This is a genomic window from Streptomyces sp. NPDC057682 (genome assembly GCF_042799575.1).
GTDB lineage: Bacteria > Actinomycetota > Actinomycetes > Streptomycetales > Streptomycetaceae > Streptomyces.
In genome coordinates this window covers 54254-111149 of sequence record NZ_JBHVIN010000023.1, presented here as the reverse complement: position 1 = coordinate 111149, position 56896 = coordinate 54254, and the positions used below count along the sequence as shown (strand labels likewise).

Here is a 56896-nt window from a genome sequence, read left to right as displayed (position 1 = left end):
GCCGGAGTCCGGCCCGGTTGAGGAAGCTGCGGAAGCGGCGGGTGAGGTTGGCAGGGTCGAGAGGCCGGCCAGTCGGCGTGGTGAATACGAGCCCGCTGTCGCTCCAGTCCGATCCTGCTGTCTCTCGCTCCTTGTCCTGGCGTTCCTGGTGCTTCTTGAGGGAGTGGATGCATTCGGTCGGGAGCGCGATACGGCGCTCGGAGGCCCGGGTCTTGGTGGGCAGGTGGGTGAGGCCGCTGGTGCGGGTGCGCTGGAGCGAGCGCCGGATGCTGGCCGTTCCGGTGGTGAGGTCGAGGTCTTCCCAGTGGAGGCCGAGCAGTTCGCCCTTGCGGAGCCCGGTGCGGAGGGCGAGTTCATACAGGGCGTGCAGCCGGTCGGCGCGGGCCGCGTCGAGGAACTGGCGGGCCTCGGTGGCGGTGAGCGGACGGAAGCGTCTGGGCTGGTGCGTGGTGGTCTTGACGTTCCGGGCGACATTTCGGGGCAGTTCGTCTTCGCGGACGGCGTGTTCCAGGGCGGACTTGAGGACCGAGTGCACGTAGGTCACTGTCAAGGGGGACAGCCGCTTCTGGCAGCACTCGCCGACCGCGCAGCACCTCTTCCGCTCGGCGTCGAGACCCTGGGCGCAGCACTGGCAGATGGTGCGGAGGCGGTCGAGGAAGGTGCGGACGTCCTTGGCGGTGAGGCGGGCGACCTTCTTGGTGCCGAGGCCGGGGATGAGGTGGAGGCGGACGCAGGCGGCGTATCGGGTGTGGGTGTTCTCCCGGAGCCGGTGGACGGCGACGCTGCCGAGCCAGTAGATGAGGTAGTCGCCAACGGTGCTGCCGGCGGTGGCGACAGGCAGTCCGCGGTTGCTGTCGGCGATCTTCTCGGCGAGCTTGTCGGCCGCGTTCTTGCGGGTGGTGCCGTAGACGCGGACGCGTTTGCGGGTGCCGTTGGCGGCGAGGACGTAGCCGGCGGCTTCCCAGCGGCCGTCCTTGCGCTGGTAGATGGTGCCTTCGCCGTTGGCGCGGGCCTTCTTGCGCTTGGGCGCGGTCATCAGGCGGCCTCCTCCAGGTGGCGCTGAACGTAGTCAGCGAGGGCGTGGGCGGGGATGCGGCGGGCGCGGCCGATGGTCAGCGAGGCCAGGCGGCGGGTGCGCATCAGGTCGTAGAGGGCGGAGCGGCCGATCTTGAGGCGAGCCATCGCCTCGGGGACGGTGAGGAGTTCGTCGTCACGCACCGGCTGTCACCGCCCTTGCTCGTGTCGAGCCCCCACCGATGAGTGCGGCGAGACGTTCGAGGTCGGGGGTGAGGCCGGTGCCGTCGTAGGCCCAGTGGGCGAGGACGAGGGTGGTCGGGGAGGCCGGAGGGGTGTGGCGGCGATGCCAGGCGGCTCGGGTGGCCCGGAGAGCGCCGAGGGTGGTGGAGTAGGCGCGGGTCTTGGTGGAGAAGTGGCCGCGGAAGCCGAGCATGTGGGCCCACTTGCGCAGGTTCAGGTGCTTGAGGTCGTCGCGGACGCCGAGGACCCAAGCAGTGCGAATCATGCGGGCGGCGTGCTCGGGCACGGACTCAAACCAGAGGTCGGTGATCCTCTTCAGCCGGTGGTCGAGGGTGCCGGTGGCGGCTTCGGTGCCCTTGGTGGCGTACTTGGCGACGTATCCGGCGACCTTGCCCTCGGTGATCGTGGTCCCGCCCTGGAAGGCCGCGGATCGGATGATCCTTGTGTCGACCTGCTCGCCGAAGGCGAAGGAGTGGGTGCGATTTTTGAGCGTGGGCCCGTCGATGTGGGCGCGGGTGGCCGAGATCCGGATCGCGTCGGCCAGGAGTTCGGGGGTGGCCCAGGCGGGTGGCGGGGTGTAGGGGCCTGCGGGGCCGTCGAGGCGGATTACGGCGTGGAAGTGGATCAGTCCGCGCTGCTGGTACTCGGCGACCTTGGCGTACGAGACCCGCACGACCTTATGCAGCAGACGCTGCGGGATACCGGCTGTGGCGGCGATGGTGCGGCGCAGGTGGAGCATGAAGCGAGCCCACAGGGCCGGGGCGTGGGCGTTCCACAGCACTGCGCCGGTGTAGTCGTACCGCTCGGTGTCGAGCGGTGTGCCGAGGAGCGGGTCGCCTTTGGTGTGGGTGCGTCCGCAGCGGCAGCGGGCGGAGCTGCCGGTACGGCGGCCGTGGACCGGGCCGTACGACGGGGCGGTGAGCGTGGCGAACACCCTGGGGTGGGCGCCAACTTGGTCGGGGATGTTCTTGCCGCCGCGCAGGCCAGCGGCGATGAGGTGGTAGGTGTCCTGGCGATAGAGCTCGGCGCAGGACGGGCAACGGGTGGCGCGGCGGTTGCCGCAGCGGACCAGCAGGTGCCCGGCGGGCAGCTCCTTGGACTTCAGTTCGCGCAGGATCTCGCCGGTGAAGCCGTCGATCTCGGTGCGCTGGCCTTCGAGCCCGATTGGCTGGGCGCAGCCGCCGAGCGTGGACAGCTGTCGTATGAGGCCGAGCAGGTCGCGGTACCCGGTGAACGTGGGCAGCGCGGCTGTGGTCGGTTCGGGGCGGGGGATTGTGGCGGTGGGGTCGTGCGGTGGCATGCTGGCGGGACCTCTCTGCACTGCGACACACGCGTGTATCGCGGATGGATGGGGAGGGAGGCCCCGGCAAGGGCGAGGGTTTGGCGACTACACGCCCTTGCCGGGGATCACTGCGTTACGGACTCGGCCGGGAGTGGGGCTGGCCCGCTCGGGCGGCCGGCAGACGTTGGTCACGCGGCCTTGTCCAGGTCGACGCGGTCGGGCAGGTCGCGGACCTTCAGCCCCTCGGCGCACATGAGGTCGTTGATCTGCCAGCAGGCTTCGGTGGGCAGGTAGACCGAGCGCAGCCGGACCGGGGTGCGCATGTCACCGACGGAGGCGATGGAGACGCCTTGCGGCATGGTGCGGTCGGCGGCGGTGATGTCCAGGTCCCGGCCGTCGGGGAAGAGGTGCAGGAAGTCCTCGATCGTGTCGACGCGGTGGCAGATTCGGGCGGACAGGTTGGTGCGGACGGCGGTGGTGAGTACGTCGGCGGAGGGCTTTTGGGTGAGCAGCCACAGCCGTACGCCGAACTTGGCGCCCTGGCTGGCGATGGCCAGTAGCTCGGCCTCGAAGCGTTCACGCGCCTTGCGGTCCGGGTGCCGGGTGTAGTTCGCCACCTCGTCTATCACCACGAGCAGCAGCGGCAGCTCGGGGCTGAACTCGGTGATGCGGTCGGTGCGGCCGGACCAGAACAGCCGCTCGCGACGTTGCATCTCCTCCCGCACCCAGGCCAGGATCTCGGTCGGCTCGTCGGGGTGGATGGCGTCGGAGACCTTGTAGGCGGTACGCCACCAGGGCGCGACCGCACCGAGGTTGGGGTCGATCACGATCAGACGCACATCCCGCATCAGCGAGGCGTAGGCGAGCAGGGTGTTGACGGTGATCGACTTGCCGGAGCGGGTGAGGCCGGCGATGAGGGCGTGCGCGGAGTACGCGAGGTTGAGCACGATCGGTGTGCCGTCCTCGTCCCAGCCGAGCAGCACGTCATCGGTGGAGACGAACTGACCCGGTCGGCAGACGGGGGAGCCGTCCGGGCCGAGGAGCGGTGAGCGGATCACCGCCTCCAGGGGCTCGCGCCGGAAGCCGCGCGCGACGATCACTCCGGGCTTGGGCTGGCTCATCCGGATGCGACGCATTCCCCAGGCGTCGCACAGGCCCTCGCCCGCGTCCTGCCAGGCGCTCAGCCCCACCTGCGGCAGCGCGGCAGCAGTGACGGCGACCCCGAAGGCGTCGGCGCGGGTGTGCATGCGCGGCACCAGCATGCGCGGCTTGGCAGGTGGCTCCTGCGGGCCGTACTGCTGGACCACGGTCGCGGTGGCGTCTTTGACCGCGAGGTCGAGCATCGGCGCGAGCCGTTTCCAGCCCCACCGCATCCGCCGCGCCTGCCGCAGGCTGACCCGGGTCTCTGCATCGGCCCGGTACCAGCGGGCGAAGCAGTACCAGGCCCAGCCCAGAAGCCCCAGCGCGACCAGCACGGCGAGGACGAGGAGCGCGAGCCCAAGGCGGTTGTCGGGCATCAGGCGCCTGCCTTGACGGTGATGGCGTCGGCGCGCACGGAGACACCGTGACGGTCCTTGCCGTTGATCTCGTTCTCCCAGGCCGACGCGACAAGCCCGGTGAAAACGACCGGCAGGCCGACCTTCAGACCCTTGCCGAGACCCGGCTCGGGGACCTTCACGGCGATCACTTCGGCGCGGCCGTTGAACGCGAACATCACGTCCACCAGGTGCACGTGGGCGCCGGTGCCCCGGTCGATCGCGGGCTGCTGGCCCTCGCGGTCCTTGAACTGAGGCCGGGGCTCGGAGGCCAGGATCAGCAGGGCCTGGGACTGGTCGATGGGCATGGTCTTCACGGCAAACCTCCAGGGAGAGGGATGTGATTCACCCGTGTGGGTGATCACTTGCCGCACAACATAACATCAATCCTTAGTCCATCCATAGTCATTTCCTAATGAGTCCATCCGTTGCTGCGGTGGTCCATCCATCGGGCCGCTACGCTGACCCCGTGGGCTGAGCTGGCGAAATACGGCGGCAGCGAGCAGCCCTGCGAGATGAAGCGAACCGGGACCAGGGATGGACATGCCTGCTGACGAAGCGCGTTTGACGTTCGAGCGCATCGCGGACGACCTGCGGCAGGAGATCCGGGACGGCAAGCTGCGACCGGGGCAGTTGCTCCCGACGCAGACCCAGCTCATGCAGACGTACAAGGCGTCGAGCCTGACCGTGCAGAAGGCCATCCGGCTCCTGCGCAACGAGGGCTGGGTCATCGCCCGCCAAGGGCGCGGCACGTTCGTCACGCGCTCGGCCGACTTCGAGGACGCCTTCGAGAAGGTCGCCAGTGACCTCCAGCAGCAGATCTACTCCGGCACCCTGGCACCCGGCGCCAGGCTTCCCGCCCGCGAGGTCTTGGCCGAGCACTACGCGGTGCCGCTCAACGTGGTCACCAACGCCATCGCCCTGCTGGCCGGCAACTTCCTGCTGCGATTCCCCGGCGAGCTGCCCGGTGACGAGGTCTACGTACGCGACTGGGAGGACCACGGCTTCGCCACCCAGCTCATCCACGGCCGCCTGGTCCGCAAGATCAGGGACGGCTCACTGTCCAGGGGTGCCACGCTGACCGTGGACGAAGTGGTCGACGCAATCGGAGGCGACGCCGAAGCCGCCGACCAGGCCCTGACCTTCCTCGCCTTGGAGGGCCGGGTCAGGAAGATCCACGAGACCAGGGGATCGAGTCGGGAAGTCGCGTACGTCGTCCTGGGCGGCGAGTTCGGCACCGAAGTGCCGGTCACCGTGCAACCGGTGGACGAGCCGGCCGAAGCATCCGACATCCCGGTGAAGGAGTTCCCGACTGCCGGGGTTGCAGATCTGGCCTACAAGCTGGAACGAGCCCTGGAGCGGATCGAGGAGTTGGAGGAGCGTGTCGAACGTCTCGAAGGTCGCGGCGGCGACTGAGGCGGGCATGTGAACGACAGTGTCCCCGAAGGCCGCAGGTTGGCTTTCGGGGACGCTTCGCGTTGACCGGTCAGGGCTGGTATTCGTAGCCGATGGTGAACCGGGGCGGTAGACACCATTCCCCGTACTCGATGATTCCTTCCGCGTCCGACCAGCGGTGAGCGCCGGCCAGGATCGGGGAGCCGACCGGCAGGCCGAGGGCGCTGGCCTCGCGGGCGTCGGCGGGGCGGGCGTGCATGTCGTCACGGGCGTGGGTGATCGTGCGCCCGGTGGCCTCCAAGACCCGGGCGGACAGTCCGTGGTTACGGCCCGGGGCAGTGTTCAGTAGGTCGGGCACCAGGGCGGCGAACGGGGCCGGGTACCAGGTCACCGCGAAGACGGTCCGGGTCTTGCCGCGGCCGGCCAGCCACTCGCGCCGCACCACCTGGTCCCCGGGCTCCAGGTCGAAGATCTCCGCCACGTACAGCGGTGGGGTGATCAGTTCGGCGGCTGTCACCCGACTCGTCTCGCCCTCCGCGAGGAACGACTTCACCCGCTGGACCCGGGCCAGCCGGTCCCGCGCCGACAGCGTCCAGCGCGGATCGTCGGCGACGTAGGTACCCCTGGGGGTGGTGCGGATGAAGTTCTCCACCTGAAGGGCCTGCAAGGCCCGGGAGACGGTGGCGGCCGCGGCCTGCCACTGTCCGGCGATCTCCCGGTTCGTCGGCAGCTTGGCGCCGGGCTCAAGCTCTCCCGACAGAATGCGCTCCCGGAAGTGATCCGCGATCTTCGTGAACGTCTTGGGACTGGGCATAAGGCTTGCCCCTCCGTTGAGTTGACGTGATGTCAGTGAGAGCACACTAGTGCACTACGAACCGTAGCGGGAGTGCTTCGGCCACTCGAATACTGAACTAGAGCACCGACCTGTCAAGAGGTCGGCCATGTGACGTTCGAGAGGTGGCGATGTGCATGACGGAGCCGACCAGGTACTCCACCCAGCCGGTCGAACTCCCCTTGCGCCTGGAACCGGAGCCGACTCCCGTTGAAGGCTGCGCGGGCTGCGCCGAACTGGCCAACGTACGCGACCGGGCCCGCGCAGTCGGCGACATGACCACCGTGACCGACTGCAACGTCTACCTGCGCCGCCACCCCGAGGGTCACCAGTGAGCCCCCGCGCCGTCTACCGGCACATCACCCACACCATCCGCCACGCGCCCGAAGGCGGCATCACCTACGAGACGTTCTGCGTCACCGTCGGCTGCGACGCCGAATCCGGTCCTCGCGACGAACAGGAAGCCGTGCAGGACTGGGCGCTTCGCCATACCGGACGCACGGGCCACGACCTGTTCAGACGCGTCTTCACCGACCACGCCAAGGTCACGCGCGCAGAGTAGAGCCCCACCGGCAACCAGCACAGGCCTCACACCCCGCAGGCCATTGCACCAGGCCAGCAGCCCAGCCGAACGCTCAACCGACAGCCAGGGCGTACTGCCGATGCGGGATGCGTCCAAACTTTCTCTACGTCTTCAAGGCGACCCGCTGACGCGGGTCGCGCGCGGCGCGGTCGCCCACCCGGCCCGCTCTCGGCTCCGCCACCGCGGGCCGGCCAGCGACCAGGCCGCGCAGAGACAGCACAGCGGACAACCGGAAGCGCAGGGGGAGCCGGACGCGCCCGCACAGCGAACGCCAGGCCGACGGCGAGGCGACGGCGGGGAGTTGGTCGGGGCGTAGGCCCGGGGGTGGGGCCGGTCGGTTCCGTGGGCTTTACCCACCTCCCCGGGCCGGGGCCCGCGTCGGGCAAGGCCAGGGGGCCACTCGTTCAAATTCCGGGCAGGATCACAACCTGCCCGAGTTGCCGGGCCAGCGTACGGCCCCCTGACCATGCCCGACCCCAACCCGGGCAGGACACCGGCCAAAGCCCACTCCACCGCCCTCACGCGCGTAGCCGTCTGACGGCAACGCCGACGGCAACAGGGGCGCACAGCACGGCACTTCCATGCACACCCACGGACAGGCCGGAATTCGCTGACCAGCGAAAATGCAGGTGACGCCCGTCCGGCGCGCACACGTACTATGTGGTGGCGGGCGAGACTTCGGTACTCGTTCATAACAGTGGTCCCTGTAATCTGCCGCGCCCGTACATAAACCCGAAGGGGAATTGGACCAACGACAGCTACACGGTCCGAAAGAAGGCTATGGAACCGCACATGAATGGGAAGACCGGGGCGGGTAAGAGTCAATTTCTGTTCAATGTTGAAGCGGAGAAAGTTACACTTGACGCTGCCGCGTATGCAGACGCTCATGGTCTTTGGCGGGGAAATAAGGCTCGCATCTATATCGAGAACGGCCCCATTGGTGTCGTGGGCAGGAGTGGTGAGCTGACCAACTGGATCAGGGTCACACGGGAGGGAAGAATGGTTCATGCCTGGCCGGTCGGCCCGCCGCGGGTGTAGGCAGGTGCAACAAATCGAAGGGTGGCTGAAGCGGGGCAACCTGAAAGGCTTCCTGCTTATGATCTCGGAATTGATCGAGTATGGTTTCGATGACTCGGATTGGGGTGCTTTTCAAGTCGGCCTGGAATCGGCAGTTCAAGTTGAGGATTGGTTTTATTATCCTCTAGATGGGCGAGTCTCAATTTGCGTTGAGATTTCGTGCTTGGATGAAGAGGGGGACATTGACGTCAAAGTCTTCTTTCCTGCGGAAGAGCCTTGTCTTCGGCAGCAGATTCGAGCGGTGTGGATGGTTTTCAATCGCTTGGATGTATCTCCTGATGTTCAATTGATCGACTGAGGGGGATTCTCGGCATGGTTGTGTTCGACTTTCTGTGTGGCGTTGCGGAGGAGGGAGTGTGCTGCCGCTTTCTCTATGTCTCTCGAATATTCATAGTGTTCGCCTGGGTTAAGATGTTTAGCGCTTGGAGCCCGGCTAATAGTTGATATGGTGTCCCTTGCCGTTTTGGTGTAGATGGTTGAAGTGGCAGTTGCGTGAGAGTGTGGCTGAGGAATTCATTGACGGCCACGAAGGGGGTGCCCTTTTCGGAGAGTAGGGTACTCGTTCCGAAGCGGTGGCCTCCAGTTGAGTGCTCAGTAATTAGTTTCCGTTGATATAAAGTGGCACCCCTGGCGTGTTCAATCCATATTGATCGCCAGTCTATTGGGGACTAGGAACCCCGATGAATTATTAGGAAAGACTAGCTGGGGAGCTGGTATTCGGGTCGGGAATGTGCGGGGAGAGTTGTGTGAAGCGCAGGGCAGCAGTGAGTGCCGCCGCAGGTGTTGTTCTGGCCGGTGGTGGGGTGTTGGCCGGGCGGCAGGTGCTTGCGGCTGGTGCGGAGGAGGAGGCTGGGCTTCCGGCGCATCTGGGGGGAGCGGCGGTCGGGGCGTACGCGGTTCTCCTGGGGCTTGATGCCGATCGGTGGGGTGCGCGGGATTCGGGCAAGGCCATGCGGCGGGTTGTGCAACTCGTCGAGGCCGTGCGGTCCGATCGGGTGGGGGCTTGGGTCGGGCTGGGGGAGTCGCTTGTTCGGCGGAGTGGGAAAGCGGTGCGGCAGCTGACCGTCATGCCTGCGTTTGCCGGTGATGTTCTTGACCCGGCCTACGTGCACGGGGATCTGCTTCTGCAGTGTGTGGGGACGGATGCCGGGCAGGTTCGGGCGGCTGTTGAGCGGGTTCTGGGTGGGCTCGACGGGTGGCGGGTGCGGTGGCGGATCGAGGGGGTTCGGGAGGAGAACCGGGTCGAGGAGGGGCGGGCGTTGGCGCGGAATCCGTTTCACTTCACCGAGGGGTTCGGGAATCCCGGGGACGCGAGGGGCGTGGTCGGCCGGGCTCTGGTCCGGGAGGGGCAAGGGGAGCCCGGGTGGGCTGTGGGTGGTAGTTACCAGGTGGTGCGGATCGTGCGGCTTGCTACCGAGTTGTGGGACAAGGACAGCGTCGGGGAGCAGGAGCGCATCATCGGGCGGCGCAGGGACGGGCGTTGGCTCGACGGTGCGCCGAAGGGGGAGGAGCCCGGCTTTGCCGCCGATCCCAAGGGCAAGGTCACGCCGCTGGACTCGCATGTGCGGCTTGCGGCGCCGGATCGGCGTAACCCGCCGGAGATGGTGCGCCGTGGGTACAACTACGACCGTGGCGACGGGGACAAGGGGCTGATCTTCACCTGCTTCCAGCGGGACCTGGTGCGGGGGTTCGAGGCGGTGCAGAAGCGCCTGGAGGGGGAGGCGATGGCGACGTACGTGCTGACCTTCGGCGGTGGGTACTTCTTCGTGCCGCCGGCCGGGGATGCGTGGGTGGGGGAGCTGTTCGCCGGGTGAGGTGGGCTGGTATGGGCCCCGGGCGGGCCGGGTCGGCAACCGCCCGGTCGTGTCGCGCGTCTTCAGCCGCATGATCAGAAACGCGACGCTCGACGATCTCGACGCCATCGTCCGGCTGCACACGAAGGCGCGGGCCACCTACTACGAGGGGCATCTGCCGGAGGACGAGTACGCCGGGGTGGCGGAGGTCGGGCGGAGCCGGGAGGGGTGGGCCGGGGCCATCGAGCGGGCGGGGGCCACGGTGTTGGTCGTGGAGGAGGAGGGCGGGGAGCTCACGGGGGTGGGGGCGTACTCCGTGCGGGACGGGGTGATGCATCTGACGCAGCTTCATGTGGCGCCGGAGCGGTGGCGGGAGGGGATCGGGTCGGCGCTGCACGAGGTGTGCGTGGCGGCCTGGCGGCGGGAGGGGGTGGCGGAGGTGCGGCTTGAGGTGTTCGTGCACAATCTGCGGGCCCAGGCGTTCTACGCGGCGCGCGGCTGGGTGGAGGATCCGGGGCTCCCGCGCGCGGGGGATCATCTGACACTCTGTCTCGCGGTACCCGGGGCTTCCGGTTCGGTGGACTGACCCTCCGCCGGACGGGCGGTTGGGCCTCGGAAAGGGCCCGTTGTGGGGTGAGTTGGGTCCTGGGACCCATGACTCCGGAACCCCGGGCTGCGTAAGCTGGGACGTCGTGATTTCTGCCTGCGGGCAGTGCTGGTGGGGGAGCTGGTCATGTCTGCGACTGGTGGAATAGCCGCGTACGGAGGGTTCGGACCGACCCCCGGCGCGGGACGCCGGGAGTTGCCGCGCTCGATGGGCGCGGTCCGGATGCTGGTGCACGTCCTGTTCGGGGCGACGCTGCTCGGTGCCGCCGGGCTGTTCGGCTCGGCGCTCGCGGCCGACGCGCTCGACGGTGTCGTCGTCGGGCTGCTGGTGTACGGCGCCCTGCCCGGAGTCGCCGGCTGGCTGCTTTCGCGGCGGGTGTGGACCGGCGGCCGGGGCGTGTGGGCCGGGCTCCTCGCCGTACAGGTCTGGCTGATCATCGGCGGCATATCCAACGCCGCCGACGGGTCCATGCGCGGGCTCACGCAGATCTTCCTGCCGGTACTGATCCTGATCTTCCTCACCCGGCCCCAGAGCCGCGAGTGGTTCCGGCTGTCGGCCGACCAGCGTGAGGACAAGCCGGAGTTCTCCCTCCCGCACATGATCACCTGGCGTCGCGACCGGGGGCAGTCCGCCCTGGAGTACGTCGGGCTCGTCATGCTCGTCGCCGCCATCGTCGTCGCGCTGCTGCTCAGCGGCGTGGGCGGCCCGATGGCCGACCGCTTCCAGGAAGCCGTCTGCTCCGTCACCGGTACGTCCTGCCCGGCCAAGGGCGACGGCAGCGAGACCGTCAACGCGGGAGACAGCGCGGGCGGCGCCGACTCGGCCGGACCCGGTGACGGCGCCACCGTCGTCGGTGGCGCGGACGGCGGCGGTGCCGATGGAGGCGACGGCAACGGCGCCAACGGCTCCAACGGCGCCAATGGCAACGGTGGCGCGGCTTCCGGCACCGCGGGCACCGGCGCCGCCAACGGCGGCACGGGCGCGAACGGCGGTTCCGGCGGCGCGGGCGGCTCCACGAGCGGCGCGGGCGGTGCGAGCGGCGGTGCCGGAGGAACCGACACGGGCGGCGGCGCCGGCGGCACCAGCGGCGGCCCTGCCGGTACGGACTCCACGGGCGGAGCCGACGGGGGCGCGAACGGCGCCAACGGCGGAGCCAGTGCCGGTGCCAACGGTGGCGCCGACACCGCCGGCGGCGCGAACGGCGGTACGGACACAGCCGGTACGGACACGGCCGGTACGGACTCCGTCGGTACCGGTGGTCCGGACGGGCCCGGCACCGACACCTATCCCGAGGACTCGGAGGAGCCCGAGGCCGCCTACGACGACATCAACGTCTCCGGCGAGGACGACTCCGGCGACGACGGCGGCTCCGACGACGGCGACAAGGAGGACTGCAGCGGCTGGGGCTTCTTCGGCTGCGCCTGGGACCGTACCGCGCAGGTCGGCAAGGGCCTCTTCGTCGACGGCGTCTGGGGCGACGTCACCGGGGTCATCGACCTGTTCAAGCCGTCCACCTGGTCGGGCATCGCCGACTACGGCAAGCAGCTCGGCAGCGACTGGATGGACGACTCCAAGGGCGCCGTCGACAAGTGGAAGGACGGCAACTACCTCGGGGCGCTCGGTGACTGGGGCAAGGCGTCGTTCAACACCGTCGTGAAGGTCGGCGACGACATGTTCGTCGGCGACGACGTGCGCGAGCGGTGGAACAACGGCGAGAAGACCCGCGCCGTGACGGACGTCGTCTGGAACGTCGGCTCGCTCTTCATCCCCGGCTACGACGTCGCCAAGGTCATCGGCAAGACCAGCAGGCTCGGCAAGATCGGGAAGATCGCCTCCGAGGTCGCGGAGGCCGCCGACGACGCGGGCAAGGCGTCGAAGCGGGCCCGCAAGGCCGCCGAGGCCGGTGACGTCGACGGGGCGCGGAAGGCCGCCAAGGAGGCCGACGACGCCGCCGACGAGGCCGAGGACGCGGCCCGCAAGACCGGCTGCTCCATCGCCTCCGGACCCCTCGGGCCACGGACCCGTTACGGCGGGACGGGGGTCGCCGGATCCGGTACGGGGGTGCTCGCCGCCGGTCCGCCGGACCATGTGATCCTCGCCGACGACGGCTGCGACGAGGCCGCCAAGGCCAAGGCCGAGGAGGCCCGCAAGGCGGAGCGCGACGCCTGGACGGCGAAGAAGCGCGCCGAGGAGAAGGACCGCGCGGAGAAGGCCCTCAACAACAAGAAGCCGTGGCCCGAGGCCAAGCGCAACGACAGCTCCGACCCGCGCAACTACAACGACCCGAAGTGGGCCGAGAACCTCAACGACCCGGAGCTCGGCTCGGCCGACGCCGGTGACGGCTACTGGGGCAGCCGCGACCGCAACCCCAAGCCCAACTGGAAGAACGAGTCCTGGCTGCGCTACCAGGAGCAGATCACCAACACCAAGCGCGGCAAGGAGTACATCGTCGCCAACCCCAAGGAGGGGAAGCCCCCGGTCGAGTACGACGGGTGGGACTCCAGCAGGCAGACCTTCCTGGAGGCCAAGAACGGGTACAAGAGCTACCTGACCAAGGGCGACAAGTCGACGCTCACCAAGTCCGGCAAGGAGAAGTTCGTCAAGGAGGCCACGGAGCAGGTCGCCGCGTCCGGCGGACGCGCGGTCGAATGGCACTTCTCCGACCCCGACGTGGCCAAGGCGGCCCGCAAGGCCTTCCGTGAGGAAGGGCTGCCGATCAAGGTCGTCTACACCAAGCAGAACCCGGAGAAGAGCACCCGCAAGGCCGGCGCCTTCGACTGACGGCACCAGGTCACCCGGCGCGCGTCCACTAGCCTGGACGCGCGCCGGTCCGTACGCGCTGCGGCGGCGGAACGCACAACGCTCACGAACGGTGGAGGCAGGACATGCGACGTGTGGTGCGGGGCTTCTGGGGACCTCGGAAGGAGTCGCCCGCGGCGCTCGCGGGCCGCTGGGCGGCCACGCTCGACGCGCTCACCGGACTGCTCCCGGCGGCCGGTTCCGCCCCGGCCGGTCAGCCGTGGACCTGGACCCTCCAGCGCGCGTCCGGTGCCCCCGCACCGCTCCCCGCCGAGGAGGCCGCCCTGACCGCCGCGCTCCAGGCCGACCACGACTCCCCGGACACCTCCGACGGGGCCGGGCTGAACCTGTCGAGCAGCGGGGAGCCCGGCTGGGAGGTCACCGTCCGGGGACGCGGCGGCGGCGAGTCGGAGTACGTCACCCAGTCCCTCCTGATCACCGTCGTCTCCCCGGACACCGCCGAGGTCCCCGAGGCCGCGCTCCTCGCCCTGCTCGCCGACGTCTGGCAGCCGGACATCGGCGACGTCACCGACGACGACGTCCTCGACGCCCTGGAGGACGAGGCCGGCTACGACTACACGCTCTCCCAGCTCTGCGTCGGCCGGCTCGGCTACCTCTCCCCGGGCCGCGCCGCCCTCGCCCCCGAGGGCGTCGGCACCGTCCGCAAGGAACTGAACGGTCCCGGCGTGCTCCTCGACATCGCCCCGCCCGGTGACACGGACACCGTCGTCGCCGCGTACGAGCGGCTGCGCGACGCCGGGGCGCTGGAGCCGCTGCCCCGGCCGATGAACCGTACGTACCTGTAGGGCCGGCCCGATCCAACCCGTCCGACCCGGCCCGGGCCGGGAATGACCGGTCGCCGCCGCGCGTTCCCCGGGGAGCGGAGGGATCCTCCGCGCTGCCCGAGCAGCCGCACGAGAGCCTGGAGAGAAGAAGAGTCATGCGCGTCGAGATCTGGAGCGACATCGCCTGCCCCTGGTGCTACATCGGGAAGGCCCGGTTCGAGAAGGGCCTGGCGGGCTTCGCCCACCGCGACGAGGTCGAGGTGGTCCACCGCTCCTTCGAGCTCGACCCCGGGCGTGCCAAGGGCGACACCGGGCAGGTCATCGAGATGCTGGCGACGAAGTACGGGCGCACCGTCGAGGAGGCCCGCTCGATGGAGGCGAACGTCGCGGCCAACGCGCAGGCCGAGGGGCTCGGCTACCTCACCGAGGGGCGCGACCACGGCAGCACCTTCGACATCCACCGGCTGCTCCACCTGGCCAAGGCCCGGGGCCGCCAGGACGAGCTGCTGAACCTCGCCTACCGGGCCAACTTCGCCGAGGAGCGGTCCGTCTACGACGACGAGGTCCTCGTCGACCTCGCCGTCGAGGCCGGTCTCGACGGGGCCGAGGCGCGCGCGGTGCTCGCCGATCCGCAGGCGTACGCCGCCGAGGTGCGGGCCGATGAGCAGGAGGCCGCCGAGCTGGGCGCCAACGCGGTGCCGTTCTTCGTCCTCGACCGCCGCTACGGCATCTCCGGCGGCCAGCCCGCCGAGGTCTTCGCCCAGGCGCTGGAGCAGGCGTGGAAGGACCGCCCGCTGACCGCCATCGGCGGGGACGCGGCGGCCTGCGACGCGGACGGCGCCTGCGAGGTGCCCTCGTCCGGCAGCGCCACCGCCTGACGCGCGCGGAGGGGTCCCGGGCACCGGGGACCCCGTGCGCGAGGAACAGCGCCCGGCGCCGCACCCTCACACCCGCGCGGAACGAGGACCCGGCGCCGGGCCTTCGTGTGCGGCTGAACGCCCCGGCGCCGGCCCCGGTCGGCCCCCGGCGCCGACCGCCTCGTTGACTGCGGGTCGGGCGGCCCTCACGCTGGGCCCATGATGATCTCTTCGCTCAGCCGTGCGGTCGCCGCCGAGTTCGCGCCGGAGACCGCCTACCTCAACACCTCCTCCTGCGGGCTGCTGCCCCGCCGTACCGTCGACGCCGTGAAGGCGCTCGCCGAGGAGAACGCCTCCGGCCGCAGGGCCGGGGCGGGCGACTTCGAGGCGGTGGACCGGGCCAGGGAGGGGTTCGCGCGGATCGCCGGGGTCGACGCGGGCCGGGTGGCGGTCGGCAGTTCGGTCGCCGTCCATGTCGGGCTGATCGCCTGCTCGCTGCCGGCCGGAGCCGAAGTCCTCGTACCGGAAGGGGAGTTCTCCTCGGTCACCAGCCCGTTCGCGGTCCGCGGCGACCTCGCCCTGCGGACCGTTCCGCTGGAGGAGCTGGCCGGGGCGGTGCGGCCGGAGACCGCGCTGGTCGCCTTCTCCTCGGTGCAGTCCGCCGACGGACGGCTCGCCGATCTCGACGCCGTCCGGGCGGCCGCGGCCGCCCACGGGGCCCGTACGCTGCTGGACGCCACCCAGTCCGCCGGCTGGCTCCCGCTCGACGCGGGGGCGTACGACTACACCGTCACCGCCGGGTTCAAGTTCCTGCTCTGCCCGCGCGGCACGTCCTTCCTGACCGTCACCCGCGAGGCCCAGGAGTCCCTGCCGCCGGTCTTCGCGGGCTGGGTCGCCGGCGCCGACGCGTGGAACAGCCTGTACGCACCGGTCGCCACGCTCGCCCCGGACGCGCGCCGCTACGACGAGCCGCCCGCCTTCCTGCCGTACCACGGCGCGGCGCAGTCGCTGGACCTGGTGAACGAGATCGGTCCCGAGGCGCTTCACGCGCACGCCACCACGCTGGCGGCCCGGTTCCGCAACGGGCTGGAGGGGCTGGGGCACAAGCCGGTGCCGGGGGAGACCGCCGTCGTCGCGGTGCCCGGACTCGGCGACCGGGCGGCGGAGCTCGAACGCGCCGGGGTGATGGTCTCCGACCGGGCGGGCCATCTGCGCGCGGCCTTCCACCTCTACAACACCGTGGCCGACGTGGACCTGGCGCTGGGGGTGCTGGCCGGCCGCTGACCCGCTCCGCGACCGGCGGTCAGGGCGTCTCGGTGCAGTCCGCCGTCTCGCGGCAGAGGTTCTCCTCGACCTTGGCGAGCAGCCGCGCCAGCTCCGTGCGCTCGTCGGCGTCCAGGCCCGCCAGGGTGTGCTCCTCCAGATTCGTCCAGGCCCGCTCGACGTCGGAGAGGAGTGCGCAACTGCTGTCCGTGGCCTCGACCAGGACGGCCCTGCGGTCGGCCGGGTCGGGGCTGCGGCGGACGTGCCCGGCCTGTTCGAGGCGCTGGAGCATCTTGGTGACCGTGGAGGGGTCCAGGTCGACCGCCTTGATCACCTCGGACTGCCGGACCGCGCCGGTGTCCCAGAGGCACATCATCAGGTACTCCTGGCCGGGGTAGAGGCCCGTGGCCTTGAGCAGCTTGCCCGCCGCGATCCGGTGCAGCCGCGCGACCCGTGACACCGCATGGCTGACCGGGCCGCCCCGGGCGGCGCCGGGCAGGTGGCTACAGGCGGGATCGGAGGTCATCGCGGGCTCCTCGGGCGGCGGTGCGGGCGGGCTGCGGGCCGGGCCCCGGACGGCCGGCGCTCCCGGGCCCCGGGCGGTCCGCCAACTTTACCTTGGCCGGCCAATTAATAGGCTACAGTGGCACGCGTCGCAGATCGTTGGCCGACCACATACTTTTTGTTGGCCGACCACATATCGGTTGCTCCACCATGTCCGTCCTGTCGTGTCTGTTTCTCGTCGTGTCCGTTTCCTCCTGGGGGCTTCTCATGACCACCGCGTTCGACGCGCTCGACCTGTCCGGCACCCCGCTGGCCAACCGCATCGCCCTCGCGCCGATGACCCGCAACCGGGCGGGGGAGGGCGGGATACCCACGGCCCTGATGGCGGAGTACTACGCCCAGCGCGCCTCGGCCGGGCTCCTCATCACCGAGGGCGTCCAGCCCTCCGCGGTCGGCCAGGGCTATCCGTCCACCCCGGGACTGCACAGCGCCGGGCAGATCGCCGGCTGGCGCACCGTCACCGACGCCGTGCACGCGAAGGGCGGCCGGATCTTCGCCCAGATCATGCACGCCGGCCGCATCGGCCACCCGGACCTGCTGCCCGACGGCCTCGTCCCGGTCGGCCCCTCCGCCGTCGCCGCCACCGGACAGGTCTTCACCCCGGAGGGCCCCAAGGACTTCGTGACGCCGCACGCCCTGACCGACGCGGAGGTCCGCGCCACCGTCGCCGACTTCGCCTCCGCCGCCCGGGGCGCGATCGACGCCGGGTTCGACGGGGTGGAACTGCACGGCGCCAACGGCTATCTCATCCACCAGTTCCTGGCGCCGGGCTCCAACCGGCGCACCGACGACTGGGGCGGATCGACGGAGGCCCGGATCCGCTTCGCCCTGGAGGCCGTGCGGGCCGTCGCCGACGAGATCGGCGCCCACCGCACCGCGATCCGCCTCTCGCCCGGCAACCCGTACAACGACATCGACGAGCCCGCCCCCGAGGCCGCGTACGAGGCCCTGGTGCGGGCGCTCGAACCGCTCGGGCTCGCCTATCTGCACCTCGTCGAGACGAAGCCCGGCGACCGGGTGCTCACCGAGACGCTGCGCAAGGAGTTCGGCGGGACGCTCGTCCTCAACCCGGCGAGCGACGGCCCGACCGGCCCCGGGGAACTCGCCCTGGTCGAGGAGGGGGTGGCCGATCTCGTCTCCTACGGCGCGCTGTTCCTGGCCAACCCCGATCTGCCGGAGCGGCTGCGGGCCGGCGGCCCCTTCAACACCCCGGACCGCGCCACCATGTACGGGGGCGACCACCGCGGATACACCGACTACCCGGTGCTGGGGAGTGTCCGGCAGACCCCGGCGGCGTCCTGACCGGACGGCTGGCGCTTCCGGCGGCTCGGTGCGCGGCGGGCCCGGCCCGGGGGTGGGCCCGCCGCGGTCCCTATGCCTTCTTCAGAGTGAAGTCAGTGGTCACGGTTCCCTTCTTGACGACCTTGACGGTGGCCACTGTCGGGGCGTAACCGTCCTTGGCGGCGATCACGGTGAGAGGGTTGTTGCGGGCGTCCAGCCAGAGCGCGTAGTGGCCGTCCTTGTCCGTGATCAGGGTGTACGAGGACGCCCATGAGTCGATCTGTACGGTCGCCCCCTTGAGGGGTGCCGTGGCGCCGGTGGCCGACCTGCCGAGCACCGTTCCGGTGATCTTGCCCCACGTGTTCGGCGGGGCCACCGTCATGGTGACGGGGACCGGTGCCACGGCGTAGGGGGTACTGGTCGCGATGCCGATCCGGGCCGTGAACTCACCGGGCTGGGTGATCTCCTCGACCGAGGCGTTCAACGCCACCGTGACCGAGACGCTGTCCCCCGGGTGGAGTTTGAACTCCGGGAGGTCCAGCGACAGCCAGCTGACGTCCGAGCCGCCGGCCTGGTCGTAGCCGGCCAGTAGTTCCACTGCCGTGGACGGGGAACTGGGAGCGTCGGCCCCACCGACCTTGTAGAAGCCGGGAGCACCGCCGCCGCGGTAGGTCGCCACGTCGGCGTTGGGCAGGGGGGACCAGGCCCCGGCGGCCGGGTCGTAGGCGTACCCCGCATTGGTGAGGGCGCCACCGCTGACACCGGAGGAGACCAGCAGCAGACCGTTGGCCGACGTGTAGGACGAGGCCCACACGGTCTTCGGCATGTCCGGCAGAGCCGACCAGGAGTCGGTGGCGGGGTCGTAGGCGTACGCGGACTTCAGCTCACCGGCGCTGTTGGTGCCGCCGGCGCAGTACAGCAGCCCGCTGATGGTGCCGCAGGACTCCCAGGCGACGTTCTCCGGGTAGTTCGCCGCGGTGGACCACGAGTCGTCCGACGGGTTGTACACCGTCACCGCGGTGGAGCCGCACGTGGTGGTGCAGCCGCCGACGGAGTACAGCCTGCCGTTCAGGACCGCGGAGCCCGCGCCCGCCAGCGGAGCCGGCGAGGAGGCACCGGTCGTCCAGGTGTTGGAGGCGGGGTCGTAGATCTCCAGCTTGGCGTCAGGATCCCCGTCGGCGCCCCAGCCGCCGGCGATGTACAACTTCCCGTCGATGAAGCCGCGGGCCGGCGCCTCCCGGGTGTCGGCCGCGTCGGCCAGCTTCGTCCAGCCGTCCGCCGCGTCGTAGGAGTACAGCGACCTGGTGTCGTCCGTACCGTCGTAGCCGAACGCCGAGTAGATCGTGCCGTCGTTCACGGCGACCGCGTTGTCCATGATGGCCTCGGGCAGATCGGCCACCGTCTGCCAGGCGTCACCGCCTTCGGCCGCGGAGGCCGTGGCACCGGCGGTTCCGCCGGCCTTCCGGCTCTTCGACGACAGGGGCGAGTAGGACCCCTTCTCACTGATCAGCGGGGCGCCCGAAGCGGCCGGTGTGGAGGCGCCGCTCTTCTCGTCCAGCTTGACGGTGGCGTCGGCGCCACCGGTGTTCTTGATCGTGACGGTTCTGGTGGCCGCACCGCCCCAGGCGAGCGGGGCGGTGACCGCGGCGGGGGTGACCTTCAGACGCCCCGCCTTGAGGGAGAAGTTCTTTGTCACGGTCGAGTCGGCGGCGAAGGTCACGGCCTTGGAGGCGCTGGTGTACTTGGCCTTCGCGGCCGTCACCGTCTGCTTGCCGACCGGCGCGAAGGCCCAGAAGAAGCCGTCGCCGAGCGCCGCGTCGTCCGGGGTGGCGGCCGAGGTCGTGCTCACGGCGCCGTCGCCGGTGCCGGTGAGCGTCCCACCCGCGATGCCGGCACCGGTGTTGGCATCGGTGACCTGCCCGACGACAAGGCCGCCGGGGACGGCCGACAGACCGCGGGAACCGATGAACACGTCATCGAGCTGCCACCACCAGCTGAACTTGCCGGTGAAGTGGAACCGCACCCGGACATCGGACTCGCCTGCCTGGCCGGTGAGCGCGACGGTGACCTTGGAGCCGGTGACGGCGGTGGTGTGCGAGGAGACCTTGGTCCAGGTGGCGCCACCGTCCGAGCTCACCTCGACGTCGGCCTTCTGGCCGGAGTACGGCTTGTAGCTGGTCCGGTAGCTCAGCTCGGGCAGCTCCGTGTCCGAGAAGTCGTAGGAGGGGCTGGTCAGTGTGGAGTCCTGGACCTTCCCGCTGCCCGCCTTGTCGCTGTCCACGATGGCGAAGGCGCCCGTGCCGCCGGTGGTGTTCGTCCGCTTGCCGGGGTCGTCGAACTGCCATCCGCCGGTGGTGCCCTCGGCGTTGTCGACGGTCCAGCCCTCGGGTGCCGACGTGGTCGAGTCGAAGGGCTCGGTGACGCCCTCGTCCGTCGCGGTGTACCCCGGCGCGGTGCCCGCCCAGGCGTCCACCGGCAGGGTCACATTGGCGGAGACCGCCGAATCGCCCACGGTGACGTCCTTGGAGGCGCTCCGGTAGCCCGGGTAGTTGCTGGTGACCTTCAGGGTGTACGACGTGCCGGCCGGGAGGTCGACCGCGTAGGTGCCGGTGGCCGGGTCGGTCTCGACGGGCGCGCCGGGCGCCCCCTCGACGCTGATGGCCGCGTAGAGCGGCCAGCCGTGGCCGGAGCCGTCGGTCACCTTGCCGGACACGGTCCGGGTCGGGACCGGGGTGAGCGCGAGGTTCCTGGTCACCGTGGAGCCGTCGGTGATGTCGACGCCGGGGAAGGTGGCCGTGGTGTAGCCGTAGGCAGCGACCTCGAGGTCGTAGCTGCCCGGCGGAAGAGTCAGCGCGTAGGAGCCGTCGGCACCGGACGTGGCCCGGGAGTCGCCCGCGGTGATCTCCGCGCCCGCGACGCCTTCGCCGGTGGTGGTGTCGGTGACGCTCCCGTTCAGTACGCCGTGCGGTCCGCTGCGGAAGGCCTGCACGCCGTTGGGCGTGCCGAGACCGGTCGGACCGTCCCAGCCCGTACCCGCACCGCACAGCTTGGCCGGGGTGCAGGAACCGTTGGTGCCGTCCACGACGTCGTTCAGACCGCTGCCGCCGGCCGCGTAGGGGTAGGCGGCCGGGTAGGAGCCCGCGGGCGGGGTGCCGGCGGCCGCGTACACGCCGGCGATGATGGGCGAGGAGGCGCTGGTGCCGCCGTAGACGGCCCAGCCGTCCCCGCCGTAGGTCTGGTAGACCGAGACACCGGTCAACGGGTCGGCGACCGCGGCGACATCGGAGACCGCGCGCCTGTCGCAGTCGGTGCCGACACCCTCCTGCCAGGCCGGTCGGGCCTCGTAGAGCGAGCAGCCGGAGCCCGGTCCGCCGTAGCTGTTGAACCAGACCGATTCGGACCAGCCGCGGGCGGTGGAGGAGTCCTGCTCCAGGGCCGTGCCGCCCACGGAGGTCACGTACTGGGAGGCGGCGGGGTAGGAGACGCCGTACGCGCTGTCGCCCGAGGAGGCGACCACGGCGACGCCCGGGTGGTTGTAGTGGGCGTCGAACTCCGTGGTCTCCGCCGGGTCCTCACCACTGCCCGGGACGCTGGAGTAGCCCGTGCCGTAGGAGTTCGAGACGTACTTGGCGCCCTGCGCGACCGCCTGGTCGACCGAGGCGCCCATGTCCTCGAAGCTGGCGGAGTCGGCTTCGACCAGGACGATCTTCGCGTACGGCGCGGCGGCCGAGACCATGTCCAGGTCGAGCGAGATCTCACCGGCCCAGCCGCTGTCGGCCGCCGGGTAGTCGGTGCCACCGCGCTGGTCGACCTTCTTGAAGCAGCCGTTGTCCGTGGTGCAGGCCGGCAGTCCGTACTGCGCACGGTAGACCGCGAGGTCTTCCTCGGCCGTCGGGTCGTCGTAGGCGTCGACGATGGCGATGGTCTGCCCCGCCCCGCCGTCGGCCGGCAGGTTGTAGGCACTCCGGAGCGCGGTGGCGCCCCACCCGTCCGGGGTGGCGGCGTCGGGCTGGATGCCCTTGCCGGCGCTCACGTCGGTGCGGCGCAGAGCGAAGCAGCGGACGTGGCCGGGTCCGGGATCGGCGCAGGAGGCCTCCACGGACGGTTTCGTGGTCGGGTCAGCACTCGCGGAAGCCGTCGCGGTCGCCGCCGGAGCGGTGAGTCCCAGTAACGCGATGGCTGAGGCGCCGGCCAGGGCGGTCAGCCCCGTCCAGGCGGATCTTGTCCGTCTGGCAGCCGGTCTGGATATGCCGGTGACAGTCAATTGCGTGTCTCCCATGGGATGCACGGGTCGACCACACGCTTTTCAGGTCGACGGCGAAGGGTTTTCGCCGTTCACCACTTAGCCGTTATGTGGGAGGCATGTGTCAATGATGCGATCGTTAATTGTTTATTTCTCGCGGATCGAAGCGGTCGAAGTGGCGTCGGGGCGGGCCGGGCCGGGTGGACCGTGATCGGCGGCGTGTGGTCGGAGGGTAGTCCGAACACGCCGGAGTGGTGCGTTCTGTTTCGGCCACATGGTCATGGTTCATGGGGCCAGGGATTCCGGGGCGGTGTCGGTGACCGGCGCGCTTGTTGAGGGAGGGGTATTTTCCCGACTGGTTTCGGACATGATTTGTGTAGGTGCCACGTGTGTGGAGGATTTCTGCCTTCGGATATTAATGGAAAATGTCACTCCGCTTGCGGGTTACCTGTGACGGTTAGCCGATCGGGCGGAAAAGACGCGAAGCGGGAAATGTTTGTCCGACGTGATCCGGCGAAGATACCGGCGGATCCGGGGGGTCAAACCCGGCTCCGGGTTCCCCTCGCCGCGTATTGGTCTAGACCGCATCGCGCTACCCGCAGGGGCGCCGGCGGGCCGTGAGCCACGGGCGCCGGGACGCCCCCGTCACGCCGACCCGCGCCGGACCAGCTCCGTGGGCAGTATCACCGCGGCCGGGTCCTCCCCGCCGATCTGGGCCAGCAGCACCCGGACCATCTCGGCGCTGATCCGGTCCCACGGCTGGCGGATCGTCGTCAGGGCGGGCCGGGAGGCGAGCGCCGCGGGGGAGTCGTCGAAACCGCCCACCGCCACGTCGTCCGGCACGCTGCGGCCGGCCTTCTCCAGCGCCGCGAGGACCCCCTGCGCCATCAGGTCCGAGGCCACGAAGACCGCGTCCACGTCCGGCGCGCGCTCCAGCAGCAGCGCGGCCGCCGCCTCCCCGCCCGCCCGGCTGTAGTCGCCGGGCACGATCAGCGCCTCGTCGGCGGGCAGCCCGCAGTCGGCCAGCATCTCGCGGTAGCCCGCGAGCCGCTCCACCCCGCCGGGGGTGTCCAGCGGGCCGCTGACCGTACCGATCCGGCGGCGCCCCGACTCGTACAGGAAACGCACCATGTCCCGGGCGCCGTCCCGGTCGTCGGCCGCCACATAGCTGACCTTCGAGCCCTGGCCGAGCGGTTTGCCGCAGGCGACCAGGGGGACGCCGGCCGCGTGGAGCTGGGTGGCGACCGGGTCGCCGGAGTGGCTGGAGACCAGCAGCACCCCGTCGACATGGCCCGCGATGTAGCGCATGTTCCGGCGGCGCTCGGCCTCCGTGCCCGCGATCATCAGCAGCAGCGGGATGTCGTGCGCGGCGAGCGCGCTGGTGCAGCCGCGCAGCAGCACATTGAAGTTCGGGTCCTCGAAGAACCGCTCCTGGGGCTCGGTGAGCAGGAACGCCACCGAGTCGGAGCGGCCCGTGATCAGCGATCTGGCGTGCCGGTTCACGGTGTAGCCGGTCTTGCGGATCGCGGCGTTCACCGCGTCGAGGGCCGCCGGGCTGACGTTGTGGCCGCCGTTCAGCACCCGGGAGACCGTGCCACGGGAGACCCCGGCCTCCCGTGCCACGTCATGGATGGTCGGCGGCCGTCGGCGTCCCGATCCGGTCTGTTCTGTGCGGCTCATGGTGCGTGATCTTTCATCAAGTGTCGCCCCGACGGGGCCCGTCAGGACTTTACGGCCCCGGAGAGCAGGTCGAGGCTCCAGAACCGCTGGACGACCAGGAACAGGGCGATCAGCGGGACGATCGCCAGCAGCGCCCCCGTGATCACCAGCGTATAGAGGGCGGGGGTGGACGCGCCCTGCTGGAGCAGGGTGAACAGTCCCAGGGTGACCGGGAACTTCTCGTCGTTGCCGAGCATGATGTACGGCAGCAGGAAGTTGTTCCAGATCGCGACGAACTGGAACAGGAAGACGGTCACCAGGCCCGGCACCATCATCGGCAGCGCGATGGTGCGGAAGATCCGCCACTCCCCGCCGCCGTCCATCCGCCCGGCCTCGACGACGTCACCCGGCACGGCCGCCGCCGCGTAGATCCGGGCCAGATAGACGCCGTACGGGGAGAGGATCACGGGAAGCATCACCGACAGGTAGGAGTCGGTGAGGTCGGCCTTCGCCATCAGCAGGTACTGCGGGACGGCGAGGATCACCGGCGGCATCAGCACCCCGGCCAGCAGGATGTTGAAGATCGTCTCCCGGCCCCGGAAGCGGTACATCGCGAGCGCGTAGCCGGAGACCGCGGAGACGGCGGTGGACAGCAGGGCGCCGACGCCGGCGTACAGGGCCGAGTTGGCCATCCACCTCCAGTAGACCCCGTCCCGGTACGCCGAGAGGTCGGCGACGTTGTCCGCGAAGCCGGAGCCGGGCAGGAAGGTGAAGGTGGAGAACAGCTCGCCGCCGGACTTCGTCGAGGCGACGAGGATCCAGGCGACCGGCAGCAGGCAGTACAGGGCCCCCAGCAGCAGCGCCGCCGTGGGCACGAGGGCGAAGCGGCGGCGGGCCGCGGCCGGCGCGGCCGGGTGCGTCGTGGTCACGGGGCATCCCCCTGCTTCGTACGGGAGTTGGCGACCTTGAGGAAGCCGAAGGACAGGGCCAGGGTGACGAAGGCGATGATGACCGCCTGGGCGGCCGCCGCGTAGATGTCGTTGTTGACGAAGGCGTCCTGGTACACCTTCATCAGCGGACTCCAGGTGGTGGAGAGCGAGTTGGTGAGCGGCTTCAGCGTCGTCGGCTCGCTGAACACCTGGAGGGTCGCGATGATCGAGAAGAAGAAGGTCAGCACCAGCGAGGGCGCGACCATCGGGATCTTGATCCGGAGCGCGATCTGGAGCTGCGAGCAGCCGTCCAGCCGGGCCGCCTCGAAGATCTCGGCGGGGATGGCGCGCAGCGAGGTGTAGATGACGATCATGTTGAAGCCGGTGCCGCCCCAGACCGCGATGTTGGCGAGCGCGAGGTAGAGCGGGCCGCCGTCGAGCAGATCGGGTTGCGGCAGGCCGGCCCTGTCGAGCAGGAAGTGGAACGGGCTGACGTCCGGCAGGTAGAGGAATCCCCACATCAGGGCCGCGACCACGCCGGGGATCGCGTACGGGAGGAAGATCGCCAGCCGGGTGAAGCCGCGCAGCCGGATCCGTTCGGTGTCCAGGAGCAGCGCGAAGAGCAGGGCGAGGCCCAGCATGACGGGGACGACGATCGCGCCGTAGCCGAGGATGCGCAGCGCGCCGTGCAGCAGTTCGGAGTCGGCGAGCGCCTGGCGGTAGTTGGCGAGTCCGGCCCAGACCTCCTTGCGCGCGCCCCTGCCGAGGCCCAGTCCGCTGACCTCGGTCCGGCGCAGGCTGAGGTGGAGGGCGTAGCCGATGGGCAGCGCGAAGAAGAGCAGGAAGAGGACGGTGGCGGGGATCAGGAAGGCGTACGGGGCGCTCTTGACCCCGTACGGCTTCCGGCGGCGTGCGCGTGTCACTCGGAGACTCCGAAGCCCTGCTTCTTCAGGTCGGCGACGGTGGCGTCCTGCATCGCGGTGAGCGCGGGGCCGAAGGCGGAGCGGTTCTTGGCGGCGCCGGCGAAGTTGTCCTTGAACGCGGTGTACGCGACGTTCACGTTCGGGCCCCAGGCGGCGGGGGCGGTGCCCTTGGCGATCTTCGCGGCCTCGGTGTAGAAGTCCGGCTGGTTGGAGAAGTAGGCCGGGGGCTTGGCGAGCGCGCCGCCGGTCTGGGCGGCGGTGGCGGCGGGGTAGATCCCGCTCTCCTTCACCAGGGCGGCGAGTGCGGCGGAGTCGGTGTTCAGCCACTTGGCGAAGGTGGCCGCGGCCTCCTTGTGCTTCGAGTCGTTGGTGACGGCGGTGGAGGAGCCGCCCCAGCTGCCGGTGACGTTCTCGCCGGCCGTCCACTGGGGGAGCGGGGCCATGGCCCACTTGCCGGCGGTGTCGGGGGCGGCGGTGTTCAGGGTGCCGGGCGCCCAGACGGCGCTGACCCAGGCGATCTGCTTGCCGGTGTTGAGCGCCTTGTTCCAGGCCGGGGTGTACATCGGCTGGTTGTCGATGGCGCCCTCCTTGACGAGGCCGCCCCAGAAGTCGGCGACCTTGCGGGTGGCCGGGTCGTCGATGGCGACCTTCCACGTGTCACCGGAGGTGGTCCACCACTGGGCGCCGGCCTGCTGGGCCAGGCCCGCGAAGAGGCCGGAGTCGTTGGAGGAGAAGGTGGTGAGGTCCTTGTCCGGGGCCTTCTTCTTCAGCGCGCGGGCGGTCTCGGCGAACGCCTCCCAGGTGGTGGGCACGGTCAGCCCGTACTGGGCGAAGAGGTCCTTGCGGTAGTAGAACATCAGCGGGCCGGAGTCCTGCGGCAGCGCGTACAGGGCGTCCGAGCCCAGCGTCGCCTGCTGCCAGACGCCGTCGGCGAACGCGCCCTTCGCGTCGCCGGCCTCCTTGGATATGTCGGCCAGCACGTCGTTGGAGACCAGGGTGGGCAGTGCCTGGTACTCCGCCTGCACCAGGTCGGGGGCCTTGTGCGCCTTCGCCGCGGTGATGATCTTGGTGACCAGGTCGTCGCCGCTGGCCTGCTTCTTCACCGTGACGGTGATGCCGGCCTTCTTGCCCTCGCCCTTGTTCCAGAGGTCCGCGACCTTGTCCAGGCCGGGGGCCCAGGCCCAGTAGGTGAGCGAGACGGGGCCGGAGGCGGCCGGGCCGTCGCCGCTGCCGTCGTCGTCCGACGAGCCGCAGCCCGTGAGCAGTGCGGTGGCGGCGAGCGAGGCGGCCGCACAGGCCGCGACGATGCGGTACTTCATGGAGGTCTCCCCTGACGAGAAGCGAGGGTGCAGCGCCTGATGTGCGCTGTGAGCGTTCACAGTAGAGAAACGAAACCGACACTTGTCAATGGTTGTTGCTGTGCGGTTATGTTGGCTCTGTGCCGCCGAGACGGTGTGTGCACGTTCCCAGAAGTTGTATCAAAGAGCCCAGGAGACACCCATGCCGCACACCCCTCGCGCGACCGCTCCGCAGGGTCTGCACCAGCTGGCCTTCGGGGGCGACTACAACCCCGAGCAGTGGCCGGAGGAGGTCTGGCACGAGGACATGCGCCTCATGCGGGAGGCCGGCGTCACCATGGTCAGCGTCGGGATCTTCTCCTGGGCCCTGCTGGAACCCGACCCCGGCCGCTACGACTTCGGCTGGCTCGACCGCCTCCTGGACCTGCTGCACGCGGGCGGCGTCCGCGCCGACCTCGGCACCCCCACCGTCGCCCCGCCCGCCTGGTTCTACCGCGCCCACCCCGAGGCGCTGCCCGTCGACCGGGACGGCACGCGCTACGCCTTCGGCTCACGCGGCGCGATCTGCCACAGCAACCCCGACTACCGGGCCGCCGCCGCGAACATCACCGAACAGCTCGCACGCCGCTACGCGGACCACCCGGCCCTCGCCCTCTGGCACGTCCACAACGAGTACGGCGTCCCGGTCAGCGCCTGCTACTGCGACCACTGCGCCGCCCGCTTCCGCCGCTGGCTCGCCGACCGCCACGGCTCCGTCGAGGCGGTCAACGAGGCCTGGGGCACCGCCTTCTGGGGCCAGCGCTACCGGAGCCTCGACGAGATCGACCCGCCGCGCACCACCCCCACCGTCGGCAACCCCGCCCAGCACCTCGACTACGCCCGCTTCGCCGACGCCACGATGCGCGAGAACTTCCGCGCCGAACGGGACCTGCTGCACCGGCTCGCCCCCGGCATCCCGGTCACCACCAACTTCATGACCGCGCTCAGCCAGTGCGACTCGGTGGACTACTGGGCCTGGGGCCGCGAGGTCGACCTCGTCACCAACGACCACTACCTGATCACCGACGGCCGCCGCACCCACGTCAACCTCGCCATGGCCGCCGACCTCACCCGCTCGGTGGCGGGCGGCGCCCCCTGGCTGCTCCTGGAGCACTCCACCAGCGGCGTCAACTGGCAGCCCCGCAACCCGGCCAAGCGCCCCGGCGAGATGGCCCGCAACAGTCTGGCGCACGTGGCACGCGGCTCGGAGGGCGCGATGTTCTTCCAGTGGCGGCAGTCCCGGCAGGGCGCCGAGAAGTTCCACTCCGCGATGGTCCCGCATGCCGGTACGGACTCCCGGATCTGGCGCGAGGTCTCCCGCCTCGGCGCCGACCTCGGCCTGCTGGACGGCATCCGCACCACCCGGACCGTCGCCGACGCGGCCATGGTCTGGGACTGGCAGTCCTGGTGGGCGCAGTCCCTGGAGTGGCGGCCCAGCCAGGCCCACGACGCCCGCGAGCGCGCCGACGCCTACTACGCCGCTCTCTACGACCGCCACCTCACCGTCGACTTCGCGCACCCGGACGCCGACCTGTCCGGCTACCCCCTCGTCGTCGTACCGGCCCTCTACCTCGCCACCGAGGAGACCGGCCGCAATCTGCGCCGGTACGTGGAGGGCGGCGGCACCCTCGTCGTCTCGTACTTCTCCGGCATCGTCGACACCAACGACGCCGTGCACCCCGGTCCGTACCCGGGCGCGCTGCGGGACGTGCTGGGGCTGACCGTCGAGGAGTTCTCCCCGCTCGGGGAGGGCGAGACGGTCCGGCTGATCACGCCCGAGGGCGCCCCCGAGGGACCGGAGCTGACCGCCGACCTCTGGACCGACGTGGTGGTCCCGCGCGGCGCCGAGACCCAGTGGTCCTACGCCGACGGCATCCCGGCCGGCCGGCCCGCCGTCACCCGCCACCGCCTCGGCGAGGGCACCGCCTGGTACGTCTCCACCCGGCCGACCGCCGCCGGTCTGGACGCCGTCCTCGACCGCGCCTGCGAGGACGCCCGCATCGCGCCCCGCACCGGCCTCCCGCACGACGTCGAGGCGGTCACCCGCACCGGCGAGGCCGGCACGTACCTCTTCCTGATCAACCACACCGGGAGCGAGGCCAAGGTGCCGCTCGACGCCCCCGGCACCGAACTCCTCACCGGAGAACCGGCCACCGGCCATCTCGCCGTCCCGGCGGGCGGCGTCCGCGTGGTCCGCCTCGACGGCTGAGGACGCACGACCCGTTTCACCCCCGCACCTCCCGCACAACGGTCGAAGGGACATCGACGATGTACGGAACGACGCACGGCAGAAGGAGAGCGGGGGTGCTGGTGGCCTCGCTCACCGGCCTCCTGCTGGCCGCACTCCCGGCCCTCCCCGCGCACGCGGCCACCACCACCCCCGTCAACACCGGCTTCGAGTCGGGTGCCACCGGCTGGTCGACGTACTCGGCCACCGGGCAGAACACCGCCTCCTTCACCGAGGCCGGCGGCCACGGCGGCAGCACCCGGCTCAGCCACTGGTCCGCCTCCGCCTACAAGGTGGAGACCTACCAGTACCTCACCGGTCTCACCGACGGCACCTACACCCTGAGCGCGTGGGTGCGGTCCAGCGGCGGCCAGAACTCCGCCTACCTCGCCCTGCGCAACTGCGGCAGCGCCGAACAGCGCACCGATCTGCCGCCCACCGCGAACGGCGCCTGGATCCGCCTCGTCACCTCCGTGAAGGTGGTCGGCGGCGCCTGCACCCTCAGCCTCAACTCCGACGCCCACGCGGGGGAGTGGGCCAACTTCGACGACATCGCCTTCGCCCCCGGCTCCACCGGCCTCACCGTGAAGGGCGGTGACCTCTCCACCCTCCCGAAGAACGAGGCCCACGGCGCCGTCTACCGCTCCGCGAGCGGCGCCACCGGCGACGCGACGGGCCTGCTGCGCTCCGCCGGGATGAACTACGTCCGCCTCAAGGTGTGGGTGAACCCGGCCGACGGCTACAACGACAAGGCCCACGTCCTCGCCATGGCCAAGCGCGCCAAGGCCCTCGGCATGAAGGTCCTCGTGGACTTCCACTACTCCGACAGCTGGGCCGACCCGGGCAAGCAGAACAAGCCCGCCGCCTGGGCCGGACACGGCTACGCACAGCTGCGCACCGACGTCTACACCCACACGTACGACGTACTGAACGCCCTCAAGGCACAGGGCACCACCGCCGACATGGTCCAGATCGGCAACGAGATCAACGCCGGGATGCTCTGGCCCGAGGGCTCCACCGACCACTGGTCCCAGCTCGCCGGACTGCTCACCTCCGGGGCGAACGCGGCCAAGGCCGTCTCCTCCGGCACGAAGGTGGCCCTGCACCTGGCCAAGGGCGGCGACAACGCGGGCACCCGCTGGTGGTTCGACAACGCCGTCGCGTACGGAGTGCCCTTCGACGTCGTCGCGCTCTCGTACTACGGCTACTGGCACGGGCCGCTCTCCGACCTCCAGACCAACCTGGACGACGCCGCCGCCCGCTACGGGAAGCCGGTGCTGGTCGCCGAGACCGCCTACGCCCACACCCTCGCGGACGCCGACGGGCTGGAGAACAACATCGCCACCGCCGGCCAGCTGGTCAGCGGCTATCCCGCCACCCCGGCCGGGCAGGCCGCCAACCTCCGCGACGTCCTGAACGTCGTCGAGGCCGTGCCCGGCGGCCGGGGACTGGGCGCGGTCTACTGGGAGCCGGCCTGGACCGCCGTCGCCGGCAGCGGCTGGGACCCGGCCGACCCCGCCTCGGGCAACGCCTGGGAGAACCAGGCCCTGTTCGGCTACGACACGAAACTGCTGCCGGCCGCCTCCTGGTTCTCCCACCGGTAGGGCCTTCCGTTCGGATCACGCCGGGCCCGCTCCCGATCCGAACGGCGACGCTACGCCTGCGGGGCCTCCTCCGGCGGGGCCCCGCGCCACTTCCACGAGGTGCGGCGCTCATGGCCGGGCAGGGCCGTGCGGCCGGTGCACCACAGCAGCACGGCCCAGCGGTCCTCGTCCTCGGGGGCGTCGGGGAAGAGCCGGGCCAGCACCCGGTCGCAGAGATCCTGCGGCGGTGCCCACGTCAGCGAGAGCCCGGCGGCGACGTCCTGGGTGTGCACCAGGGTCTCCACGATGCCCATCGCGGCGAAGCCCTCCGGATCGGAGGGCCCGTAGGAGTGGAAGGAGCGGGTGGCGGGCGGGGTCGTGCGGACCATCGCGCTCAGCAGGGCGCCGCCCGTCTCCACGGTCTTCAGCAGCCCGGCGACGCCCGTCTCCGGGTCGGCCCAGACCGCGTTCCAGGGCCCGCCCTCGCGCCGGGGCGCCCAGTGGTACGGCACGTGCGTCTCCAGCGAGGGCGTGCCCGGGGCGAGTTGCACCGCGTACGAGAACAGGTCGTCCTGCAGATGGTCGACCGTCTCCCAGCAGTCCCAGGTGAGGTCCCCCGCCGGAACGTGCCAGTCCCGGTCCGCCGCCGCGCCCAGCGTCTCCACGCACAGCGCCACCGTCGCCGTCACGTCGTCCGCCGTCACCGGCCGGCGCGTCCCGGTCAGCCGCGCCCGCTCCTCGGCACCGCACTCCACACAGAACTCGTTGCCCTCCGGATCGGCCAGCGTCACCCACCCCCGCCCGTTCGGCCTCCGGTGGTCCCCGACCACCGTCGCCCCGAGCGCCAGCAGCCGTTCCACCTCCTCGTCCCGCGTCCGGTCGGGCATGACGTCGAAGTGGACCCGGTTCTTGGTGCGCTTCGGCTCGGGCACGGTGACGAACAGGAGCGCCGCGCCCGGGGTTTCGAGCAGCGCCTCGGGATCACCGGGCAGGTCGTCGTCGGCCAGCGAGCCCCCCAGCACCCGGGCCCAGAACGAACCGAGCTCGTAGGCGTCCGCGCAGTCGATGGTGACGTGATGTACGTGTGAGGTCATGGGCCCACTGTTTCCCGGCGGGCTCCGCCGGGTCCAGCGGATATGACACGGGCGGGGCGGAACGCACCACGCGTCCCGCCCCGCGCATCCCTACCTCACCGGGGTGAAGTCCCGTGCCCCGATGAATTCCGGGCGGCGGACGGGGGCCGCGAACGGCTCCTGGGCTGCGTTCTCCACGCTGTTGAAGACGATGAAGACGTTGCTGCGCGGAAAGGGGGTGATGTTGTCCCCGGAGCCGTGCATGGCGTTGCAGTCGAACCAGGTGGCCGAACCGGGCTTGCCGGTGAAGAGCCTGATGCCGTGGCGGTCGGCCATCTTGGTCAGGGCGTCGTCGGAGGGGGTGCCGGCGTCCTGCATCTGGAGCGACTTCTTGTAGTTGTCCTTGGGCGTCTCGCCCGCGCAGCCGAGGAACGACTTGTGCGAGCCGGGCATGATCATCAGCCCGCCGTTGGTGTCGTGGTTCTCGGTCAGGGCGATCGACACGGAGACGGTCCGCATGCGCGGCAGTCCGTCCTCGGCGTGCCAGGTCTCGAAGTCCGAGTGCCAGTAGAAGCCGGAGGCGCCGAAGCCGGGCTTCACGTTGATCCGGGACTGGTGGACGTAGACATCCGAACCGAGGATCTGGCGGGCCCGGCCCACCACCCGTTCGTCGCTGACCAGCCGGGCGAAGACCTCGCTGATCCGGTGGACCTCGAAGACGGACCGGACGGCCCGGGACTTCGGTTCGATGATGGAGCGCTCGTCGGCGCGGACGGCGGGGTCGGCGATCAGCCGTTCCAGTTCGGCGTGGTAGCCGGCCACCTCGTCCGGGGTGATGAGCTGTCCGACGGTGAGGAAGCCGTCGTGCTCGTAGCCCTGGAGCTCCTTGGCGGTGATCGGACCCGGTGCGCCCGGCGCGGACCAGATGACCGGGTCCTGGCGGGGAGTGGTCATCTCGGCGGCGCCGCGCGAGGGGTACGGATCGGTGCGTACGTCGGTGGTCATGGGCTCAGCCCTCCTCGGTCAGCAGCGGGTAGACACCGTTCTCGTCGTGCTCCTCCCGTCCGGTGACCGGCGGGTTGAAGACGCAGACGCAGCGGAAGTCCGTCTTGGGGCGCATGGTGTGGTGCTCGTGGCCGTTGAGCAGATACATCGTGCCGGGCGTGATCCAGTGCTTCTCGCCCGTCTCGTCGTTGGTCAGCTCGGCCTCGCCCTCGACGCACAGCACGGCCTCGATGTGGTTGGCGTACCACATGGACGTCTCGGTGCCGGCGTACATGATGGTCTCGTGGAGCGAGAAGCCGACCTTCTCCCTGGCGAGCACGATGCGCTTGCTCTCCCAGGTGCCGGACTCGGCCTTCACATGCCGGTCGGTGTTCTCGATGTCGGCGAACGATCGGACGATCACGGTGGTTCGGTGCCTTTCTCTCTGCGGTGGTGGTGCCTGCGGTGGAGGCGGTACGGGGGCGGAGCACGCGGTGACGCACCGCCGGGGCCGTACGGTCAGGCGGTCTCGCGGACGGCGCGGGCCATGGTGCGCAGCCCCTCGTCCAGTTCCTCGGGGGTGATGGTCAGCGGCGGCAGCAGCTTCACGACCTCGCTCTGCGGGCCCGAGGTCTCCAGCAGCATCCCCAGTTCGAACGCGCGGGCGCAGACGGCCGAGGCGCGCGTCGGGTCGTCGAACTCCAGGCCCCACACCAGCCCCCGGCCGCGGAAGCGCGCGCTGTCGTGCTCGCCGCAGACGGCGAGCAGCGCCTGCTCGACCTGCTCGCCGCGCTTCAGGGTCTGCTTCTCCATCTGCCCGTCCGCCCAGTAGGCGTCCAGGGCCGCGGCGGCGGTGACGAACGCCGGGTTGTTGCCGCGGAAGGTGCCGTTGTGCTCGCCCGGCTCCCAGACGTCCAGCTCCGGCTTGAACAGGCAGAGGGACATGGGCAGTCCGTAGCCGCTGATCGACTTGGACAGCGTCACGATGTCCGGGGTGATGCCGGCCTCCTCGAAGGAGAAGAAGCCGCCGGTCCGGCCGCAGCCCATCTGGATGTCGTCGACGATCAGCAGCATGTCCTGGCGGTGGCACAGGTCCTGGAGCGCCCGCAGCCACTCGGCGCGGGCCACGTTGATCCCGCCCTCGCCCTGGACCGTCTCCACGATGACCGCGGCCGGGTGGTTGAGCCCGGATCCCTGGTCCTCCAGCAGCCGCTCGAACCAGAGGAAGTCCGGGACCTGGCCGTCGAAGTAGTTGTCGAACGGCATCGGCGTGCCGTGCACCAGCGGGATGCCGGCCCCGGCCCGCTTGAACGCGTTGCCGGTCACCGCCAGCGAGCCCAGCGACATGCCGTGGAAGGCGTTGGTGAACGAGACCACGGACTCGCGACCCTTGACCTTGCGGGCCAGCTTCAGCGCGGACTCGACCGCGTTGGTGCCGGTCGGGCCGGGGAACATCACCTTGTACGGCAGGTCGCGCGGGCGCAGGACGACGTTCTGGAACGTCTCCAGGAAGGCGCGTTTGGCGGTGGTCGCCATGTCCAGGCCGTGGGTGAGGCCGTCGCGTTCGATGTAGTCGATCAGCGCGCGCTTGAGCACCGGGTTGTTGTGGCCGTAGTTGAGCGAGCCCGCGCCGGCGAAGAAGTCGAGGTAGGTGTGGCCGTCCTCGTCGGTGAGCCGGGCGCCCTGCGCCCGGTCGAAGACGGCGGGCCAGCCGCGGCAATAGCTCCGTACCTCGGACTCCAGGGTCTCGAAGACGCTGAGATCCGGAGGAGTCATGCCGTAGGCATGCCGGTTGAGGGCGGTGGTGGGAGACGGGCGGGCAGGCGGGGTGATGGTCACAGCGGGTCTCCTGCGTGAGGGGGGTGTGACGGGCGGTGAAGAGGCTGCCGGCGGGCGGTGCCCCGTCGGCACGGTGGCGCTCAGGTGTGGAACGGGCCGATGCGGTAGAGCACTTCGGGCAGATGCGTGTCCTCGGGGAACAGCGCGCCGTCGAAGAGCACCTCGCGCTCCAGCGCCACGTCGTGGCGGCGCGCGTACGAGGTGAACAGCCGGTCCGATGCCGTGTTGTCCGGGGTGACGGTCGTCTCGACGGAGGCGAGACCCTGTTCGGCGGCGACCCGCGCGGTCAGGCTGTCCAGCAGCTTCCCCGCCAGGCCGGTGGCGCGGTGGCCGGCGTCGACGGCGACCTGCCAGACGACGAGCGTCTCGGGCCGGTCGGGCCTGATGTACCCGGTCACGAAGGCGACCGGGGCGCCGGTCTCGTCGCGCGCGACCACGGAGGTCGCCGCGAAGTCACGGCACCACAGCAGGTAGCTGTACGAGGAGTTGAGGTCCAGGACCTCGGAGTCGCGGGCGATACGCCAGATCGCGGCCCCGTCCTCCACTCGTGGGATGTCGATGGTGATGAATTCGCTTCGGGCACGGGCACAATCTGCTGGTGCGGCGGTCATGTGAATTGAATTTACCCAGCAAATTTCCAAACCGCATCGAGGGAAGGGGTTGGGTGAAAGCGTTCCCTGTGCTATCACGCGAGCGCGCACACCGGCGCGAGGCCTCTGGGTTTTCGGGTGATTTGAGCGGAATTAAACGGGCATAGTTCCCACGGTGTGGAGTCGGTCACAAGCTCGTAACTCTCGTGGCACACCGGAGAATTGTGTGGAGTGATCGCCCGGAAAACCCAGGTGTTTAGCCCGGGGGAAAGCGGGCAGAAGAATGCGGGGAGCTGCCCGGAATTAGGCAGCTCCCCGCACGGTGGAATAACGCTGGAATTTATTCGCTGGGCCAGGTTTCCGAAACGGCCTTCCGGGCAGCTTCCAGATCGACGGGCCGGCCCGTGTCGGCCAGCGCGGCCCCCAGTGCCGCCAGCGAGGACAGCACCGCGCCCCGCGTCGCGTCCACCCCGTAGTGATTGACCCGGATCATCTCCTTGGACAGCGCCCCGCCCCCCGCGATCAGCGGCAGCGACGGGTCGGCCGCGAGCGCCTGCGCGACCAGCGCCGAGGCGTCCACACCCTCGGGCGCGCGCAGCGTCGTCGCCACCGGCGCCGCGTCACGGGCCTCGTGCACATACGGGGCCAGACCGCCGCCGAGCGCCCGCGCACCGGCCCGGGTGGCCGCGGCCGCCGCCGCGTGGCGGGCCATGACGGCCTCGGCGCCCTCTGCCTCGATCCGCTCCACGCACGCCTCCAGGGCCAGCATCTCCAACTGCGCCGGGGCGTGCGGCAGCGCCCGGCGGCCGGTGTCGATCCAGCGCTCCTTCCAGTCCAGCAGGGAGAGGTAGGAGCGGCGCGGCGCCTGCGGGTTGGCGGCCATCCGCTCCCAGGCGCGGGCGCTCACCGACACCGCCGAGACCCCGGCCGGCCCGCCCATCGCCTTCTGCGCGCCGATCACGCACAGGTCCACGCCCCAGACGTCCGGCAGCAGCGGTTCGGCACCCACCGAGGCGACGGCGTCCAGCATGAACAGCGCCCCGTGGGCGCGGACGACCTCGCCGATCTCCGCGACCGGGTTGGTGTTGCCGGTGGCGGCCTCCGCGTGGACCAGCGAGACGAAGTCGATCTCGGGGTGCGCGGCCAGCGCCTCGGCGACCTGCTCGGCGGTGACGGCCGTGTGGAAGGGCACCGCGAGGTCGACGACCTCGGCGCCGCAGTCGCGCAGCCAGTTGCCGAAGGTCTGCCCGTACGGTCCGGTGACGACGTTCAGGGCCGTGGAACCGGGCCGGGCGCCGCCCCGGATGCAGCCCTCCAGCGGCAGGAGCGCCTCGCCCTGCGTGATGACGACGTCCTGCTCGGTGGCGAGGAGGCGGGCCACCCGCCGCTCGATCGCCGCGAAGTGCGCGGCGGTGAGCGGGGTCAGATCGAGGAAGGGGTGCGTCACGGCGGGGCTCTCTTCGGAATCGGATCGATGTGCGGCCCGGCCTGCCGGCCGTGCCTGCACCGAGGGTACCCAGGGGGTCCGGGAGGGCCCGCGCGGACCGTCCCGGCCCGTCCGCCGGCCCCCCGGTCCGGGGGTGGGGGCCCGGCCGGAGGGCTCGTACAGTGCTGTGCATGAGCGATCACGAGGCGGCGCGGGTACTGCGGGTGGAGGGCCGGGTGCTGGTCGGCCCGGACGACGTCAGGGACGGGCTCTGGGCGGTCGGCGGACGGGTCACGTACGAACGGCCCCCGGGCGCGGACGGGGCGGACGTCGTCACCGGATGGGTGCTCCCGGGCCTGGTCGACGCCCACTGCCACGTCGGGCTGGACCACCACGGCGCGGTCGACGCGGCCACCTCCGAGAAGCAGGCCCTCGACGACCGGGCGGCCGGGGCGCTGCTGCTGAGGGACGCGGGCTCACCGGCCGACACCCGGTGGATCGACGACCGGGAGGACCTGCCGAAGATCATCCGGGCGGGCCGCCACATCGCCAGGCCGCGCCGCTACACCCGCAACTACGCCCATGAGATCGAGCCCGGTGACCTGGTGGCGTACGTGGCGCGGGAGGCCCGGCGCGGGGACGGCTGGGTGAAGCTCGTCGGCGACTGGATCGACCGCGAGGTGGGCGATCTGACCGCGTGCTGGCCGCGCCGGGAGGTCGAGGCGGCCATCGCCGAGGCGCACCGGCTGGGCGCCCGGGTCACCGCCCACTGCTTCGCCGAGGACGCGCTCGTCGACCTCGTGGAGGCCGGGATCGACTGCATCGAGCACGCCACGGGGCTGACCGAGGACACGATCCCGCTCTTCGCCGAACGCGGTGTCGCGATCGTGCCGACCCTGGTCAACATCGCCACCTTCCCCGAGCTGGCCCGGGGCGGCGAGGCCAAGTACCCCCGCTGGTCCGCCCATATGCGCCGGCTGCACGAGCGCCGCTACGACACGGTGCGCGCGGCGTACGACGCCGGGGTGCCGGTGTTCGTCGGCACGGACGCGGGCGGGGTGCTGGCCCACGGACTGGTGGCCGACGAGGTGGCCGAGCTGGTCCGGGCGGGGATCCCGCCCCTGGAGGCGCTGTCCGCGACGGCCTGGGGCGCCCGTGCCTGGCTGGGCAGGCCCGGTCTGGAGGAGGGCGCCCCGGCCGATCTGGTGGTGTACGACGAGGACCCGCGCGCGGACGTCCGTGTGCTGGCGGCCCCGCGCCACATCGTGCTGAACGGGCGGGTCGTGGGCTGACGGACGGCCCTTGCCCCCGCGTCCCGGACCGCCGCGGTCCGGGACGCACCGGGTTGACCGGCAGTGACCCCGGGCGTATCCGGTCGTTGGAATGGTCCGCCCGAGCCGTGCGGGCGTCGTGGGGAGCCACCGCGCTCGGTGAAACGGGTGAACCCGAGGAACACACGTGCCGGAATATTCGAATACAGACGCGGAAACCCCCCTTTGGGGTGAACTCACCTCGGGTGCCCGCCAGTTCACCCTCTGTGCGTAAAGATTCACGGAGTCGAGGCCACCGGTGCCCACGATGTCCCCCATTGGACGGCGCCGGCGGCTCCATGTCTCTTGTGGGGGTTCCACCATCTTGAACAGCAACACCTTCCGTCTCGCCGCCCTGGCGGCCGCCGCCACCCCCGTCGCCCTGCTGGTGACCGTCCCGGCGCAGGCCACCGCCGCTCCGGCCACCACGACCACCGGCGACGGGAAGGCGAGCGCGGTCGTGCTCCGCACCGCCCTCGACGTCTCGCTGCTCAACAAGGCGATCGACGTGCCGCTCAAGGCCACGCTCAACGAGGTGAGCGCCCCGCGGAGCGCCGAGCGGACCGCGCTCACCGTGAAGCTGGACGGGGTGGAGAGCGGACGGCCGGTCCACGTGCTGCGCGCCGACGTGGCCACCGCGCGGGCGACCGTCGAGCGGCACCGCGCCGAGGGCTACAGCAACGTGGTCCGGGCCCGGCTGCACCTGCCCGGTCTGCCGCTGCTCTCGCTCGTCGAGGTCGAGCAGGTCACCTCGAAGGCCGTCTGCGAGACGGGACACCGGCCGGTCGCCGAGTCGAACGTGCTGGGCCATGTGAAGGTGCTCGGCAAGCGCGTCACCCTGTCCGCCGGAGGCACCACCCGGGTCGCCGTCCCCGGCGTCGGCTCGGTGACGCTGGACCTCTCGAAGACCAGCACCACCACCCGAACCGCCGCCGCGGTCGCCCTCCAGCTGAAGGTCGCCGTCAACCCGCTCGACCTCAACGTCGCCGATGTGAAGGGCGATGTCACGCTCGCCGAGGCCACCTGCGAGACGCCGAAGCCGGGCGGCGACGGCGCGAGCACCGGCGGCTCCACCAGCGGCGGCTCGGACAGCGGCGGTTCCACCAGCGGTGGCGGCTCCGACAACGGCGGTGCGAGCAGCGGCGGTTCGGGCGACGGCGGCTCCACCACGGCCGGTTCGACCGGCGGCGGCTCCACCGACGGCGGCTCCACCGACGGCGCCTCGAACAGCGGCGGTTCGGGCGACGGGGGTTCGGGCAACGGCGGCGCCACCTCCGGATCCGGCACCATGGGCTCCACCGGCGGTGACGTCACGACCCAGACCGGCACCGACCGGACGCCGCAGTCCACCGACGCCGACCTCGCCGAGACCGGCAGCAGCTCCAGCACGCCGTACATCGCCGGCGGCGCGGCCCTGCTGCTCGCGGCCGGTGCCGCGGCGACGGTCGTGGCCAGGCGCCGCTCGCAGAACTGACCGGGGCCCGACGGTGACGGCGGGGGGCCGTCACCGGGGACGGGGAGCGGTGTTCACAGTCGGAACGCCGCTCCCCACTTCCCTGTCCGCACCTGTGGATTCCGGCCAACCGAGTCCCGGCGGCCCTCTTCGACGCTATGTTCGACTGCCATGGATCAGACCAAGGAATCGGCGACCCCGGACCCGGCGCCGACGAGCATCTTCGACCGGATCGGCGGCGCCGACGCCGTCGCGGCCGTGGTGGACCTCTTCTACGTACGCGTCCTGGCCGACGACGAGCTGGCTCCCTACTTCACCGGCACGGACGTCGACCGCCTCAAGGCCCACCAGCGCGCCTTCGTCGGCAGCGCCCTCGGTTCCCCCGGCGCCTACGCCGGCCGCGGCATGAACCGCGCGCACCAGGGACTCGACATCACCGGCGCGCACTTCGACCGCGTGGTGGACCACCTCGCCGCCTCGCTGACCGAGGCCGGGGTCGACGACGTCACGATCGGCGAGATCGCCGCACGCCTCGCCCCGCTCAAGCCGGAGATCGTCAGCGGCTGACCGCCGAGAGCGCCTGGAGCGCCAGATCGAATGCCTGGAGGAAGCGGTTGGTCGTCGCGCGGTCCCGTACGGCCAGCCGCAGCCACTCGGCACCGAGCCCCGGAAAGGTGTCACCGCGCCGGGCCGCGAAGCCCAGCATCCGCAGCCGCTCCCGGATCTCCGCCGCCCGCTCCAGCCGCACCAGGACGAACGGCCCCCGGGCCGGCTCCACCACCTCGACCTCGGTGAACTCCCGCAGCCCCGCCACCAGATGGGCCCGGTCCACCGCGATCCGCTCCGCCGCCTCGGCCGCCTCCGCCAGCGCCCGGGGCTCCATGCACGCCTCCGCCGCCGCCAGGGCCGGGGAGGACACCGGCCACAGCGGCTGCGCCTCCTCCAGCAGCCGTACGGTCTCCGGCTCCGCCGCCACATAGCCGATCCGCAGCCCGGCGAGTCCCCAGGTCTTGGTGAGACTGCGCAGCACGACCAGCCCGGGGACGTCCGTACGGCCGCACAGCGCCTCGCGCTCGCCCGGCACCGCGTCCATGAACGCCTCGTCGACCACCAGCGTCCGCCCCGGCCGGGCCAGCCGCTCCAGCACCGCCGCCGGATGCAGAACGGACGTGGGATTGGTCGGATTGCCGACCACCACCAGATCCGCCTCGTCCGGTACCTCGGCCGGATCCAGCCGGAAGCCGTCCGCGGCCCGCAGCAGCACCCGCCCCACCTCGTGCCCGGCCGCGCGCAACGCCGCCTCCGGCTCGGTGAACTGAGGATGCACCACGACCGGCCGACGGGCCGGCAGCGCCCGTGCGATCAGTACGAACGCCTCCGCCGCGCCGGAGGTCAGCAGCACGCGCTCCGGTGCGAGACCGTGCCGGGCGGCGACGGCCGCACGTGCCGTGCGGCCGTCGGGATAGGCGGCGAGCGTGCCCAGTGAGGCCGCTATCCGCTCGGTGAGCCAGTGCGGCGGCGTTCCGGCCCGTACGTTGACGGCGAGATCGGTCAGATCCCTGCCCTGTCCCCGTACCTCGGCGTCACCGTGATGGCGCAGGTCGTGTCTGCCCGCGCCGGAGGCGTCGGGACTATCCGTGGGAATGTACATGACCGCCATGGTGGGGGTGGGGGGACGGTGGGGAGGGCCGTCGTGATCCGGGTGGGTGCACGGCAGAACGACTATGCGCCCCGTACCCGGCTTCACGCAACGGTCCGGGGCGGGGACCGCACCGCCGACATGCCCGCCGACGTGCCCGCCGGGCGTGCGCCGGACCACCGCGCAGGTCGCCTTCGCCGGACCGCCCCGGACGCGTGACTTCCGTTTGGGGACGAGGAGTTCACCGCCCCCGGCGAGCGCGGCGGCCTCCGCCACCGAGGGCGTGCCGGTCGCGGCGAGCGGCGCCCCGGACGGATGGGGCACCATGATTCCGGCCAGTACGGAGGCCGGATACGAACGCAGCGGCACCCCGAGCAGGGCCGCCGCCGCGACGATCCCCGGCTCGTCCGCCTTCGTGTCGACGGTCACCAGCTCCGCCACGGGGGGCACCCCCGGACCGGCGACCGCCAGCGCCTCCCGGACCAGTGCGACGACCTCCTCCGCGCCCACCCCCCGGGACGCCCCCACTCCGACGACCAGCTCCGCGCCGCCCGTCCGGAGATGCGGGGACCCGGATCCATCGGCTAGCAAGACCCCATGGCGGTGTTCGTCGCGCTCGGCGCGTTCCTCATGACCCTGGCCGGCGGCTGGGTCGCCCAGCGCGTCACCGACCGCCGCCACCTGGTGCTCGGATTCGCCGGCGGACTGATGCTCGGCGTGGTCGGTCTCGATCTGCTGCCCGAGGCCATCGAGGCCGCCGGCGGCCTCGTCCTCGGCGTACCGGCGGCCCTCCTCCTGTTCGTCGGCGGCTTCCTCTTCGCGCATCTGGTGGAGCGTCTGCTCGCCGTCCGCCAGGCCGCCCACGGCGCAGGCGAGGAACGCGTCCCCCAGGTCGGGCTGACCGCCGCGGCCGCCATGGTCGGCCACAGCCTCATGGACGGGGTGGCGCTCGGCGCCGCCTTCCAGGTCGGCGGCGGCATGGGAGCCGCCGTCGCCCTCGCCGTCATCACCCACGACTTCGCCGACGGCTTCAACACGTACACGATCACCAGCCTGTACGGGAACGCCCGCCGCAAGGCGCTGACGATGCTGTACGCGGACGCGGCCGCCCCCGTCGTCGGCGCGGCGACGACCCTCGTGTTCACCCTTCCGGAGGAACTGCTCGGCTGCTATCTCGGCTTCTTCGGCGGGGCGCTGCTCTACCTCGCCGCCGCCGAGATCCTGCCCGAGGCCCACCACGACCACCCGGCCCGCTCCACCCTGCTGTTCACCGTGGCCGGGGTCGGCTTCATCTGGCTGGTCGTCGGCCTGGCCCAGTGACCCCCGGCGGTGCGCCCGGCGGGCACCGCTCACCCCGCGCACCGTTCGACGAACCGCCGCGCCGTGCCCGGCAGGGACGCCCAGTGCGTGTGCAGATAACTGGCGTGCACCCCGCCCCGGACGAAGCCCTCCACCCGCGGCTCGGGCAGCCGCATGCCCCAGGCCGGGGTGTCACCGGCCCCCGGCTCCAGCACCGTGCGGTGGAACTCGTGCCCGCGCATCCGGGTCCCGGCCGCCGCCAGCACGTTGTCGGACAGCGCCACGGCCTCCCGGTAGCCGAGCGTCAGCCGCCCCGACATCCGCGCCTCGGCGTCCAGCACCCCGCACATCGGCAGCCCGTCCAGCGACCGCGCCAGATACAGCAGCCCGGCGCACTCCGCCGCCACCGGCGCCCCCGAGGCGGCCAGCGCCGCGACCTCCCGGCGCAGCGCCTCGTTCGCCGACAGCTCCGGCCCGTACACCTCCGGGAACCCGCCCCCGACGACCAGCCCCGCCACCCCCTCGGGCAGCGTCTCGTCCCGCAGCGGATCGAAGGGCACCACCTCGGCACCGGCCGCGGCCAGCAGTTCGGTGTGCTCGGTGTACGAGAAAGTGAACGCCGCCCCGGAGGCGACGGCGACGACCGGGCGGCGGCCCGGCCGGTGCTCCGGCGGGCTCCATGCCTCGCCCGGCACCGGCGGGGCCGACCGGGCCAGTGCCGTCAGCGCGTCCAGATCGCAGCCGGCCCGCACCTGCTCGGCCATCGCCGCGACCGCGTCCACCGCCCCGCCCTGCCGCTCGGCGGCCGGCACCAGGCCCAGGTGCCGGGACGGCACGGCGACCCGCTCGGCCCGCCGCAGCACCCCGAGGACCGGCACCCCGGACTCCTCCAGCGCCTCGCGCAGCAGCGCCTCGTGCCGGTCCGTCCCGACCTTGTTGAGGATCACCCCGCCGATGCGCACCCGCGGATCCCACGAGGCGAAGCCGTGCACCAGCGCCGCCACGGACCGCGACTGCGAGGACGCGTCCACGACCAGCACCACCGGGGCCCGCAGCAGTTTGGCGACGTGCGCGGTGGACGCCAGCTCGCCCTGCCCCGAGGCCCCGTCGTACAGCCCCATGACCCCCTCGACCACCGCCAGGTCGCAGCCCCGCGCCCCGTGCAGGAACAGCGGCGCGACGAGGTCCGGATCGCACAGGTACGCGTCGAGATTGCGTCCCGGACGGCCGGTCGCCAGCGTGTGGTAGCCCGGATCGATGTAGTCCGGGCCGACCTTGTGCCCGGACACGGCGAGCCCGCGGCCCGTCAGCGCCGCCATCAGACCCGTCGCCACGGTCGTCTTGCCGCTCCCGGACGAGGGCGCGGCCACGACCAGCCGGGGGACGTTCACCACTCGATGCCCCTCTGGCCCTTCTGCCCGGCGTCCATCGGGTGCTTGACCTTCGTCATCTCCGTCACCAGGTCCGCCGCCTCCAGCAGGGCGGCCGGCGCGTTGCGCCCGGTGATCACCACATGCTGGGTGCCGGGCCGGCTCCGCAGCACCTCGACGACCTCGTCCGTGTCGATCCACCCCCAGTGCAGCGGATAGGCGAACTCGTCGAGCACGTACAGCCGGTACGTCTCGGCCGCCAGATCGCGCTTGACCTGCTCCCAGCCCTCGCGGGCCTTCGCCTCGTTGTCGCTCTGGTCGTCGCGCTGGACCCAGGACCAGCCCTCGCCCATCTTGTGCCAGGTGACGGAACCGCCCTCGCCGCTCGCCCCGAGGACCTTCAGCGCGTTCTCCTCGCCGACCTTCCACTTCGCCGACTTCACGAACTGGAACACCCCGACGGACCACCCCTGGTTCCAGGCGCGCAGCGCCGTCCCGAAGGCGGCCGTCGACTTCCCCTTGCCGGTGCCGGTGTGCACCATCAGCAGCGGGCGGTTGCGCCGCTGACGCGTGGTGAGTCCGTCGTCCGGCACGCTGTCCGGCTGTCCCTGCGGCATTACGCGGCCCTCCTGAGGGTGTTCGTCACGTCCTTGACCAGCCCGGCGACGGTGTCGGCCCGCAGCTCGTCGAGCGTGACGGCGGTGCCGCCCAGCTCATTGGCGAGCACCCCGGCCAGTCCCAGCCGGACCGGCCCCGCCTCGCAGTCCACGACGACCGACGCGGTGCCCGCGGCCGCGTGCAGCCGGGCCGCCCGCGCGGCCAGCGCCAGCGGCTCCGGTCCGCCGGTCGCCCGCCCGTCCGTCAGTACCACCAGCAGCGGCCGGCGCGAGGGATCGCGCAGCCGTTCCACCCGCAGCACCTCATGCGCCTTCAGCAGCCCGGCCGCCACCGGGGAGCGGCCCCCGGTCGCCAGCAGCTCCAGCCGGGCCGCCGCGGCGTCCACCGAGGAGGTCGGCGGCAGCACCAGCTCCGCGCCCCGCCCCCGGAAGGCGATCAGCCCCACCTTGTCCCGCCGCTGATAGGCGTCCAGCAGCAGCGAGAGCGCCGCGCCCTTCACCGCTCCCATCCGCTGCCGCGCCGCCATCGACCCCGAGGCGTCCACGACGAACAGCACGAGATTGCCCTCGCGCCCCTCCCGCACCGCCTGCCGCAGATCGTCCCGCCGCACCACCAGCCCCGGACCCGACCGGCCCCGCGCCCGCTGGTGCGGGGCGGCGGCCCGTACCGTCGCGGCCAGATGAAGCGCCGTCAGCCCGCCCCGCGGCCGCCGGTCCCCGGTCGTCCGCCCCTGCGCGGAACGCGCCCGGGACCGCCGCCCCGCCGCGCCCTCGCCCAGCCCCGGCACGCTCAGCGCCTTCGTCCGGAACGGCTCACCGGCCCGCGCCGGTGCCTGTTCACCGCCCTGTCCGGGCAGCGAGGGAGCCGGTTCCGACGGCCCGTCACCGGCCGCTCCGGGCGTGTCGTCCGCCCCGGCCCCGGGCTCCGGCGGCGTGTCGGGACCGTCCCCCCGGGGCGGCCGGCCGCCGCCACCGGGGCCGTCCGGCTCCGGATCGTCGTCCCCGCCGCCGTTCTCCTCCAGCGTGTCGTCGAGCTTGTCCTCGTCGAGCCCCGGCGCGTCGAAGGGGTTGCGCCGGCGGCGGTGGGGGAGCGCCAGCAGGGCGGCCTGCCGCACGTCCTCGGCCAGCACGTCCGTACGCCCCGCCCAGGCGGCCAGCGCCGTCGCCGTCCGGGCCATCACGATGTCGGCCCGCATCCCGTCGACCTCGAACGCCGCGCACGTCGCCGCGATCTGACGCAGCGCCCGGTCGCCCAGCCGCACCTCCGGCAGCAGCGCCCGCGCGGCCGTGATCCGCTCCCGCAGCGCCGCCTCCTCGTCCGCCCACCGGGCGGCGAAACCCGCCGGATCGTCGTCGTACGCCAGCCGCCGCCGCACCACCTCGACCCGCAGGTCGGTGTCCCGGGACGCGGCGACCTCCACGGTCAGCCCGAACCGGTCGAGCAGCTGCGGGCGCAGCTCGCCCTCCTCCGGATTCATCGTGCCGACGAGCAGGAACCGCGCGGCATGCCGCACGGAGACGCCCTCGCGCTCCACGTACGACGCGCCCATCGCCGCCGCGTCCAGCAGCAGGTCGACCAGATGGTCGTGGAGGAGGTTGACCTCGTCGACGTAGAGGATCCCCCGGTGCGCCTCGGCCAGCAGCCCCGGCTCGAAGGACTTCACGCCCTCGGCCAGCGCCCGTTCGATGTCCAGGGCCCCGACGAGCCGGTCCTCGGAGGCGCCGACGGGCAGTTCGACCGTGCGGGCGGGCCGCGCCACGCCGGTCCCGGAGGGGTGCGGGCCGTCCGGACACGCCGGGTCGGGGGCGTCCGGGGCGCAGGAGAACCGGCAGCCGGGGACGACACGGACCTCGGGCATCAGCGCGGCCAGCGCCCGGACGGCGGTGGACTTGGCGGTGCCCTTCTCGCCCCGGACGAGGACTCCGCCGACGGCCGGGCTCACCGCGTTGAGCAGCAGCCCGAGGCGCAGGTCGTCCTGTCCGACGATCGCGGTGAAGGGGTAGGGCGTACTCACATGACCTCCTGGGCGGGGGATGCGGGCGCACCCGGCGGAACGAACGGCAGCCCGGACGGCGCGCCCGACTCGATGAGCCGCCACAGCGCGTCGGTGTCCGCGTGCTCCTCGATCAGATCGCCGAGGCGGTCGAGCTGTTCCTCGCGGAGCGCGGCGAAACAGGTGCCGGGGGCGGGGACGAAACGGCGCCCCGAGGCCCGTGCGACCTCGGTGAGGAAGGCGCGCCGGAAGGCGTCGCTCTCCAGCGAGCCGTGCCAGTGGGTGCCCCAGACGGAGCCGGAACGGCAGCCGTCCAGCGGGCGGCCCCGGCCGTCGGTGAGGAAGGGGTCGCCGCCGCGCACGTCCGCGACGCCGTGGTGGATCTCGTACCCCTCGACCGGGGCGCCCAGCGCCTCGCCGGACGGCCGGGCGAGGGTCTTCTCGCGGTCGAAGCGGATTTGGACCGGAAGCAGCCCCAGCCCCTCGACGCGCCCGGCGCGCGACTCCACCTCGTCCTCGATCCGTGTCCCGAGGATCTGGTAGCCGCCGCAGATCCCGAGCACCGGACGGCCCTCGGCCGCCCGTCGCAGCAGCGCGTCGGCCAGTCCGCGCTCGCGCAGCCAGGCCAGCGCCTTCACGGTGCCCCGGGTGCCGGGCACGACGACGAGATCGGCGTCGGCCAGCTCCTCCGCGCGGTCCACGAACCGCACGACGACGCCCGGCTCGGCGGCCAGCGCGTCGACATCGGTGAAGTTCGACATCAGCGGCACCGCGCACACGGCCACGCGCAGGACGTCCTCCCCGTGCGGCGGGGCCACCACCGACTCGCGTACGGCACCGCGCAGGGACACCCGCAGCCCGTCCTCCTCGTCGATGCCCAGACCGTGCGCGAAGGGCAGCACCCCGTAGGACGGCCGGCCCGTCAGCTCCCGCAGCATGTCGAGCCCCGGCTCCAGCAGCGAGACGTCGCCGCGGAACTTGTTCACCAGATACCCGGCGATCAGCTCCTGGTCCTCGGGCGAGAGCAGCGCCGTCGTCCCGAAGAACGAGGCGAAGACCCCGCCCCGGTCGATGTCGCCGACGACCACCACCGGGAAACGGGCCGCCCGCGCGATGCCCATGTTCACGATGTCGGTGCGGCGCAGATTGATCTCGGCCGGGCTGCCGGCGCCCTCGCAGATCACCGCGTCGTACGTGCTCCGCAGCTGCTCCAGGCAGTCCGTGACGGTGGACAGCAGGGACTCCTGCCGGCCTCCGTGGTAGCCGCGGGCGCTCATCTCGCCGACCGGGCGTCCCATCAGCACCACCTGGCTGGAGCGGTCGCCGCCGGGCTTGAGGAGCACCGGGTTCATCAGGGCGGTCGGCTCGACGCGGGCGGCCTGCGCCTGCATGGCCTGGGCCCGCCCGATCTCGGCGCACTCACGGGTCACGAAGGAGTTCAGCGACATGTTCTGCGCCTTGAAGGGCGCCACCTTCACGCCCCGGCGCACCAGCCAGCGGCAGATGCCCGCCGTGACGACGCTCTTGCCCGCGTCCGATGTGGTCCCGGCGACCAGCAGTCCGCCGCTCATGTCCGGTTCCTTCCGGCCGTGGGGGAGGGGGAGGTACGGCCCCGGGCCAGTCGCCGGGCGACGAGCCCGCTGCCCAGCCGGGCCGCGACGCCGACGCCGAGCGCCAGCGTGCCGACCCGGCGCGAGAGCCGCACCGCGCGTGCGATGTCGGCGGTCTCCACCGCCCGGCCCGCCGCGCCGTTGAGCACGGGACGGTGCTCGACCCGGCCGCCGTAGGCGAGCGTGCCGCCGAGCCGTACGCCGAGCGCCCCCGCGAACGCGGCCTCCACCGGGCCCGCGTTGGGACTCGGATGCCGGGAGGCGTCCGCCCGCCAGGCCCGGACCGCCGCACGCGGCGCCCCTCCGGCGGCGGTGGCGAGCAGGGCCGTCAGCCGGGCGCCGGGCCAGCCGGCCACGTCGTCGAGACGGGCGGAGGCCCAGCCGTAGCGCCGGTAGCGGGGCGAGGTGTGGCCCACCATGGCGTCCAGCGTGTTGACGGCCCGGAAACCGACGAGCCCGGGGACTCCGCCCAGCGCCCCCCACACCAGGGCGCCGACGACGGCGTCCGAGGTGTTCTCGGCGACGGACTCCACCACCGCGCGGGCGATCTGCGGACCGTCCAGGGACTGCGGGTCGCGGCCGCACAGATGCGGCAGCCGCTCCCGGGCCCCCTCGATGTCCCCGGCGGCCAGCGCGCCGCCGATGGCCCGCGCCTCGCGGCCCAGGGAGGTGCCCCCGACGACGGACCAGGTGGCGGCCGCCGTCAGGGCGACGGAGGCGGCGGGGTGGTGGCGCAGGGCGCGGGAGGCCAGTGCGGCGGCCCCGGCGGCGCCGCCGGCGCAGACCAGGGTGTGCAGTGCGCCCCACCCCCGGTGGTCGCGCCACAGCAGGCGTTCGACGTCCGCCGCGGCCCGCCCGAAGGCGGCCACCGGATGGCCCCTGCGGGGGTCACCGAGCAGCAGATCGCCGATCATCCCGGCCGTGGCGCCGTACGCGAAGACGCGATCGGCACGCACGGGTCAGCCGGCCGTGGCGCCTCGGCGGGCCCCGGTACGGGGAAGCGGCGGGGAAGGGGTCGCGACGGGGCCGGGCATGGCGATATGTCCTCACTCAGGGTCCGCGCCCTGGTTCGACGAGACGGCGACCAGAGTCTCCTGGCTCCCGGATCCGCGGTCTCCCGGCCTTCCGGTCCTGGTGGACCGTGACTTCCGAGAGGGGAGACCGCTCCCCGGTGACAGTGGCGGGACCGCGCCGGATTCGCACCGGCTTCCTCTGCTGTCGCCGTAATGGCTCCGGCAGTCCACCACGCTCCGCGAACACCCGTCAACTTGCCGTTGACCTGCGGGGGCGCGGTGTGGGCGGACACACACCGGGCCGGACACCCGTGAAGGGTGCCCGGCCCGGTGGGGGTCGGAGAGGGCGTACGGCCCTCAGGCGACGATCAGATAGATCCCGTACGCGACCGCCGCCGCGCACAGTCCGAAGCAGACGTACCCGCCGGCGCGGGCCAGCAGGACCGAACCGCCCGCCGCGCCGCCCCGCGCGGCCGGTTCCGGCTGCTTGGAGAGGCCGACGATGCCGAGGGTGAACAGGCCCACGAGAGCGACGGTGGTGACGAGGGAGACGCCGAAGACGGTGCCGAGTGCTGCCCAGTCGATGTGCATGTGTCTGTCCTTACACCGTGGCGGGTCGGGCCGGGTCGGCGGCGACGGGCGCGGCCGGGGACGGGAGGGTCGCCGACAGGTCGGGCTGGGCGGCGAGCGTGGGCGGCGGGCTGACGGCCGCGATGGCGGTGGTCACGACTCCGGCCGGTTCGGCGTCCGGCGCGGACTGCGCGCCGGACGGGGCGACATCGTCGTGGCCGACGGGCTTGCGGCGCGAGAGCGCCCAGATCGCGCCGGAGCCGGCGACCAGCAGCGCCGCCACGACGACGACGCCCCAGGTGCCCTGCTTGGTGACGAACTCGGCGCCCGCGCCGACCAGACCGGCGGCCGGCAGGGTCAGGCCCCAGGCGACGAACATCCGGGTGGCGGTGGACCAGCGGACCACGCCCCCCTGACGGCCGAGGCCCGCGCCCATCACGGCGCCGGAGCAGGACTGGGTGGTGGAGAGGGAGAAGCCGAGGTGCGAGGAGGCCAGGATGACGGTGGCCGCGCTGGTCTGGGCGGCGAAGCCCTGCGGCGGCTTGAGCTCCGTCAGCCCGCTGCCCATGGTGCGGATGATGCGCCAGCCGCCGAGGTAGGTGCCCATCGCGATGGCGAGACCGGCGCTCACGATCACCCAGACCGGCGGGTTGGAGCCGGGGGAGAGGACACCGCCGGTGACCAGGGCGAGGGTGATGATGCCCATGGTCTTCTGCGCGTCGTTGGTGCCGTGGGCGAGGGAGACCAGGCCGGCCGAGGCGATCTGGCCCGCCCGGTAGCCCTTGGCGGTGGCCTTCTCCTGGGCCTCGCCCTGGATCCGCCCGCCGATCCGGTACGTCAGCCGGGTGGCCAGGAGCGCGGCGACACCGGCGACGATCGGGGCGGCGACCGCGGGGAGCAGCACCTTGGTGACGACGGTGCCGCCGTCGACGGAGGACCAGCCCGCGGACATCACCGCGGCGCCGATGAGGCCGCCGAACAGGGCGTGGGAGGAACTGGAGGGCAGGCCGACCAGCCAGGTCAGCAGATTCCACAGGATGGCGCCGACGAGCGCCGCGAAGATGACCTCGGTTCTGAGCCCGTCTTCATTGATGATCCCGCCGGAGATCGTCTTGGCGACCTCCACCGACAGGAACGCGCCGACGAGGTTGAGAACGGCGGACATGGCCACCGCTGTCTTGGGTTTGAGGGCGCCGGTCGAGATGGTCGTGGCCATCGCGTTGGCGGTGTCGTGGAAACCGTTCGTGAAATCGAACACTAGAGCTGTCACGATCACAATCGCGAGCAGCAGCGTGATGTGTTCCATTTACCCAGGCAATCGTTCGACGTCATTGGCACGTGGACCGTAGGCAAGCTGGGTGAACGGAAGATGAACTGGGCAGGGCTTTGCGGTGACTCCAAGCGGAGCCCGGCCGCCCTCTTCGTCCGCCGGACGGAGGCGGGATTCCGTTACGGGCCGTGCGGGGCCCAGAATTCGGGGCCGGGCGCGGGCCCGCGGGAGGGGGCGGCACGAGGCCGCTCATCCGTTGAAAGGATCTTCGTATGAGCGATGCGTGGCGCGAATCGATCGAAGCGGCCTGGGACGCGGTCGTCACGACCGCCCGCAGAACCGCCGCCGAGGGGCTGGTCGTCGGGACCTCGGGAAACGTCTCCGCGCGGGTCGGCGACACGATCCTCGTCACCCCCAGCGGAGTGCCCTACGACCGGCTCCGCCCCGAGGATCTGACCGCCGTGGATCCGGAAGGCAAGCGGACCCACGGCGAACTGACCCCCACCAGCGAACTCCCCCTTCACCTCACCGTCTACCGGAACACCGACGCCGCCGCCGTCGTGCACACCCACGCCGTCCACGCCACCGCCGTCTCCACCCTGGTCACCGAGGTGCCCTCCCTCCACTACGCCTCCGCGATGCTCGGCGGCCCCGTCCGGGTCGCCGCCTATGCCCGCTACGGCACCGAGGAGCTGGCCGAGAACATGCTCCTGGCCCTGCGCGACCGCTCCGGCTGTCTGCTGGGCAACCACGGCACCGTCACCTACGGCGCCACCCTCGACGAGGCCTACGACCGCACCGCCCAGCTGGAATGGCTCTGCCACCTCTGGCTCACCGCCAGCTCCGTCCCCGGCCGCACCCCGGCCCTGCTCACCCCCGGGCAACTGGCCGAGGTCGGCGAGGCCCTGAAGGGATACGGACAGCGCCCTCGCTGACCGGTCCCGGCCCCGTGCGGCGGACCGCGCCCCCGGCCGCCCCGGCCCCGTGCGGCGGACCCGTCCCCGACGCTCCCCGCCCCCGTCGCGCGGACCCTCCCGTATACGGCCCGGCCACCGGACGGCCCCCGTCCGGTGGCCGGGCCCGGGGGAGCCCCGGAGACTGATGCCGTGCGCCCGGCAACAGCGACGGCAGCGGCCGTCACCACCATCCTCGGCGCCGGAGCGGCCGCGGTCGCGGCCGGCCGGTTCGCCAGCGACGCCGCCCTCGGGGCGCCGTCCGGACGACCCCTTCCCGCCGACCGCGGTCTGACCGTGCACGCCACGGCCGCCGGACAGGTCACCCTCACCCGGTCCCTCGCCTCGCTGCGGCCCGGCACCTACGGACTGGCGGGCGACGACGTCCACGCCGTCGTCGGACCGGTGCTCGACCAGGCCCGCCAGGCGGCCGACACCGTCGTGCGCCGGCTGGAGCGCGTCGACCGGGGCGTTCTGGTCCCCGGCGCCAAGGTCCACATCACCCCGGAGGTCCACACCGGCGACCCCGCCGAGGCCCTGGGCCTGGACTTCCGCGAGGTCGAGATCCCCGGCGAGCTGGGCGGACTGCCCGCCTGGTTCGTCCCCGGGTCCCGCGCCACCTGGGTGATCGCGGTGCACGGCATCGGCACCACCCGCGCGCACCCTCTCAACGTGCTGGGCTTCCTGCACGGGCAGCAGCTCCCGGTGCTCGGCCTCGGCTACCGCGGCGACCCGGACGCCCCGCGCTCCCCGGACGGCCTCTCCCACCTCGGCGAATCCGAATGGCGCGACCTGGACGCGGCCATCCGCTTCGCCGTCCGCTACGGCGCCGAACAGGTCGTCCTGCACGGCTGGTCCACCGGTGCCGCCATGGCCCTGCACGCCAGTGTCAACTCCGCGCTCCGGGACCGGATCCGCGGTCTGGTCCTCGACTCCCCGGTCCTGGACTGGGCCGTCACCCTGCGCGCCCTGGCCGCGGCCCGGGGCGTCCCCTCCGTCCTGCGGCCCCTGGCCGTCCGCGCCGCCCAGGGCCAGACCGGCCTGCACGGGGCCCGTCTCCTGGACACCTCGGTCCCGGCGACCCTGCACGTCCCGACGCTGATCTTCCACGGCCCCGACGACACCCTCGCCCCCTGGCGGCCGTCCCGGGAGCTGGCCGCGCTCCGCCCCGACCTGGTTTCGCTGCACCCCGTGCCCCGGGCTCCGCACGGTGCGATGTGGAACGCCGACCCGGTCCACTACGAGGAGACCCTGCGCCGCTTCCTCACGCCCCTGATGTGAGCCGATGTGCCGCTTCGGGTGCTTGGTCCCGGGCCCCGTGATCCCCTTCCGGGACCGGTCAGCGGGGTTCCGTTTGGGCTTTCGGGCCGTCAGAGGCAAGACTGCTCCCCGTGACGTCCCGTACCCCGCGCGACTCCAGGCTGCGACTTGTCCGCCCGCGACCCCTTGCCACCGCTCGTAAGGCCGTGACCACCCGGCGCACCAGGCCCGCGCCGCGTCCTCCCGAGGGCACCCCGCCCCGGGCCGAACTGGCCCGCCAGGCCAGGGCCGCCCTCGCCGACGCCGTCCGGATCGCCCGCTGGGCGGCCGACGGCACCCGGGCGGGCATAGCCCCGCTCGCCGCCCGCTCCCTCGAACAGGCCGCGGCGGCGCTGGAGTTGTCCCCCGAGCAGGTGCGCTCCGGCTGGGACCGGGCCCGTCTCGCCGGACTCGTGGAACTGCACGGCGACACCGCGCGGCCCGGCTGGCGGCTGCGCGCCTGGGACCGCGACGACTCCGCCGTGCTGCGCGGCTGGGTGGCGCTCTTCGACGCCTGGTCGCTCGTCCACCCCGCACCCCTCGGCATCGATTCCACCGCCGTCGCCGAGGCCGTCGAGGCCGTGCCCCAGGTGCTCTCCCTGCTCCAGCTCTCGGCGGGCCCGGTCGCGGTGCCCGTGCTCCTGGACCTGCTCGGCCAGCGCGTCGCGGAACTGCACGAGGAGCGCTGCGAGGTCCCGTACGGGCCCCAGCCACTGCCCGTGCCCGCCGTGCCCGAGCCCACCGCGCACCCCGCCGCCCTGGTCGCGCTCCTGCTGGACTGGGCCCTGGAGGGGCTGGCCGCCGTCGGCGCGCTCACCCTGCACCCCGGGCACGCCACCCTCACCCCGCTCGGCAACTGGGCGGTCTGGGTCAAGCTGGAGCAGATCTGCGTCGCCGCGCAGAGCCCGGCCGGGAACATCGAGCAGTCCGCCGCCGACATGCTGCTCGGCTGCGCCCGCCTCACCCCCGGCCCCGCCCGTGCCGAGTACCGGGCCTGGCTCGCCGCCCGGCCCGTGGGCAGCGCCGTCGCCGAACTGCTCGGCGTGGCCCGCGGCGAGGACGCGCTGCTGCGCGGGCTCGCCTTCGAGGCGCTCCGGGTCGTCGGCGCGCCGGCCGAACCCGAGGTGCGGTCCGTGGCCGCCGACCCCTCGCTGCGCCCCTACGCGCTGCTCTGGCTCGCCGAGTACGACGGGGCCGACCCCGAGGACGCCCAGGAGGTCCTCAGCCGCGAGGAGGCCACCTGGCTCTGGGTGGACACCGCGGCGGCCGTCGCCGACCACGGCGAGACCGCGCTGCTGGTCCGGCACCTGGACTCGGCCGTCCAGGGCACCGTCCCCGCGCTGCTGGACGAGGTCCGGGCGGTCGGCCATCCACGCACCGTGCAGGTCCTGGTGGCCCTGGCCGCCGCGCACCCCGATCCGGCGCTCGCCAAGGCCGTCCGCAAGGCGGCCTTCCAGGTGCACACCGGCGGAGCCTGAGAGCGGCGGCTCTCCGACGGCCGCGCCCCGCCCGTGACCCGGGGCGGGCGCGGCCGGCCGGTGCGGCGGCTCAGCCCTCCGCACCCGGGGCGTACGTCCCGAAGCTCCACACGTTGCCTTCGGCGTCCCGCGCCATGTAGTCGCGCGAGCCGTAGTCCTGGTCCGTCGGCTCCATCAGGATCTCCACCCCGTGCGCGACCGCGCGTGCGTGGTGCTCGTCGACCTCGTCCACGACCACGTAGACACCCGCCGGGCCCGCGTCCCGCATCACCCGGGCGAACACCCCCTCGCGGCCCTTGGACCCCAGCATCACCCTGCCGTTCCCGCAGGACAGCTCCGCGTGCATCACCGAGCCGTCCTCGCCCTCGTACACCGCCTCCGCGGTGAAGCCCAGGGCCTCGGTGAGGGTCTTGATCGCCGCCTTGGCGTCCTCGTACAGAATCGTCGGGTAGACGGTCGGAACGCCTGCCGCTGCGCCTGTCATCGTGCTCAGTCCCTTCTCGTCCGCACCGGACCCCTGACGGCCGGCTGTGATCTGTGTCTCAGTCTCGCACCGCCCACTGACACCGCCCGCGCGGCGGGGCGCGGCGGGTCCCTGCGGCTCAGCGGAACGTGTCGCAGGCGGCCGCGTCGCCGGTCCGGAACCCCGTGGTGAACCACTGCCGGCGCTGCGCGGCCGAGCCGTGGGTCCAGGACTCCGGGGTGACCCGGCCCTGGAACCGCTCCTGGATCCGGTCGTCCCCGACCGCGGCGGCCGCGTCGAGCCCGTCCCGGATGTCGGCCCGGGTCAGCTCGGTGACCAGCGGCCGCCCGGTCGACTGCTCCGGCGTCGTCGTCGCGTGGTGCGCCCAGACCCCGGCGTAGCAGTCCGCCTGGAGCTCGACCTTCACCGCGTCGCTGTCCGCCCCGGTCCGCCCGTCCCGGGCCCGGTCCAGCGTCCCGGTCAGGTTCTGCACATGGTGTCCGTACTCGTGCGCGACGACATAGGCCTCGGCGAACGGCCCGCCGCTCGCCCCGTACGTGGTCCGCAGCTCGTCGAAGAAGCCCAGGTCCAGATAGACCTGCCGGTCGGCCGGGCAGTAGAAGGGGCCCACGGCCGAGGTCGCCGCACCGCAGCCGGTGCCGACCCGGTCGGTGAACAGGATCGTCCGCGCACCGCCGTACGGGGTGCCGTCCCGGCGGAATTCCTGGCTCCAGTAGTCCTGCACGCTGTTGACCACCGCGACGATCCGGCAGTCGTCCTTGCTGTTGGCGTCCCGGCCGGTCCGGCAGTCCTCGGCCACCCGGGCGGCCGTCGAGGCGGTCGCGGCCGGGTCCGGTCCGCCCGAGGAGAGCCCGAGCTGATCGGGGCCGACGCCGAAGAACAGGCCCAGGAGCAGCGCGACGACCCCGGCGATCCCGCCGCCCACGGTGGCGCGCCCGCCCGGGACGCGGCTGCCGCGCCGGTCCCCGACCTCGGACGTGTCCAGCCCGGCGTCGTCGTCGAACCGCATGGCACCACCCTCTGCCCGTCCCGCGGCTGCCCCGCGGTCATGCGCCGAGTATCGGATAGTTCACACCGGTATGCCCGCTTCGTCGGTGTGGCCGGGCGGGCGCGGGGGCGGCGGCGGGCCGGGACCCCGGCCCGCCCGAGCGGGAGAAAAACTCGTTGGACACCGCCAGTAGACTGGTCCCCATGGCCATCCTCCTTGTGCGTAGGCGTGAGTAACGACGTCGGAGCCGTACATCGCCAGACGTTCCGCCTTTCCTTCCGCCCTGGAGTTTTTCCGTGATCACCGCCTCCGGCGTCGAGCTGCGCGCCGGCGCCCGCATCCTCATCGAGTCCGCCTCCTTCCGCATCGCCAAGGGCGACCGCATCGGCCTCGTCGGCCGCAACGGAGCGGGCAAGACCACCCTCACCAAGTGCCTCGCGGGGGAGGGCGCCCCGGCGGCCGGCACCATCACCCGCTCCGGCGAGGTCGGCTACCTCCCGCAGGACCCGCGCACCGGCGACCTCGACGTGCTCGCCCGCGACCGCATCCTCTCCGCCCGCGGCCTCGACGAGATCCTGCGCAAGATGCGGGAGAACGAGGACCGGATGGCGAACGGCAAGGGCGCCACCCGCGAGAAGGCGATGAAGAAGTACGAGCGCCTGGAGACCGAGTTCCTGACCAAGGGCGGGTACGCGGCCGAGGCCGAGGCGGCCACCATCGCCGCGGCGCTCAGCCTCCCCGACCGGGTCCTCGGCCAGCCGCTGCACACGCTCTCCGGCGGTCAGCGCCGCCGCGTCGAGCTGGCCCGCATCCTCTTCTCGGACGC

49 protein-coding genes and 1 riboswitch (2 of these 50 cut by a window edge) are annotated in these 56896 nt (G+C 72.0%); of the genes, 21 read left to right on the top strand and 28 right to left on the bottom strand.

Going from position 1 to position 56896, the window contains the following annotated elements; all coding sequences use genetic code 11:
* The 5 genes from ACFVDM_RS33725 to ACFVDM_RS33705 form a co-directional block, all read right to left on the bottom strand.
* On the bottom strand, nt 1-1036 hold the 5' portion of the coding sequence (locus ACFVDM_RS33725; protein WP_383649507.1) for a tyrosine-type recombinase/integrase. The gene continues 233 nt to the left of window position 1, outside the view; 1036 of the gene's 1269 nt are visible here — the first part of the coding sequence; its start codon is at nt 1034-1036; its stop codon lies off the left edge, out of view.
* Nucleotides 1036-1218, bottom strand: a complete 183-nt coding sequence (locus tag ACFVDM_RS33720; RefSeq protein ID WP_383649503.1) for a helix-turn-helix domain-containing protein — start codon at nt 1216-1218, stop codon at nt 1036-1038. Before ACFVDM_RS33720 ends, ACFVDM_RS33725 begins: the two co-directional genes overlap by 1 nt.
* Nucleotides 1211-2557 (bottom strand): replication initiator, encoded by a 1347-nt coding sequence (locus tag ACFVDM_RS33715; protein ID WP_383649499.1) that lies wholly within the window; start codon nt 2555-2557, stop codon nt 1211-1213. The genes ACFVDM_RS33720 and ACFVDM_RS33715 overlap by 8 nt, the downstream gene beginning before the upstream one ends.
* 170 nt (nt 2558-2727) lie before the next feature.
* Complete coding sequence (locus tag ACFVDM_RS33710) at nt 2728-4056, bottom strand: FtsK/SpoIIIE domain-containing protein (RefSeq protein ID WP_383649497.1); 1329 nt, start codon at nt 4054-4056, stop codon at nt 2728-2730.
* On the bottom strand, nt 4056-4382 hold the full coding sequence (locus ACFVDM_RS33705; RefSeq protein ID WP_383649702.1) for a hypothetical protein: 327 nt from the start codon (nt 4380-4382) through the stop codon (nt 4056-4058). The genes ACFVDM_RS33710 and ACFVDM_RS33705 overlap by 1 nt, the downstream gene beginning before the upstream one ends.
* Before the next feature lie 235 nt (nt 4383-4617).
* Here ACFVDM_RS33705 and ACFVDM_RS33700 point away from each other — a divergent pair, with 235 nt between their 5' ends.
* Nucleotides 4618-5490: a GntR family transcriptional regulator gene (locus ACFVDM_RS33700; RefSeq protein WP_383649494.1), complete on the top strand. Its 873-nt coding sequence runs from the start codon at nt 4618-4620 to the stop codon at nt 5488-5490.
* A 70-nt stretch (nt 5491-5560) separates the two neighbouring features.
* Here the strand turns inward: ACFVDM_RS33700 and ACFVDM_RS33695 are convergent, their stop codons facing one another.
* Nucleotides 5561-6283: a GntR family transcriptional regulator gene (locus ACFVDM_RS33695; RefSeq protein WP_383649489.1), complete on the bottom strand. Its 723-nt coding sequence runs from the start codon at nt 6281-6283 to the stop codon at nt 5561-5563.
* A 155-nt stretch (nt 6284-6438) separates the two neighbouring features.
* On the opposite strand from ACFVDM_RS33695, the gene ACFVDM_RS33690 reads away from it, so the two are divergent.
* The 9 genes from ACFVDM_RS33690 (at nt 6439) to ACFVDM_RS33650 (ending at nt 16086) form a co-directional block, all read left to right on the top strand.
* A complete protein-coding gene (locus ACFVDM_RS33690) occupies nt 6439-6636 on the top strand; it encodes a hypothetical protein (RefSeq protein WP_383649484.1) in 198 nt (65 codons plus the stop codon).
* Nucleotides 6633-6863: a hypothetical protein gene (locus ACFVDM_RS33685; protein ID WP_383649479.1), complete on the top strand. Its 231-nt coding sequence runs from the start codon at nt 6633-6635 to the stop codon at nt 6861-6863. The genes ACFVDM_RS33690 and ACFVDM_RS33685 overlap by 4 nt, the downstream gene beginning before the upstream one ends.
* Nucleotides 6864-7926: 1063 nt before the next feature.
* Nucleotides 7927-8259 (top strand): hypothetical protein, encoded by a 333-nt coding sequence (locus ACFVDM_RS33680; protein WP_383649476.1) that lies wholly within the window; start codon nt 7927-7929, stop codon nt 8257-8259.
* 652 nt (nt 8260-8911) lie between these two features.
* Nucleotides 8912-9775, top strand: a complete 864-nt coding sequence (locus ACFVDM_RS33675; protein WP_383649699.1) for a Dyp-type peroxidase — start codon at nt 8912-8914, stop codon at nt 9773-9775.
* Between the two features lie 70 nt (nt 9776-9845).
* A complete protein-coding gene (locus ACFVDM_RS33670; protein ID WP_383649473.1) occupies nt 9846-10340 on the top strand; it encodes a GNAT family N-acetyltransferase in 495 nt (164 codons plus the stop codon).
* Nucleotides 10341-10487: 147 nt separating this feature from the next.
* On the top strand, nt 10488-13142 hold the full coding sequence (locus ACFVDM_RS33665) for a Tox-REase-5 domain-containing protein (RefSeq protein ID WP_383649469.1): 2655 nt from the start codon (nt 10488-10490) through the stop codon (nt 13140-13142).
* Nucleotides 13143-13246: 104 nt separating this feature from the next.
* Complete coding sequence (locus ACFVDM_RS33660) at nt 13247-13966, top strand: hypothetical protein (RefSeq protein ID WP_383649466.1); 720 nt, start codon at nt 13247-13249, stop codon at nt 13964-13966.
* A 134-nt stretch (nt 13967-14100) separates the two neighbouring features.
* Nucleotides 14101-14823, top strand: coding sequence for a DsbA family oxidoreductase (locus ACFVDM_RS33655; protein WP_383649464.1), 723 nt, complete (start codon nt 14101-14103; stop codon nt 14821-14823).
* Between the two features lie 198 nt (nt 14824-15021).
* A complete protein-coding gene (locus ACFVDM_RS33650) occupies nt 15022-16086 on the top strand; it encodes an aminotransferase class V-fold PLP-dependent enzyme (RefSeq protein ID WP_383649461.1) in 1065 nt (354 codons plus the stop codon).
* A gap of 19 nt (nt 16087-16105) precedes the next feature.
* On the opposite strand, the gene ACFVDM_RS33645 is transcribed toward ACFVDM_RS33650, so the two are convergent.
* Nucleotides 16106-16591, bottom strand: a complete 486-nt coding sequence (locus ACFVDM_RS33645; protein ID WP_383649456.1) for a MarR family winged helix-turn-helix transcriptional regulator — start codon at nt 16589-16591, stop codon at nt 16106-16108.
* 245 nt (nt 16592-16836) lie between these two features.
* Here ACFVDM_RS33645 and ACFVDM_RS33640 point away from each other — a divergent pair, with 245 nt between their 5' ends.
* Nucleotides 16837-17931 carry an alkene reductase gene (locus ACFVDM_RS33640; RefSeq protein WP_383649453.1) on the top strand — a complete coding sequence of 365 codons (1095 nt, stop codon included), beginning with the start codon at nt 16837-16839 and terminating at the stop codon, nt 17929-17931.
* Between the two features lie 70 nt (nt 17932-18001).
* On the opposite strand, the gene ACFVDM_RS33635 is transcribed toward ACFVDM_RS33640, so the two are convergent.
* The 5 genes from ACFVDM_RS33635 to ACFVDM_RS33615 all read right to left on the bottom strand — a co-directional run bounded on the left by ACFVDM_RS33635 (nt 18002) and on the right by ACFVDM_RS33615 (nt 26983).
* Complete coding sequence (locus ACFVDM_RS33635) at nt 18002-22009, bottom strand: carboxypeptidase regulatory-like domain-containing protein (RefSeq protein ID WP_383649449.1); 4008 nt, start codon at nt 22007-22009, stop codon at nt 18002-18004.
* Between the two features lie 789 nt (nt 22010-22798).
* Nucleotides 22799-23833 carry a LacI family DNA-binding transcriptional regulator gene (locus ACFVDM_RS33630; protein ID WP_383649445.1) on the bottom strand — a complete coding sequence of 345 codons (1035 nt, stop codon included), beginning with the start codon at nt 23831-23833 and terminating at the stop codon, nt 22799-22801.
* A 41-nt stretch (nt 23834-23874) separates the two neighbouring features.
* Nucleotides 23875-24741, bottom strand: a complete 867-nt coding sequence (locus ACFVDM_RS33625) for a carbohydrate ABC transporter permease (RefSeq protein ID WP_383649441.1) — start codon at nt 24739-24741, stop codon at nt 23875-23877.
* Complete coding sequence (locus tag ACFVDM_RS33620) at nt 24738-25664, bottom strand: carbohydrate ABC transporter permease (protein WP_383649436.1); 927 nt, start codon at nt 25662-25664, stop codon at nt 24738-24740. The genes ACFVDM_RS33625 and ACFVDM_RS33620 overlap by 4 nt, the downstream gene beginning before the upstream one ends.
* Nucleotides 25661-26983: an ABC transporter substrate-binding protein gene (locus ACFVDM_RS33615; RefSeq protein WP_383649432.1), complete on the bottom strand. Its 1323-nt coding sequence runs from the start codon at nt 26981-26983 to the stop codon at nt 25661-25663. Before ACFVDM_RS33615 ends, ACFVDM_RS33620 begins: the two co-directional genes overlap by 4 nt.
* 181 nt (nt 26984-27164) lie before the next feature.
* Here ACFVDM_RS33615 and ACFVDM_RS33610 point away from each other — a divergent pair, with 181 nt between their 5' ends.
* A complete protein-coding gene (locus ACFVDM_RS33610) occupies nt 27165-29210 on the top strand; it encodes a beta-galactosidase (protein ID WP_383649430.1) in 2046 nt (681 codons plus the stop codon).
* A 59-nt stretch (nt 29211-29269) separates the two neighbouring features.
* Nucleotides 29270-30832, top strand: a complete 1563-nt coding sequence (locus tag ACFVDM_RS33605) for an arabinogalactan endo-beta-1,4-galactanase (protein ID WP_383649425.1) — start codon at nt 29270-29272, stop codon at nt 30830-30832.
* Nucleotides 30833-30882: 50 nt separating this feature from the next.
* On the opposite strand, the gene ACFVDM_RS33600 is transcribed toward ACFVDM_RS33605, so the two are convergent.
* From ACFVDM_RS33600 to ACFVDM_RS33575, 6 genes are all read right to left on the bottom strand, one after another.
* Nucleotides 30883-31905 carry a VOC family protein gene (locus tag ACFVDM_RS33600; RefSeq protein ID WP_383649419.1) on the bottom strand — a complete coding sequence of 341 codons (1023 nt, stop codon included), beginning with the start codon at nt 31903-31905 and terminating at the stop codon, nt 30883-30885.
* Nucleotides 31906-31995: 90 nt separating this feature from the next.
* Nucleotides 31996-32889 (bottom strand): ectoine hydroxylase, encoded by an 894-nt coding sequence (thpD, locus tag ACFVDM_RS33595; RefSeq protein ID WP_383649415.1) that lies wholly within the window; start codon nt 32887-32889, stop codon nt 31996-31998.
* 4 nt (nt 32890-32893) lie between these two features.
* The gene (locus tag ACFVDM_RS33590) at nt 32894-33292 is read right to left on the bottom strand and encodes an ectoine synthase (protein ID WP_383649411.1); all 399 of its coding nucleotides are present in this window, start codon (nt 33290-33292) and stop codon (nt 32894-32896) included.
* Nucleotides 33293-33387: 95 nt separating this feature from the next.
* On the bottom strand, nt 33388-34644 hold the full coding sequence (gene ectB, locus ACFVDM_RS33585; protein ID WP_383649695.1) for a diaminobutyrate--2-oxoglutarate transaminase: 1257 nt from the start codon (nt 34642-34644) through the stop codon (nt 33388-33390).
* Nucleotides 34645-34787: 143 nt separating this feature from the next.
* On the bottom strand, nt 34788-35318 hold the full coding sequence (ectA, locus tag ACFVDM_RS33580; protein WP_383649408.1) for a diaminobutyrate acetyltransferase: 531 nt from the start codon (nt 35316-35318) through the stop codon (nt 34788-34790).
* A gap of 319 nt (nt 35319-35637) precedes the next feature.
* Nucleotides 35638-36744, bottom strand: a complete 1107-nt coding sequence (locus ACFVDM_RS33575; RefSeq protein ID WP_383649405.1) for a pyridoxal-phosphate-dependent aminotransferase family protein — start codon at nt 36742-36744, stop codon at nt 35638-35640.
* 170 nt (nt 36745-36914) lie between these two features.
* Here ACFVDM_RS33575 and ACFVDM_RS33570 point away from each other — a divergent pair, with 170 nt between their 5' ends.
* From ACFVDM_RS33570 to ACFVDM_RS33560, 3 genes are all read left to right on the top strand, one after another.
* Nucleotides 36915-38015, top strand: a complete 1101-nt coding sequence (locus tag ACFVDM_RS33570) for an amidohydrolase family protein (RefSeq protein WP_383649402.1) — start codon at nt 36915-36917, stop codon at nt 38013-38015.
* 343 nt (nt 38016-38358) lie between these two features.
* The gene (locus ACFVDM_RS33565) at nt 38359-39507 is read left to right on the top strand and encodes an SCO1860 family LAETG-anchored protein (RefSeq protein WP_383649398.1); all 1149 of its coding nucleotides are present in this window, start codon (nt 38359-38361) and stop codon (nt 39505-39507) included.
* A 150-nt stretch (nt 39508-39657) separates the two neighbouring features.
* Nucleotides 39658-40053 carry a group 1 truncated hemoglobin gene (locus ACFVDM_RS33560; RefSeq protein WP_383649395.1) on the top strand — a complete coding sequence of 132 codons (396 nt, stop codon included), beginning with the start codon at nt 39658-39660 and terminating at the stop codon, nt 40051-40053.
* Here the strand turns inward: ACFVDM_RS33560 and cobC are convergent.
* A complete protein-coding gene (gene cobC, locus ACFVDM_RS33555; protein WP_383649391.1) occupies nt 40043-41635 on the bottom strand; it encodes an Rv2231c family pyridoxal phosphate-dependent protein CobC in 1593 nt (530 codons plus the stop codon). The two genes, ACFVDM_RS33560 and cobC, sit on opposite strands and share 11 nt — an antisense overlap.
* 87 nt (nt 41636-41722) lie before the next feature.
* On the opposite strand from cobC, the gene ACFVDM_RS33550 reads away from it, so the two are divergent.
* Nucleotides 41723-42445: a ZIP family metal transporter gene (locus tag ACFVDM_RS33550; RefSeq protein WP_383649388.1), complete on the top strand. Its 723-nt coding sequence runs from the start codon at nt 41723-41725 to the stop codon at nt 42443-42445.
* A 29-nt stretch (nt 42446-42474) separates the two neighbouring features.
* Here the strand turns inward: ACFVDM_RS33550 and ACFVDM_RS33545 are convergent, their stop codons facing one another.
* The 7 genes from ACFVDM_RS33545 to ACFVDM_RS33515 form a co-directional block, all read right to left on the bottom strand.
* Nucleotides 42475-43818, bottom strand: a complete 1344-nt coding sequence (locus ACFVDM_RS33545; protein ID WP_383649385.1) for a cobyrinate a,c-diamide synthase — start codon at nt 43816-43818, stop codon at nt 42475-42477.
* A complete protein-coding gene (gene cobO, locus ACFVDM_RS33540) occupies nt 43812-44411 on the bottom strand; it encodes a cob(I)yrinic acid a,c-diamide adenosyltransferase (RefSeq protein WP_383649383.1) in 600 nt (199 codons plus the stop codon). Before cobO ends, ACFVDM_RS33545 begins: the two co-directional genes overlap by 7 nt.
* Nucleotides 44411-46426, bottom strand: a complete 2016-nt coding sequence (locus ACFVDM_RS33535) for a putative cobaltochelatase (RefSeq protein ID WP_383649379.1) — start codon at nt 46424-46426, stop codon at nt 44411-44413. Before ACFVDM_RS33535 ends, cobO begins: the two co-directional genes overlap by 1 nt.
* Nucleotides 46423-47976, bottom strand: coding sequence for a cobyric acid synthase (locus tag ACFVDM_RS33530; RefSeq protein WP_383649377.1), 1554 nt, complete (start codon nt 47974-47976; stop codon nt 46423-46425). Before ACFVDM_RS33530 ends, ACFVDM_RS33535 begins: the two co-directional genes overlap by 4 nt.
* Nucleotides 47973-48971, bottom strand: coding sequence for a cobalamin biosynthesis protein (locus ACFVDM_RS33525; RefSeq protein WP_383649375.1), 999 nt, complete (start codon nt 48969-48971; stop codon nt 47973-47975). Before ACFVDM_RS33525 ends, ACFVDM_RS33530 begins: the two co-directional genes overlap by 4 nt.
* 131 nt (nt 48972-49102) lie before the next feature.
* Nucleotides 49103-49229: riboswitch (cobalamin riboswitch) on the bottom strand.
* Between the two features lie 156 nt (nt 49230-49385).
* Nucleotides 49386-49619, bottom strand: a complete 234-nt coding sequence (locus ACFVDM_RS33520; protein ID WP_383649373.1) for a hypothetical protein — start codon at nt 49617-49619, stop codon at nt 49386-49388.
* Nucleotides 49620-49629: 10 nt separating this feature from the next.
* Nucleotides 49630-50904, bottom strand: coding sequence for an anion permease (locus ACFVDM_RS33515; protein ID WP_383649371.1), 1275 nt, complete (start codon nt 50902-50904; stop codon nt 49630-49632).
* Between the two features lie 236 nt (nt 50905-51140).
* Here ACFVDM_RS33515 and ACFVDM_RS33510 point away from each other — a divergent pair, with 236 nt between their 5' ends.
* The 3 genes from ACFVDM_RS33510 to ACFVDM_RS33500 all read left to right on the top strand — a co-directional run bounded on the left by ACFVDM_RS33510 (nt 51141) and on the right by ACFVDM_RS33500 (nt 54598).
* Nucleotides 51141-51803 (top strand): class II aldolase/adducin family protein, encoded by a 663-nt coding sequence (locus ACFVDM_RS33510; RefSeq protein ID WP_383649369.1) that lies wholly within the window; start codon nt 51141-51143, stop codon nt 51801-51803.
* Nucleotides 51804-51974: 171 nt separating this feature from the next.
* Nucleotides 51975-53102 carry an alpha/beta hydrolase gene (locus ACFVDM_RS33505; RefSeq protein WP_383649367.1) on the top strand — a complete coding sequence of 376 codons (1128 nt, stop codon included), beginning with the start codon at nt 51975-51977 and terminating at the stop codon, nt 53100-53102.
* Nucleotides 53103-53287: 185 nt separating this feature from the next.
* Nucleotides 53288-54598, top strand: a complete 1311-nt coding sequence (locus ACFVDM_RS33500; protein ID WP_383649365.1) for a hypothetical protein — start codon at nt 53288-53290, stop codon at nt 54596-54598.
* 70 nt (nt 54599-54668) lie between these two features.
* Here the strand turns inward: ACFVDM_RS33500 and ACFVDM_RS33495 are convergent, their stop codons facing one another.
* Nucleotides 54669-55082, bottom strand: a complete 414-nt coding sequence (locus ACFVDM_RS33495; RefSeq protein WP_383649361.1) for a VOC family protein — start codon at nt 55080-55082, stop codon at nt 54669-54671.
* A 118-nt stretch (nt 55083-55200) separates the two neighbouring features.
* Nucleotides 55201-56091 (bottom strand): neutral zinc metallopeptidase, encoded by an 891-nt coding sequence (locus ACFVDM_RS33490; RefSeq protein ID WP_383649359.1) that lies wholly within the window; start codon nt 56089-56091, stop codon nt 55201-55203.
* A 275-nt stretch (nt 56092-56366) separates the two neighbouring features.
* Between ACFVDM_RS33490 and ACFVDM_RS33485 the strand changes: the two genes are divergently transcribed.
* Nucleotides 56367-56896 carry the 5' portion of an ABC-F family ATP-binding cassette domain-containing protein gene (locus tag ACFVDM_RS33485; protein WP_383649356.1) on the top strand. It continues 1069 nt past the right edge of the window, so the window shows 530 of its 1599 coding nt (coding positions 1-530); the start codon lies at nt 56367-56369; its stop codon lies off the right edge, out of view.

Bases quoted from the DNA above. Each gene is read 5' to 3' on its own strand.
- ACFVDM_RS33715 (WP_383649499.1), bottom strand. From the start codon at position 2,557: ATGCCACCGCACGACCCCACCGCCACAATCCCCCGCCCCGAACCGACC.
- ACFVDM_RS33710 (WP_383649497.1), bottom strand. From the start codon at position 4,056: ATGCCCGACAACCGCCTTGGGCTCGCGCTCCTCGTCCTCGCCGTGCTG.
- ACFVDM_RS33705 (WP_383649702.1), bottom strand. From the start codon at position 4,382: ATGCCCATCGACCAGTCCCAGGCCCTGCTGATCCTGGCCTCCGAGCCC.
- ACFVDM_RS33700 (WP_383649494.1), top strand. From the start codon at position 4,618: ATGCCTGCTGACGAAGCGCGTTTGACGTTCGAGCGCATCGCGGACGAC.
- ACFVDM_RS33695 (WP_383649489.1), bottom strand. From the start codon at position 6,283: ATGCCCAGTCCCAAGACGTTCACGAAGATCGCGGATCACTTCCGGGAG.
- ACFVDM_RS33690 (WP_383649484.1), top strand. From the start codon at position 6,439: ATGACGGAGCCGACCAGGTACTCCACCCAGCCGGTCGAACTCCCCTTG.
- ACFVDM_RS33675 (WP_383649699.1), top strand. From the start codon at position 8,912: ATGCGGCGGGTTGTGCAACTCGTCGAGGCCGTGCGGTCCGATCGGGTG.
- ACFVDM_RS33670 (WP_383649473.1), top strand. From the start codon at position 9,846: ATGATCAGAAACGCGACGCTCGACGATCTCGACGCCATCGTCCGGCTG.
- ACFVDM_RS33665 (WP_383649469.1), top strand. From the start codon at position 10,488: ATGTCTGCGACTGGTGGAATAGCCGCGTACGGAGGGTTCGGACCGACC.
- ACFVDM_RS33660 (WP_383649466.1), top strand. From the start codon at position 13,247: ATGCGACGTGTGGTGCGGGGCTTCTGGGGACCTCGGAAGGAGTCGCCC.
- ACFVDM_RS33655 (WP_383649464.1), top strand. From the start codon at position 14,101: ATGCGCGTCGAGATCTGGAGCGACATCGCCTGCCCCTGGTGCTACATC.
- ACFVDM_RS33650 (WP_383649461.1), top strand. From the start codon at position 15,022: ATGATGATCTCTTCGCTCAGCCGTGCGGTCGCCGCCGAGTTCGCGCCG.
- ACFVDM_RS33645 (WP_383649456.1), bottom strand. From the start codon at position 16,591: ATGACCTCCGATCCCGCCTGTAGCCACCTGCCCGGCGCCGCCCGGGGC.
- ACFVDM_RS33640 (WP_383649453.1), top strand. From the start codon at position 16,837: ATGACCACCGCGTTCGACGCGCTCGACCTGTCCGGCACCCCGCTGGCC.
- ACFVDM_RS33630 (WP_383649445.1), bottom strand. From the start codon at position 23,833: ATGAGCCGCACAGAACAGACCGGATCGGGACGCCGACGGCCGCCGACC.
- ACFVDM_RS33615 (WP_383649432.1), bottom strand. From the start codon at position 26,983: ATGAAGTACCGCATCGTCGCGGCCTGTGCGGCCGCCTCGCTCGCCGCC.
- ACFVDM_RS33610 (WP_383649430.1), top strand. From the start codon at position 27,165: ATGCCGCACACCCCTCGCGCGACCGCTCCGCAGGGTCTGCACCAGCTG.
- ACFVDM_RS33605 (WP_383649425.1), top strand. From the start codon at position 29,270: ATGTACGGAACGACGCACGGCAGAAGGAGAGCGGGGGTGCTGGTGGCC.
- ACFVDM_RS33600 (WP_383649419.1), bottom strand. From the start codon at position 31,905: ATGACCTCACACGTACATCACGTCACCATCGACTGCGCGGACGCCTAC.
- thpD (WP_383649415.1), bottom strand. From the start codon at position 32,889: ATGACCACCGACGTACGCACCGATCCGTACCCCTCGCGCGGCGCCGCC.
- ectB (WP_383649695.1), bottom strand. From the start codon at position 34,644: ATGACTCCTCCGGATCTCAGCGTCTTCGAGACCCTGGAGTCCGAGGTA.
- ectA (WP_383649408.1), bottom strand. From the start codon at position 35,318: ATGACCGCCGCACCAGCAGATTGTGCCCGTGCCCGAAGCGAATTCATC.
- ACFVDM_RS33570 (WP_383649402.1), top strand. From the start codon at position 36,915: ATGAGCGATCACGAGGCGGCGCGGGTACTGCGGGTGGAGGGCCGGGTG.
- ACFVDM_RS33560 (WP_383649395.1), top strand. From the start codon at position 39,658: ATGGATCAGACCAAGGAATCGGCGACCCCGGACCCGGCGCCGACGAGC.
- ACFVDM_RS33550 (WP_383649388.1), top strand. From the start codon at position 41,723: ATGGCGGTGTTCGTCGCGCTCGGCGCGTTCCTCATGACCCTGGCCGGC.
- cobO (WP_383649383.1), bottom strand. From the start codon at position 44,411: ATGCCGCAGGGACAGCCGGACAGCGTGCCGGACGACGGACTCACCACG.
- ACFVDM_RS33530 (WP_383649377.1), bottom strand. From the start codon at position 47,976: ATGAGCGGCGGACTGCTGGTCGCCGGGACCACATCGGACGCGGGCAAG.
- ACFVDM_RS33520 (WP_383649373.1), bottom strand. From the start codon at position 49,619: ATGCACATCGACTGGGCAGCACTCGGCACCGTCTTCGGCGTCTCCCTC.
- ACFVDM_RS33515 (WP_383649371.1), bottom strand. From the start codon at position 50,904: ATGGAACACATCACGCTGCTGCTCGCGATTGTGATCGTGACAGCTCTA.
- ACFVDM_RS33510 (WP_383649369.1), top strand. From the start codon at position 51,141: ATGAGCGATGCGTGGCGCGAATCGATCGAAGCGGCCTGGGACGCGGTC.
- ACFVDM_RS33495 (WP_383649361.1), bottom strand. From the start codon at position 55,082: ATGACAGGCGCAGCGGCAGGCGTTCCGACCGTCTACCCGACGATTCTG.
- ACFVDM_RS33490 (WP_383649359.1), bottom strand. From the start codon at position 56,091: ATGCGGTTCGACGACGACGCCGGGCTGGACACGTCCGAGGTCGGGGAC.